The following is a 57,671-nucleotide window of genomic DNA, read 5'->3' as shown; positions in this document are numbered from 1 at the left end:
GTTGCGGAGTACGAAGGACGCCAGCGCAATTTGCTTGACGACGGCACCCGGGCCGCCAAGCGCGGTGCCGCCTCCGAGGAGTGGCGAGGCGCCAGGCGCGCGCCGCTGCGCGCAAAGGAAGGCAAGCGCGTCACGCAGATGGCCTACGCCCGCCGCGGGGAGATCACCCCGGAGATGGAGTTCGTGGCGCTGCGCGAGCACTGCGACGTGGAGAAGGTCCGCGAGCAAGTCGCCGCAGGCAAGGCGATCATTCCGAACAACATTAATCACCCGGAGAGCGAGCCGATGATCATCGGCAACGCGTTTTTGACCAAGATCAACGCCAACATTGGCAACTCCGCGGTCACCTCGTCCATCCGCGAGGAGGTGGACAAGCTGCGCTGGGCCACCCGCTGGGGTGCCGACACAGTGATGGACCTGTCCACGGGCAATGATATTCACACCACCCGCGAGTGGATCCTGCGCAACTCCCCCGTCCCGATCGGCACCGTCCCGATCTACCAGGCGCTGGAGAAGGTCAATGGTGTGGCCGAGGACCTGACCTGGGAGATCTTCCGCGACACGGTCATCGAGCAGTGCGAGCAGGGCGTGGATTACATGACCATCCACGCCGGCGTGCGTCTCCCCTTCGTGCCGCTGACCTCGAAGCGCGTGACCGGCATCGTTTCCCGCGGCGGGTCGATCATGGCCGGCTGGTGCCTGGCGCACCACAAGGAGAGCTTCCTCTACGAGAACTTCGACGAGCTCTGCGAGATCTTCGCTCAGTACGACGTCGCCTTCTCGCTTGGCGACGGCCTCCGCCCCGGTTCCATCGCCGACGCCAACGACGCCGCCCAATTCGCCGAGCTCAAGACCATCGGCGAGCTATGCAAGCGCGCCTGGGACTACGACGTCCAGGTCATGATCGAGGGCCCGGGCCACGTGCCCCTGAACAAGATCCAGCTCAACAACGAGAAGGAAGAAGAGTGGTGCGGCGGCGCCCCCTTCTACACGCTTGGCCCCCTGGTCACCGACATCGCGCCCGGTTACGACCACATCACCTCCGCAATCGGCGCGGCAAACATCGCCGCCGGCGGCACCGCGATGCTCTGCTACGTCACCCCGAAGGAGCACCTCGGCCTACCCAACAAGGACGACGTGAAGACCGGCGTGATCACCTACAAGGTCGCCGCGCACGCCGCCGACGTGGCAAAGGGCCACCCGGGCGCGAGCGACTGGGACGACGCGATGAGCAAGGCCCGCTTCGAGTTCCGCTGGGAGGACCAGTTCGCGCTCTCCCTGGACCCGGACACCGCGCAGGCCTACCACGACGAGACCCTGCCTGCCGAGCCCGCGAAGACCGCGCACTTCTGCTCCATGTGCGGCCCGAAGTTCTGCTCCATGCGCATCTCTCAGGACATCCGCGACGAATTCGGCGACAAGATCGACGCCGTCCTGGACGCTGACACGCAGCAGACCATCCAAAACCTCGGCATCCCGACGCTCGCGGTCGGCGAGGAGCAGATGGCGGAGAAGTTCCGGGAGGAAGGCTCCCAGGTCTACCTGCGCGCGGACTAGCGCTCCTGCGCGCGCACTCGCCCGCGGCGCACCACCCACGCCGCGACCAGCGAGAACACCAGCGCCACAAGCACGCCCAGGTTCGCATCAGCCCACTGCTCCCCCACCAGGGGGAGCAGGTATCCCTGCCAGTTATTCCACGCCGCCTCCTCCGCGAACGCGTTGGCCACCAGCCCCCACCCCAGGATCGAAGCAATCGTCAGAATGCTTATCGACGCCACATCCACCCCGCCGTAACGCCCCGCTGGATCGTAGAGCGCGGCCTCGTCGTAGTCCTGCTTCCGGCTATAAATGTCCGCGATGAGGATGCCCGCCCAGCTCGCCAGCGGCACGCCCAGGGTAATGAGGAACGACTGGAACGGGCCGAGGAAGTCCTGGGCGAAGAAGACGACCCAAATCGTGCCGACGGTCAGGATCACGCCGTCGACCGCCGCGGCCGCCGGGCGCGGAATGTTGATGCCAAGCGTGAGCAGCGTCAGGCCCGACGAGTAGATACCGAGCACCGCGCCGGATACGAGGGCCAGCACCGCCGTGATCAGGAACGGGACCAGCACCCAGGTGGGCAAGATGACGGCGAGTGCGCCGATGGGGTCCTGCGCGATGGCGTCGGCAAGCGATGCATCCGAGCCCGCGAGCAGGAGGCCGAAGACGATGAGCACCACCGTGGCGACGGAACCGCCGAACGTGTTCCAGAAGATGATCGCGCCGTCGGAGGTGTCGCGGCGCTGGTAGCGCGACCAGTCTGCGGCGATGTTGATCCAGCCCAGGCCGAAGCCGGTCATCGCCATCACGAGCGCACCAACCACGGCGCTTGCGGGCCCGGCCGGAATAGCGCGGATGGCGTCCAGGTCGATGTGCGGGATGGCGAGCACCGCGTAGATGATGGTGACCGCGCCGGTGAGCCAAGTGAGCACGGACTGCATCCGAATGATGGTGTGGTAGCCGAGGACAGAAGCCGCCACGATAAGGGCCGCGACGATGACGGTGGCGATGACGGTGACAGCCGTGCCCGGGTCCGCACCGAGCTGCCGCAGCACGGTGTTCGTAGCAAGCACCGCCATGATGGAAAGGAACGTCTCCCACCCGATGGAGGTGAGCCAGGAGATGATGCCGGGCACCTTCTGTCCGTGCACGCCGAACGCGGCACGCGAGAGGACCATCGTTGGCGCGGAGCCTCGCTTGCCCGCAACCGCGATAAGACCGCAGAGGAAAAACGAGAATGTCACCCCGACTGCGGTGACGAGAGCCGCCTGCCAGAACGAGATGCCGAACCAAAGGATGAACGAGCCGTACGAGATACCGAAGACGGAAATATTTGCCGCGAACCACGGCCAAAAGAGGTCGGAGGGTTTCGCGGTGCGTTCAGATTCAGGGACGATGTCGATCCCGCGGGATTCTATAAGTGGTGTGTCTTCCATAGCAGCAGGTTAGCCCCACGACTCCCAACCGTGGGCCGTTTCAACGACTTATATTCCACGCAGCGGCGGGCTAGGCCGCCTTTGGCTGCGGAGCGGGTTCCGGGGCGGGTTCGCGGACCAGCTTGCCGTTCGCGTCGTAGCTGTACTCATTACCGCCGTACTTGAGGTACACGACCGTGGCGATAATGAAGATGACAATCATGGCGATGTCTGCGTAGGTCTCGATGCTCATGGTCGTGCTCTTTTCGACTCGAAGTAGCTCGTGCGGCGGAAAAGTACTGGTCTTTCCCTACTCACCAGCGTAGACCGGTTGTGAGGCGTTCCCCAGCGCACGGGGTGTTGGATATGTCTCACCGCGCAGCACAGCGGTTCCATATCTATAGGCTATGCGAAGTTTCCATAGCCAGAAATGGTGCTCACCCATAAAAACGCTGGTACGACGAAAGCCGTGACGAATGTGAAGGCAAAAGCACGCCATGATCGGTCGCTAAGGCGATCCTTTTTCAACATGTAGACAGATATGGCTAAAACTCCCAACACCACCAATGAAGGTAGAAGTAGCCCATAGAAGACGAAAGGTATTGGAAGCCATGTGGACAGGAGCACTCCGCCATAAAGGGTTGCGACGCCTGAGACAATTCCAAAAAGTATTCCCGGAATGATCGTTCTTTCTTTCACAACAAATTCCTTACCAATCAGTTTATCTTGATCAGACCACCGTTTTTAGCCTACGCATGACATTCATTGATGGCACCCGCTTCATCTCCTTCGTGTCGTAATCCAATGTCTCGACCAATGGCATTGTTTGTTTGATCCATGTGTGTCCCAGCTTCAGGAGAACCAGGATGGTCTATTTCGTGGGCATCGCCAATTTTTCGTGCAAAATGAAGCGTCCTGGGTTTAGTTCCTACCTCTGCTAAGGAAGGATTAGGCACTATGCCTAGAAAGTATTCCGTTGAGTTCAAGGAGAAGGCGGTCCATCAGATCATCGAAATGGTCCGACTGGAGTCTTGCTCGCTGCAACGCGCCTACACGGAGGTCGGTGAGCTGCTTGGAGTATCCCACCACACGTTGCGGGCTTGGTACCGTAACAGCGCTTCAGTACGCGATAATTCTGACGCTTCAGGCGGCGAAACAATGGAAGAAGTGCTTGGGGCGTCTGCGCCGCGAAAACCGTGAGCTGAAACGAGCAAACGGAATCCTCAAGACTGCTTCGGCTTTTTTCGCAGCGGAACTCGACCGACCCACGACCAAATGATCTCCTACATCGACGCGTACAAAGATTAGTTTGGGGCCTGGGCCATCTGCCGAGTCCTAAAACATGCAGATCGTGGATTCATTACTTCACGCGGCTACCGCAAGGTGACCACTGGTGTTCCCAGTGCAAGGGCCTTAAGCGATAGCCTGCTCATCCGAAGAGATACAGCGTGTGCATGCGGAGAATTTCTCGGTCTACGGCATCCGCAAAATGTGACATGCGATGAACCGTGAAGGCTTTCATATTGGCCGCGATAAGACTGCCCGGTTGATGAAACTCGCAGGTGTTTCCGGCCGCAGACGTGGACGAACCCCTGTGACAACGATTAACCCGAAGACACCGGATCATCGCCCGGACCTAGTGCAGCGAGACTTTCGTGCACAAGCGCCAGGCAGGCTTTGGGTTGCCGACATTACCTAAGTTCGCACCCTGTCAGGATTCGCCTTTACCGCGTTGGTTGTGGATGTATTCAGCCGAAAAATTGTTGGTGTTGCTACACGCTCGACGATGCGTACCGATGCGCTGCCGATGGAGGCTTTGGAGCATGCGTTAACGACTGCAGGGCGAATTCATGGAAACCAGCTCATTCACCATAGCGATCGGGGCAGCCAGTATGTGTCACTGAAGTATTCCACTGCGCTAGCTGAGTCGGGAATCCGCCCGAGTGTGGGAACAGCCGGCGACTCCTATGACAATGCATTGGCGGAGACCGTCAACGGTCTCTACAAGGCGGAACTCATTCATGCCCAGGGCCCGTGGACGTCGGTCGGAGAAGTCGAACTGGCCACCTTGCGGTGGGTGCATTGGTGGAACACCAAGCGGCTTCACGAAGCATTGGACTACGCCACCCCACAGGAAATAGAAACCGAGTACTATCTCACCGAGTCCATCAACACAGGGCCGTAAAAGAAGCGGAACTTAACCCAGGACGCTTCATACAGATTTATTGGTAAGGTGATAGCTCATGGCCCTGGTCGGGAAAAGGGTCCTGAAGGTGGCGGGACTTATCGTGACGGCAATCGTTGCACTTGCGGCAGCCGGTGCTGGCGGTTGGGCATGGTACACAACCACGTATCACTCGCGTCTTGTGAGATCCCTGGAAAAGGCTGGCTATCAAGAGCACCGGGTGAGCGTGGATCATGTGAAGCTCAATGTAGGGGTAAGCGAGCCAAGGGACGGTTCCCCTATTGTCCTTATCCATGGTCAAGCGAGCGGATGGCGCCAGTACGGTTACGCTTTACGTGACCTCAGCAAGGACCGCCAAGTGTATGCCATCGACGTTCCAGGGCATGGCAAGTCTGATCGCCTTGAATCTTATCGAGCGGTGGAGGTCGCAGACGTCCTATCTCGTTATATAGAGACAATTGGCCAACCCGTCGTATTAAGTGGGCATTCGTCTGGGGGTCAATTGGCCGCGTTGATTGCTGCGCGTCATCCAGAACTGGTTAGCTTCCTGGTGTTAGAAGATCCGCCGCTATTTGCCACAGAGCTGCCTGAGGCGCGCAATACGTGGAATTATCAGGACCTAGCTGTCAGCACTCATGAGTTCTTGTCTTCAGGAGAGACCGACTGGCAGGCTTATCAGTGGCGCAACCAAAAAATGTGGCAATACTTTGGGGACTCTGCTCAGGGGTTCATCGGTGATGGACTCGCATATCACTCTCGGCATCCGGGCGCCCCGATAGCTCTGTGGACCATGCCTCCCGAGATGAATGAGGCACAGGTGTACATCATGGATTATGACCCAGCGTTTGGTGATGCCTTCTTTACGGGTCTCTGGAACGAAGGGTTTGATCAAGAAGCAACACTTGCGGCGATTCAAGCGCCAGTTACCTATATTCATTGTCAAGCGCGATACGACGGGGAAGTCCTTCAAGCTGCGGCCAGTGATGAGGACGCCGCCAGGGCCATGGATTCTCTTCCCGCCGGTGCCGTTAAAGTCGAGGCTGACTCGGGCCACAACTTCCATGTAGAAAAGCGCAAGGAGTTCGTAGAAATTCTGCTGGCCGGCGTAGGTTAATCCGCGTGCGCTTCTCCTGAGTTGGATCATTTTGGTGCGGAAGTCAGGGTTCGGTGATGGCGTGGACGAGGTTTTGCACTTCGGCTGGTAGTGGCGTGGCCGCGTGGATTGTTGTGTCTTCGACTCTGAGTTCAAAACTGCGATACTTTTTGAAAGTTCGCACGAGTCGTTTAATGCTTCGTCCGGTTGCTGATTCCATCATTCGACTTACTGCGAGTGTTGCCATGACGATATTGAGGTGCGCATTAATCGGGCCCTCGGTTCGGGCATAAATTGGTCGCGCCTTGAGATCGGATTTCGACATCCGATTGCCCGCGTGTTCGCTCGTGACTACCTGGACAGCTGTAGCCCCAGAAGCAGTCGGCACAGTACGGATAGACGGGCTCACAAAAGATCACACTACCGTCCGCCCCACACCCCACCCCTTAGTGCGGAAAAATACCCAACCCCAACACCAAACCAGCAGGTCTACGCGTCAAGAGTTAAGTCGGTCACACCACAGTGAGCCAAGTCAGGTCGGAACTATACGGAAAGGCATATGGTGTGACATATGTTCTAACATGTGGCAGTTTCAACGTCTGCGCATATTTACCCCCACCTTGCGCCGCTTTAGGCGTTTTCCAGTGCCCGATACACGGGGTAGGCCGGGTGACTCCGAATTCCCGCGCTAGTGCGGCTTTCGACCCCCGCCAGCACGCACTGCTTAAACTCCACTATCTGGCCCGGGCTTAGTGCGGGCTTACGGCCCTTGTACTTGCCAGCCCTTTTTCGCCGGCGCGATACCCTCCGCCTGGCGCTCACGAATAATGGCCCGCTCAAACTCCGCAAAGCTACCGAGTATGCCGAGCATTAATTCCGCATGCGCGTCGGACGTGTCTTTCGCAAACGTGAGATCCTCGTGCAGGAAAGTAACAGTCACAGCGCATCTATGCTCGCACTACCGTAGGATAAAGGTGTATGAAATCGACTTATATCATGCAAACCGCAACATAACTCACAGGTTAGCGATACCGGAAAACGTGCACTTTCATCTCTCGACATGCGAGAGGACGCGAGTCGTGTAATACCCATCTCGAACGCCACGGTTGAGCGGTGTCCCCCCGACACACAGACAGATCTCCCCCGAACTGTCGGCTCCCGTGGCGTTCCTCGTTGCAGTCGCCCTCGCATACAACCGCGAAACCCGCACCGCTTTGCTGGAGCGCTGATGCCTCATCGGGTGCAGGATTCTGGCTCTAGTACACCATCTAGTGCACCAAATGCCGATTTCAACACAAAACAAAGAACACCCCTACCAGCGTTTCCGCTGGTAGGGGCTTGGAAGTTGGTAGCGGGGGCAGGATTCGAACCTACGACCTCTGGGTTATGAGCCCAGCGAGCTACCGAGCTGCTCCACCCCGCGTCGGGTGATATTTTCTTTTCACCTGCTGCCGTATTGGCAACGTGAAGTAACTATACTGATCGCTTTACCAAAGGCCAAATCCCCTGGGCAGAACCCATAATCGTGAGATTCATACGGCTTGCCCAACGTACGCCCACCACGCTCATGTTCGTTCACCAGTTCGAACCGACCCGGTGCCGTGCCCGGGCCGGGCGATACAATTGCGCTCCATCCAGTCACACGACGTCAGGAGGCGCCCTTGGGAGAATTACTTCGAGCCGCAATCTACTGTGTTGAGATCCCCTCGCTCCTACCAAAGGAGCGGAACATCCTCGGCACCCTCGCTTTCCTCGCCGACGATTCCGAAGAGTCGACGCTCGAACTCGACGGAACGATCCGCCCCGGCCGCACCGGACTCATTACCCGACTCGGGCCTCCGGGGGCGAAGGGCGGGTTCGCCAGGGCGAACATCGTCGCCACGCACATCCCACTGTTCAAAGAGACCGGCTGGGTCCGCGACGTGGACGTGCCAGCGCTGGACGGCGCGTACCAACTCAACCTGGCACGCCTGGGCAGGCTGCTCGACCTTACGGAGGCGGCCATGGTGGATTCGGGCGGGCCGGGCCCCGAGTACGACGAAGCGGACCAGGAGAAGCCCGGCGATTTTCTTCGCCCGGCACCGGAGGATCTGCGTGAGCAGATCGACCGGCTCCTGGTCCGCAACCCGCTAGGGTAAGCGCCTACTGCGCGCTCTGGTACGCCTCCACGGCGCGGTCCAGCTCGTCGAGGGCTCGGCCGTACTCCTCGAAGGAGCCATCGCGGGCGCCCTCGAGGTTGCGCAGGGCGTCGTTGATGCCCTGCATCGCCTCGTCCTTGTTGCCCGGGGCAGGCGCCTCGCTGTCGCCATCCTTCGGCTGCTCGGCGGGGGCCTCGGCGTCCTGGTTGTCGGACGCGCCTTCGTCGACAAGCTCGATGTCCTGCGCAGCCTTTGAATCAATGCCCACCTGCTTCAGGGCCTGCGAGATCGTCGGCGCGTAGCCCACCTGGCCGCGGTAGAACACGAGCACGCGCAGCAGCTTCGGGAACGCGGACTCCTGGTCCTTGCGCTGGGAGTAGATCGGTTCGACGTAGAGGATCTCGCCGCCGCCCACCGGCAGGGTGAGCAGGTTACCGTTCTTCAGGTCGTTCGAGCCCTCCCACAGCGTACGATCACGCGCGACCTGGTCGGAGGACATCAGCGCGTCCTGCGCCTGCTTCGGGCCCTGGGTCTGCGTGTTCGTGGGCAGGACGCGGACCGTGATCTTGCCGTACGTTTCCGGGTCCGAGGACACCGACATGTGCGCCGACAAGAACTCGCGGTTCAGGCCGCGGTACGGGGTGATCAGCTGGAAGGAGGACTCGTTGGTCTCCGGGTCAGCGGCCACGACGTAGTACGGCGGCTGGTTCAGCTCCTGGCGGCCCTCCGGCGCGGTCGGATCGTTGGGCACGGACCAGAAGGCGTCGTTGTTGAAGAACACGCCCGGGTCGTCCACGTGGTAGCGCGCCAGCAGCTCACGCTGGACCTTGAATAGGTCCTCCGGGTAGCGGAGGTGCTCGCGTAGATCATCGCTGATCTCGCTGTGCGGGCGCACCGTATCCGGGAACACGCCCATCCAGGCCTTGAGCACCGGGTCTTCCTCGTCAAACTGGTAGAGGTCAACAGAGCCGTCGTACGCGTCCACCGTCGCCTTCACCGAGTTACGGATGTAGCCCAGGTTGTTGTTCACCAGGCGTTGTGTGGTCCCGTCCGGGTTCAGCGCGTCCTGTGTGGTGTCCTGCAATGACGTGTTCGTGGAGTACGGCAACTGCGACAGCGTGGTGTAGCCGTCCACGATCCACTTCACCCGCCCGTCAATCACTGCGGGGTAGGTCTTCGAGTCCGTGGTCAGCCACGGCGCGACCTTCTCCACACGCTCGCGCGGGTCGCGGTCGTAGAGCAGCTTGGAGTTGCCGCCGACGCGGTCCGACAGAATCATGTTCAGCTCCTGGTACTTCACCGCGTACGCGGCGCGGTTGAACCAGTTGCCAATGTTCACGCCGCCCTCGCCCTCGTAGGTGTAGGTGGAGTTGTCCGTGTCATACTCCACCGGGCCCTGCCCGTTGTCTCCCACGATGGCGTAGTCCAGCCCATCCTCCGCGCTGGAGATCACGGGGCCGTAGTAAATGCGGGGCTCGTCCACGCGGATGCCCAGCTCCTCGGCGTCCTTCTTCTCCGCCGCCTTCGCGTTGGACTGCAAGTCCGAGACCGTAAAAATGGGCAGACCACCGCGGGTCGAGCCGGCGTCCTGTGCTGCCTCGTCCACGGTGTTCGCCTGCGCGGCCACGAACCCGTTGCCGTGCGTGTACACCGTGTGGCGGTTGATCCAGTCGCGCTGGTTCTCGCGCAGGGCGTTCGGATCCATCTCGCGCGCGGCGACGACAAAGTCGCGCATCTCCCCGTCGACCTGGTAGCGGTCCATGGCCAGCTGGTCCGGGAAGCCGTAGAAGTTGCGCAGCTGCTGGTTCTGGGTGAACGTGGGCGAGAGCACGTCCGGGTCCAGCAGGCGGATGTTGCTGATGGTGGACCAATCGTCCGCGACCTCATTGTTGGAGACGTTGTCCGAGCCCCAGTTGTCCTCGTACGTCACCGTGTCATCCGTCAGCCCGTAGGCGAAACGGGTGGACTCGATGTTGCGGCCGATGTACTCGCGCTCCTTGGCCTGGCGGTTCGGCTTGACCGAGAACTGCTCAAGCAGGGCCGGCCAGACGTTGCCGATCACCAGCGAGGACACCAGCATGAGCACCGTGGCCAGCACCGGGATGCGGAAATCCTTGTACACCACCGACGCGAAGAACGCCGCGGCGACGATGACCGCGATAACGGTGAGGATCATCTTGGCGGGCAGCATCGCGTTAATAGAGGTATAGGACGCGCCCGTGAAAATGTCGTTCTGCCCGTAGAGCAGGAAGTAGCGCTCCAGCCAGTAGCTCACGGCCTTGAGCAGCATCCACAGACCGGCAGTAAACGCCAGCTGCACGCGCGCCGCCTTGGAGACGAAGCCGCGCTGCCCCGACGTACGGTTGCCAATGCGGATCCCGCCCAGCAGGTAGTGCGCGACGAGGGCGATGAGGAACGCGACGATAAGCAGCATGCTCAGCGTGCCCACGATGGCGGAAAGACCCGGCAGCGCGAACGCGTAAAAGCCGAGGTCCTTGCCGTACTGCGGGTCGGACACTCCGAAATCGGAGCCGTTAAACCACAGCAGGAACGTGCGCCACATGCGCTGCCCCGCCAGACCCGACAGGACGGCGACGACCAGCGGCACGACGAAGAGCAGCGAACGAATGCCCTGCTGAATCGTCTCGCGGTACTGCACGGACGGCGAGAACGGATCCGCCGTGGGCGCATTCGCCGGTCTCCCCCGCCAGGCCAGCAGGGCCGCCGCGTACGCGACACCGCCGCCAATCAGCGCAAAAATGACGAACAAAACAATGCGGGCAATAATCACCCGGTTAAACACACCGCGGAAGTCGAGTTCCCCGAACCACAGGAAGTCGGTGTACAGACCGACCAGCATGGGCACGAGGGTAAAAATTGCGCCGACGACGATGACCGCCGTCAGCAGCGTACGGTTCGACTTTTTCGCGTTGGGTTGAGGCTGGTTGACGCGGGTAGCCAATCCTGCTCCTTCGAAATAGTCTTTACGTGCGTATTAAGCTTCTAGCTTAAAGTTTCAACGATTCGACAGCCAGAAAGGTTCCCGTGCAGCGTCACTTCAGCTCACAGCAGGCCCTGAACAAAGCCATGACGGAAGCTGTGGAGTTCGTCCACGCGGAGGGCTGGGACGCACCGCCCTCACTCTTTGCGCTGGTCCCCTCGCAGTTGCTTATCGACGAGCTGTCTCAACTCACCGACGACGCCGACCACTCCCCCCTCACCCTGGTTGTGCAAGAGCTGCCGGAACACATCCGCCCCGGTAGCGATGAGCTAGCCGACTACGTCGCGCGCGTCGCGTGGCCCGAGCTGGTCGAGGGCGTCGTCCTCGCCCAGGAAATCATCTTCCGCGACACTTCCGCCGGGCCGGACTCCCAACCGCGCCCCGCGCGCCTCTTCTCCGGCGTGCTGCGAGACGACGACATCGAGCAGACCCTCCTACAGATGCGGCTTACAGAGGAAGAACTGGAGGAACGCGGCATGTTTGCCCAGGACGAGATCGAGCTGCGCGGCGGGCCCAACGTCGCCCCGAACGTCATCGCCGCGCTGCGCTACAGCCTCGCGCAGGACCCCGATGAGCTGACCTAGGTCGAGCGCTCACGTACTATCGTTACCCATACGCACAGGAAATAAGGAGCCTACCCGTGACGCACCGCCGCACACTCGTCCCCGCTCTCCTCGCCGCCTCGCTCGCACTGACCGCGTGCGGGAACGGGGACGACGAGACGAGCACTACAGCAGCACCGGCACCGGAAGAGACCGAGACGTCCCAGAGCGAGGCGCCGTCCAGCAGCGCGACGAGTTCCACGGCGGAGAGCACTGAGAGCGCTGAGAGCACCGTGAGTTCAGCGTCGAGCACGTCGAAGGAATCGGGCACGCGGGCGTCGACAAGCACTTCTGCGAAAGACAAGACAGTGCAGGAAGTGACCGAATCCTTCGCGGGGCTGGCGCCGGAGTCGCTGTTCGCGCAGCTGGATACGTGCTCGGCAACTGGGGTGAGCGGCTCCTACGACTGCTCCGGCGCAGAGATCGGACAGTTCCAATTCTTCGATTCCGAGGCGAAGGCGGCGTCGACGACGCAGCTGCTCACGGAGCTGCGGTCCTCGCGGATCGTGGAAGATGACGGCGAGCGCATCGTCGGTTGGTCCACGCTGGGCACCTCCGCGATCATCACGGTGGTGGACAATCAGCGCGGCCAAGTGATGCAGCAGCTGGTGTCCTCTGAGCAGGAGGATCCGCGCGAGCGCATCGAGAAGCTGGGCCTGGCTGACGTGGAGGCCGAGGGCGAGACCGCCACGGGCTCCCCCGCGTCCACGACGCGCACGTCGGCAGCTGCGACTACGACACAGCGATAGCGTCAAGCGGCGGGGTTTTCGCCGCGTGCTGCGAGGGCCACAGCGCCGCGATCACGCCCACACACGCCGAACCAACGAGCATCACGCCCACAAGTGCCCAGGGCACCTGGGGACTGTCAAACCCCTCGTCTGCCAACGTGGCAATAAACGCCACACCCAAACCAAGGCCCAGCACCACCCCGGCGAACGCGCCGAAGACAGCGATCTGCACCGATTCCAGCGTGATCATCGTGCGCACCTGTCGACGTTGCGTACCCACCGCACGCAGCATGCCGATCTCTTTGCGCCGCTCAATCACACCAAGCGTCAGCGTGTTGATGATGCCCAGCACCGCGATGATCACGGCCAGCGCGAGCAGCCCGTAAAGCACGGCGAGCATCTGGTCGATCGTGCCAGCCAGCTGCGCGGCATACTCGTCGCCCGTCATCACCTGGAGCACCACCGCGTCACGCACCGCGGCCTCGAGGTCCGCACGCATCGCGTCACGGTCCGCGCCGTCCTCAGCCACGATGCCGACCATGCGCACGAGCTGCGCCTCGGGTGGTGCGACCTGGTTGGCAACCTCGGCGTCGAGCAGGATCCGCGTCGCAACCTCAGTCGGCTCGTAAATCCCCCGCAGCGTCGCCTGCGCTGTCACCCCGGGGACGGGACCTGCGACCTCGTATGCACGGCCAACCTTCCAGCCTTGCTCGGTGGCCAACTCCTCGTCTGCAAGGAACCCTCCGGCAATGTCTTGGTCTCCGTCTTTCAACTCGAGGGCGAACACCTGGGTGGGATCGGCATCGACCGTCATGGTCAGCTGGGCTTGCTCCTCCAATGAAGACTGCCCGCCGACGGTGGCCGGGACCGCGCCGACAGTCACACGCGCATCGATGCCGTCCACGTCTTCGACCATGGCGACAGTGTCGTTCGGTGCCGGGAAGTTCCCCTTGACAGGGCCTGTGAGCACGTAGTCAGCGCTGATGTGGTCGGCGATATCGTCCTGCAGTGAGGCCTTCATCGTCGCCCCCAGCATGCCGATGACCGTTACCAACGCAACGCCCAGGATCAGCGCGAACGCGGTCGCGGCAGTGCGTCGCGGGTTACGGTGCGTATTTGTCCCCGCGAGGGAACCAATCGCGCCGAAGGGCGCACCAACGACCTTACCAAGACCAGGGACGACAACCGAAGACAGTGCCGGGCCCGCCAAGTACACGCCAACAATCAGACACGCTGCGCCAATACCGACGGCGGTGACGCGGGGGGTCGTCGAGGCGTCGATAATCGCCCCGGCGCTTGCCGCCACAATGCCAACGACGGCGAGCACCACCCCTGCGATCGTCCTGCGACGCAACGAAGCGGGCGCATCTGCGTCGGTACCACGCATCGCTTCGACTGGCTGCACCGAGCCCGCACGCCGGGCGGGGGCGTAGGCGGAGAGCGTCGTGACCAGCACGCCAAGCACCAGCGGAACAATGATGGCCGCGGGGCTAAGCCCAAGGCCAGGCTCAAACGGCATGCCCTGGGTGCCCATGACTGCTTTGATCAGCGCGACCAGCCCAATACCGGTAGCAACACCAACCAGCGAGCCGAAGATACCCACTATGGCGGATTCCACCACCACCGAGCCGACGACCTGCGGCTGCGAGGCCCCCAGCGCACGCAGCAGCGCAAACTCCTTGGTGCGCTCGGCGACGATCATAGAGAACGTGTTGGCAATGATGAACGTACCGACCAGCAACGCAATCAGGCCGAAGGCAATGAGCAGGTAGCGGATCGCTGTCAGCGCGAACGCCATCTCCTCGCGAGCCGCGTCCGCAAGCGCCTCGCCGGTCTCTGCTTCCACGTCGTAAGTGCTGCTGAGGTGCTGCGCAAGGTCCTCTGCCGTGGTGCCTTCGGCTGCGGAGAGCTTCAGCTGCACAGGGTCGCCGTACACGTCAAGGAAGGCCGGCGCAGCCATGCTGATCGTGATGTCGTCGCCAAGCTGCGACGCGGGTGCGGACACCCCCACGACGGTGACCGTGTCGCGATGCTCCGGGTGCACCAGCATAAGCCGATCACCGAGCCCAATACCGTAGTCCTCAACGGCAGATTCGCTTACTAGGACTTCGCCCGTGCCGCGTGGCGCGCGACCTTGCACAAGCGCGTTCTCCTCGCCCACGGTCTGCTCCGGCGGGTAGTACGCGATCACCTCTGAGGTGTCGCCCTGTGTTTGGTAGGCCACAGCGTCCTCGTTTGCAATCACCACGGGTTGCGGGCTCAGCACGTTGACCTCGCGCACCAGCGAATCCTGCGCAAGTCGGTCGCGCATGCTCGCGTCAAGTGGAGGGCCGTCCCCGTCCTTGCCCCCTACGCCGTCCCCTACGCCAACATCCACGCCGCGGTAGACGTTGTTGACCGCCGCGTCGAACGTGTTCGACAGCGAGGTGCTGAACATGAACGAACCGGAAACAAACGCCGTTCCCAAAATGACCGCGAGCACGGTGAGCCCGAGCCGAAGCCTGTGTTGCGCGATGGTGCGCAGCGAAACGGTGCGCATTGCGTTGCGTGCCATGCCAGCCCTCTATTTCCGCCATGACGGTGTGAATATCCTCCATCGTCGGGTCGCGAAGCTCCCGCACGATCCGGCCATCGGCGAGGAAAAGCACTCAGTCAGCGTAGGACGCAGCCTTCGCATCGTGCGTGACAATGACCACGGTCTGCTCGTCTTGGTCCACCGCCGTCCGCAAAATGTCGAGCACCTCAGCCGTGGCGTTCGAGTCCAGGTTGCCGGTCGGCTCGTCACCGAAAATGATCTCTGGGCGCGATACCAGCGCTCGCGCGCACGCGACACGCTGCTGCTGCCCACCGGAGAGTTCCGCCGGGCGGTGGTTGAGGCGCTGCGCCAGACCTAACCGGGTGGTGATCTCCTCGAGCCATCGTTCATCCACGTCGCGCCCCGCAATATCAAGGGGAAGCGTGATGTTTTCCCGCGCGGTGAGCGTGGGCACCAGGTTGAAGGACTGGAAGATAAAGCCCAGGCGATCGCGACGCAGCTGCGTCATCTCTCGGTCACGCAGGTTGGTCAGGCAGGTCTGGCCGATGTAGGCCTCACCAGAGGTGACCGTGTCCAGCCCCGCCATTGCGTGCATGAGCGTGGACTTGCCGGACCCGGATGGCCCCATGATGGCGGTGAACTCATTGCGATGGAACTCGACCGTGACGTGGTCAAGCGCAACAACAGCGGTATCTGCGTCGCCGTATTGCTTAAAAAGGTTCTCGGCCCGGGCGGCGGCGGTCATGGCGTGTTCTCCTTGCGAGCAGCGTGGCTTCACCATCTATTTTATTGCGCTTTGCAGGAGAAAAGCAGGCAAAAGGGCGAGGTGAGCGCTGTGCAGTCGCTCACCCCGCCCTGGTACGAGCGCGGCCGAAAGTCTACAGCTCGGTGCCATCCTCGCTGCCGTCGTCTTTCCCGTCGCCGTCCTCGCGCTTGAGCTTCGGGTTGTTGCGCAGCTCCTCCTCGAGCTTGCTGAACTCGGCGTCGAAGTCCGCGTCCGTGGTGTCGTCCAGAAGCCCATCGATAAACGCGGCGGGGTTGTCCAAGTGCTCCGCGTCCGGCAGGAAGTCCGGGTGGTTCCACACCTCGTCGCGGCGCTGCATGCCCACGGCATTATCCACGCGACGCCACAGCTCCGCGGCTTCGCGCACCTTCGGGGCACCCAGCTCAATGCCGACGATGTTGGCGAACGCCTGCTCTGCCGAACCACCGGTGGCGCGGCGGCGCGCCCAGGCCTCAGCGAGCTGCGCCGAGGACGGGATTCGCTCCGCCAGCGACGCGTCGACGACCACGTCGACCCAGCCCTCCACCAGCGCGAGCAGCGTCTCCAACCGCGAGGTTGCCCCGGCGTTGCGGGAGCCGACCCGCGGGGAGAGGTCCATGTTCTGCAGGTTCTGCAGCGCCTCCTGGATCTGCTGCGGGTCGCCCGATTCCAGATTGAGGCTCCGGGTGGCCTCGTCGATGTTGGAGGTGTCGATCTCCAGGCCTGCGGCGTACTCCTCCACCGAGGCCACGATCCGCTCGACCAGCCACGGCACGTGCTGGAACAGGCGCTGGCGCGCGGCCTCGCGTGCAGCGATGTAGACCAGCACCTCCTGCCCGGGCACCGAGAGGTCCTTGGAAATCCGGGTCACGTTCTTGGGCAGCACCGACGCCACGCAGCGGGGCGCGACCGGCAGGCCGAAGTCCGTGCCGGTGAGCGCCTGCTGTGCCAGATCCCCCAGCGCGTGGCCCAGCTTCATGCCAAAGTTCATGGAATTCATGGAGTTCATCACCCCCGCCAGCGGGCCCATCATCTCGCGGGCCTCTGCCGGCATGTTGTCCAGCTGCGCGCGGTTCATGTGCTCCGCAACCGGGTTGACCAGGCGCTTCCACATCGGCATGGTCTCTACCAGCCAGTCGTCCGCGTTCCACGCGCGCGCCTGGGAGTCCGCGGCGGGCAGCGTGGTGGACTCGCTCAGCCAGTGGTTGACCAGCCCGAGTGACTCCTCCACCGCCTTCTTATCGCCGGCGGAGACCGCCGCCTTGTCACCAACGCGCTGGCGGGCCATGCGCAGCGCCATGTCAAAGTTCACGGCCGAGTCACCCGACTGGCTCGCCTGGTTAAACGAATTGCCCATGCCGGACAGCATCTGGCCGAACTGGTTCAGCATGTCGCCGAGCCCGCCGCCCTGCTGTCCGCCACCAAACCCGAAGGCGGCGAAGGGATTCGACGCGTCGCCACCGTTGTTGTCGCCGCGCTTGTTCTTATCTTCGTCGTCATCATTGTTGGGAAAGGAAAATCCAAATCCGTTATTCATACCTGCCACGATACATAGCGCCGACTCTTGCGCGCGAGCACTTTCTGCGCAGATCGGGACGCTGAGAGCGAACACGGTGAGCGATAACGGCTACGCTAAGATGCGCTGCGTGGAAGAACAGGAAGTCGGGGCGCAGCCCCAGCCGGACGCATCCGAGCAGGAGACCAAGCTCAACAGACGTTGGTCAACCGTGGTGTGGGGAGCGATCCCCGTGGCAGCACTCGCCGTCATGATGTCCATCAACCACGTCCCCGGCACCAACATTTCCCTGGCTGTGCCGTACGCGGCGGAGGGCCCCGGCCCGATGTTCAACACCCTCGGTGAGGTCGAGGGAGAGCCGGTGATTGACATCGAGGGCACTGAGACGGACCCCGTCTCGGGCAACCTCAACATGACCACCGTGTCCGTGCGCACCAACATGTCGCTCGCGCAGGCGATCGGCCGGTGGATCGGCACAGACGACACGATCGTGCCGGTGGAGCAGATCATCCCGCCTGACGTGGACGAGGAGCAGATGCGCCAATACAACCAGGCCGAGTTCGCCGCTTCGGAGGGCAACGCGACTGTGGCCGCCATGCGCTACCTGGGCAAACCGACCCGCGTGCTGATCCACGACCTGGTGGATGACTCCCCCGCGTCCGGTGTGCTGGAAGCAGAGGACGTGATCACCCACATCGACGGTGCCCCCGTCACCGAGCCCAGCGAGGTGCAGGAAAAGGTTCACGCCCACTCCCCCGGCGACGAGATCACCGTGAGCATCGAGCGTGACCGCGCCCCGATGAACGTCCGCGTCCGCCTCGGCGAGAGCCCCGAGGACAAGGGCACCCCGATGGTAGGCATCCTCATGACCTCGGAGCCCGGCGGCGACGTGACGGTCAACTACAACCTCAACGACGTCGGCGGCCCCAGCGCCGGCATGATCTTCTCGCTGGCCGTGATAGACAAACTGAGCCCCGGTGAGCTCAACCACGGCAAGTTCGTCGCCGGCACCGGCACTATCGCGGAGGACGGAGAGGTCGGCCCGATCGGCGGGATCCAGCACAAGCTCGCCGCAGCGCGCGACCAGCACGTCGAGCTGTTCCTCGCCCCGGAGGGCAACTGCGACGCGGTCCGCACCGTCGACCCCGGCGACATGACCGTGGCGAGCGTGGGCTCACTGCAAGACGCCGTCACCGCCATGGACAACTTCGCCGCGGGCAAGGAAGTCCACGGCTGCGGCGAGTAGCGCTCACCCGAAGCGCTGGTAGGCCTCCAAGTAGCCTTTCGCCCGCTCCGCCCGCGGCGCCCGATCCGCCCACTCCCAGAACTCGGCGGAGTGCCCGGCGATAAACGTGTGCACCAGCTCATGGACGATCACGGCGTCGAGCACGTAGTCCGGGACCCCCTTGAGCCGGGAGCTGATCCGGATGTCGCCGGTGGTCGTGGTGCACGACCCCCAGCGCGTCTGCTGGTTGTCCACCCAGCGGATGGAGCCGACGCGGGCGCGGCCGTCGAGCACGGTGTCGTTCAGCTGCGTGGCGCGGGCGGTGAGGGTGGCGTCGTTGAGCGCGCTCGCCTGCGTCTTCTTCGCGACGCGCGCGAGCATCTCCTCCACGGTCTGGTCCTCTTGCGCCTGCGAGAACCGCGCGGGGATTCGGATCTCCACGACGCCGCCGACCAGGCGCGCCTGCACCGACCGGGTGCGGCGGGCCGAGCGGATGACGCGGTAGGGCTGCTCGCTCACGCGCGTCACCGGAACTCCGCGAGCGTGTCCAGCACGCCCTGGCCGTACTGCTCAATCTTGGCGGGGCCGACGCCGGAGATGCCGAGGAGCTCGTGCTCGTCGGCGGGCATGGCCTCCGCGATGGAAAGCAGCGTGGCGTCCGTGAACACGATGTAGGCGGGCTTGCCGGCCTCGCGCGCCTGGTCCCTCCGCCAGCGCTTGAGGGCGCCGAAGACGGCTTCGTCGTAGCTGGGTTCGCAGTCCTCGTGGCGTCCCAGCGTCTTCTCCGCGGGGGTGAACAGCAGGTTGTTGCACACGCGGCAGCGGCGGTTGCGCTTCAGCCGCTCGGGGGCCTTCTCCACCTCCAGCTCGGGGGCGATGCCGTCGAGGAAGCGCGAGCGGCTGCGTGACTTGCGCCCGCCCTCCTGTCTGGCGAAGGACCAGGACAGGCGCAGGTGCTCGCGGGCGCGCGTCACGCCGACGTAGAACAGGCGGCGCTCCTCTTCAACCTGGTCATCGCCCGCCTTGATTGCGTGCGAGATCGGCAGCGTATTCTCCACCAGACCGACCAGGAACACCGCGTCCCACTCCAGGCCCTTCGCGGCGTGCAGGCTGGCCAGCGTGACGCCGTCCACCGACGGCGGCTGCTTCGCGTCCGCGCGGCGGCGCAGCGACATCAGCACCTCCGGCAGGGTCTCCGCCTCGCGGCTGCGCACGATCTCCTCGATGAGGTCCACCAGCGCGCCGAGGGTCTGCCAGCGTTCGCGCGCCTTCGCGCCCTCCGGCTCGGTCGGCGTCAGCCCCAGCGGGCCGAGGGCGGCGCGGGCCACCGCCACTGGGTCATCCGGCAGGTCGCCGCGGCGCGATGCAGCAACGAGCGCGCGGATCGCCTCGCGGATCTCGCCGCGCTGGAAGAAGCCCTCCCCGCCGCGGACCTGGTACATGATGCCCGCGTCCGCGAGCGCCGCTTCGAACGCCGCCGACTGTGCGTTGATGCGGTAGAGGACGGCGATTTCTCGGGCGGGCACGCCGGCGTCGAGAAGCTCCCTGATCTGGATGGCTACCTCGCGCGCCTCGGTCGGCTCGTCATCGTACGCGGTGAACGTGGGCTGCGGGCCGTGCTCGCGCATGCCCTGCAGCTCGAGCCGGGTGCCCGCCTCGCGCCCCTTCGCCTTCCCAATCACGGTGTTGGCCAAGTCCGTGATCTCTGGGGTCGAGCGGTAGTCGCGCTGCAGCTTCACGACGGTCGCGTGCTCGTACGTCCGCGAAAAGTTCAACAAGTATTCCGGGGTCGCGCCAGTAAACGAGTAAATGGTCTGGTTGGCGTCGCCGACGACGGTGAGGTCGTCGCGCTGGCCCAGCCACCCCTCCAGGACGCGCTGCTGCAGCGGCGTGACGTCCTGATACTCGTCCACCACGAAGGACTGGTACTGGGCGCGGAACTCCTCCGCCACCGCGGGCGCGTTCTCCAGCGCGCCCGCGACGTGCAGCAAGAGGTCATCGAAGTCGAGGAGCATGCCGTCCGACGACGTCTTCGACTCCTCGTAGGCGCGGTAGACCTGGGCCACCTTCGCCGCGTCCGCGGGCGGGGTGCGCTTCGTCCCCGCGACGCGCTCGGCGTAGTCGTCCGGGCCGATGACGCTGGACTTCGCCCATTCGATCTCGCCGAGGAGGTCGCGCACCATTTCCTTGCCGGAATCCAGCCCGGCGGAGCGCGCCGCGCGGCCCACGAGCGGGAACTTGTTGTCCAGCAGCTTCCACGGCAGGTCGCCGGCGATCTGAGGCCAGAAGTACTGCAGCTGACGGCGCGCCGCAGCGTGGAAAGTACGAGCCTGCACCCCGCCCACACCCATGGTGCGCAGGCGGTCGCGCATCTCGCCCGCGGCGCGTTGCGTGAACGTCACCGCCAACACCTTCGTGGGCGCCACGATCCCCTGGTCCACTAGGTTGGCAATGCGGTACGTGATGGTGCGCGTCTTTCCCGTGCCGGCACCCGCGAGGATGCACACCGGGCCACGCGGAGCGGTGGCTGCCACGCGCTGGTCCTCATCCAACAAACTCAAGTCCACTGCCATCGGTGCGTCCTTTGTCCTTCCCTCTTAGATCTCGCCTGCGGCCCAGCGCTCGATCAGCTGCCGGGCGATGCTGCCTTCGGGCGCGAGCGTAAGCTCGCCCAGGTCCTCGCGCGTCGCCCAGATGACCTGGCTGAGCTCTCCATCTGTGTCCCCCACCTGGGCGTCGTTGACGGTGCGGGCGCGGAAGCCCAGCATCAGCGAGCCCGACAGCGCCCACGGCTGGGACCCAACATACGCGATGTCGGTGACCCGCCGCCCCGTCTCCTCCATGACCTCGCGCGCGAACGCGTCCTCCGCGCTCTCGCCCACGTCCATGTAGCCGGCGATGCAGGTGAAGAACCCCGGGCGGCGGCGGTTTTCCCCCAGCAGGATGCGGTCGCCGGCGGCGTGCTCGACGACCCGGATCACGCACGGGTCGATCCGCGGGAAGATCGGCGTACCGGACGCGCCGCGGGCGACGATCCCGGACTCGCCCCAGGTCAGCGGCGAGCCGTCTGCGGGGTCGAAGGCGTAACGCTCCCGCGCAGCCAGCAGGCCGACGGCCCGGGAGACGAGGTAGTTGTCCGCATGGCTGCGCGCGTGGCCCGTGCGCGGGGCGAGGTCGGCGGCGCTGGCGGAGCGCAGCCGCACGGCGGTGACCTCGGGCGTGATCTGCACCCGGGTGGTCACCTCGATCCCCGCCGGAAGCTCCGGAAACAGGAGTGGTGCGCCCTCGGCGGTGAGGGGGAGGTGCGAGGTGGCGTCGATAAGCAACAGCACGGGCGCGCTACTCCGACGGCTTCTGCGCCTCGGGCGACTCCTGCGGCTGGGTCATGCGCACGTAGAGCAGGCGGTCGCCCGGCTCGACGGTTTCCGCCTCGGGCACGTCCATGCGGTAGAGCTCTCCGGAGCGGACAACGCCGAGCACGATGTCGGCGAGGTGGCGCGGGTTGGAGCCGACCTCGTCGTCTGCGATGGGACGCTCCGCCACGGCAAAGCCCTCGTCGGGGCTGAGCAGGTCCTCCATCATCTCCACCACCGGCGGGGTGACGGTGGCGAGTCCCAGCAGGCGGCCCGTCGTTTCCGCGGACACCACCACGGAGTCCGCGCCGGACTGCATGAGCAGGTGCTGGTTTTCGCTCTCGCGGGCACTGGCCACAATCATGGCGCTGGGGGCGAGCTCGCGCACGGACAGGGTGACCAGGACCGCGGTGTCGTCCGAGCTCGGCGCAACCACGACGGAGCGGGCGCGGGTGATGCCGGCGACGCGCAGCACGTCGGACTTCGTAGCGTCGCCGTGGACGGTGACCAGGCCACGCTTTTCTGCCTGGCCCAGGGTGACCGGGTCCGAGTCGATGACGACGATGCTGGTGGGCGCGGTGTCCCCGGCGAGCAGGGCGTCCACTGCGGAGCGCCCCTTCGTGCCGTAGCCGACGACGATGGTGTGATTACGCACAGTTCTCCTCCACTGCTGAATTTGGAGTGTCTTACGGGAGTCCTCCGTAAGCACGGACAGGGTTGTGCCGACCAGGAGCATCAGGAAGGCGACGCGGGCCGGGGTGACCACGAAGATGTTGACCAGCCGCGCCCCTTGCGTCACCGGCGTGATGTCGCCGTAGCCGGTGGTGGACAGCGACACGGCCGAGTAATACAGGGCGTCCACAAACGTCAGCGGCTCGGAGTAGCCGTTCGAGTCCAGGTACACGATGAGCGCCATGGCCAGGACCAGCACCGCCGCGTAGCCGAAGCGGCGGGCAATGAGCACCCACGGCGTCGTGCGCTCCGCGGTCGGAATATTGATGACGTCCAGGAGCGTATGGACTGGGATGTCGTCGCGCTCCTCGTCGTCGCGGACCCGGTCGCGCCAGGCAAAGGGGTAGCGCAGCTGCATCGAATCGGGCTCCCTTCTGCTCTATCGCTCCGCCGCAGGTACGGCAGGGTCGGTGGACGGAATTGTCTCCGAATCCGAAACATTATCACCGTCAACGTCGAGGAGCTGTTCCAGCTCGTCCGCGCCCGGCAGGTGCTCGGGTGCGAAGGTCTCGCCGGTGCGCACGTAGAAGAACACCGCGCGCACCGGGGCGCCATCGCCCGCGATCCTGCGCCACGCTTCTTGGTAGACGGCCAACTGCAGTTTCGCTGCCTCCATCTGCGCCGGCTTCGGCTTCTCGCCGGTCTTCCAGTCCACGACGACCCACCCTGCGCCGCCCGAATCCCGGAACACGGCGTCCATCCGGCCGCGCACCACGGAGGTACCCAGGGCCAGCTCAAACGGGTATTCCACGTGGGCCGGGGTCCGGGCGGCCCACTCGCTGCGCTCGAAGGAGTCCTTGAGTCGGCGCAGCGTCGCGGCGTCCACCTCCGCCTCGTCGCCGCCGGGCAGCTCGTCCTCCGTGAGCAGCGGGCGCTGCCCGTAGAACTCTTCCAGCCATTCGTGGAACGCGGTGCCGCGCTTGGCGTAGGTGTTCGGCTTGAACGGGACCGGCCTGCGCGCCCGGCGCGCGAACTGCTCCTCGTCTGCCCTGAGCGCGACGACGTCCGAGGCCGTCAGCTCCGCGGGCATGACCACCAGCGTGTCCGGGGACTTCGCCCGTTCGTGTTCCTCGATGAGCGCGGTCACGTCGCGTTCCCAGAGCGAGAAGAGTTCGCCCTCTGCGAGCTCGGGCAGCTTCTCGACGCCACGCACCCGCCCCGCGGCCTCCACCTCCCCCGGGGCGAGCTGGTAGGCGGGCCAGGTGCCGGTGGCGGGGGCGTCGACAAGCGCCGGGGCGTCCTCGGTGGGCGTTTCCTCGGCCTCGGCTGCCTCGGCCCACTCGACCGTCTCGGGGACCAGCTGGCGCAGCGGGGCGAAGTGCTCGTAGGGCTTCGCGTCGCGGCGCACGTCGGGTTTGCGGCGCGAGCCGGTGATGAGGAGCTTGCGCTCCGCGCGGGTCACGGCAACGTAGAACAGGCGCGCCGATTCTTCCGCCAGGCCCGCGCGGACGAGCTTGAGCCAGGCGTCGGCGGCCTTTTCAAACTGGGTGCGGTTTTCCACCTCACCGAAGTCCGGCAAGTATTCGGGGTTGCCAAAGGACGCGTCGGGCACGCGCTGGACCCAGGTGAGGAATGTCTCCGCCTTGGCCGCGTACGTGTTGGCGTCTGCGTGCAGGACGGCGACGGTGTCCCACTCCAGTCCTTTCGCCTTGTGCGCTGTGAGGATCTGCACCCGGTCCGTGCGCGTCGGCACGTTGCCGGGTGCCAGGCCGTCCTCGTGCTCGCGGGCGAGCGCGAAATAGTCCAGCAGCCCCTCCACACTGGTGCCGGGGTAGGCGGCGACCGCGGAGAGCAGACTGTCCAGGTGGACGGTGCCTGCGGTGTTGCCCATCCCCTGGCGGGCCAGGACCTCGGTGCGGATGCCAAAGACGTCGATGATGTCCGCGAACAGGTCAGGCAGGCGTTTGCCCAGGCTGTTGGTGCGCAGGGAGCGGAGCTTAGCCGCCAGGTCCTGCAAGCGGCGCAGTCCTTCCTCGCTGTATCGCTCGGGCTCGCCCAGGTCCGCCACCGCGTCGGCGAGGCCTGCGGGGCGATCGGTAGACGCATTGAGTTCCGCGGCGCGGGCCACGAGCTCGTCCAGCTGGGCCGCCAGCCGCTCCTGCGCGGTCTGCGGGTCCGCGTGCTCGGGCCCGCTGGGGTCGACGCCGGCGCTGGCCCCGGTCGCACGCAGGTTCACCGCACGCGAGGCCAGCGCGGCGAGGTCCGCGAGCCCCAGGCCGACGGCGGGGCCGCCGAGGATGCGCAGCGCGGCTGCCGAGTCCGCGGGCCGCACCAGCATCGTGGCCACCGCGAGGGTGTCGGCGACTTCAGGGATGTCCAGCAGCCCGCCCACGCCGACGATTTCGAAGGGCACGCCGCGCGCCCCGAGCGCCTCCGCTACCTCGGCGGAATGCCGGTTCTTGCGCACCAACACGGCGGCGGAAAACGACGCGTCGTCCCGCGCGCACTGTGCGTATTGGGCGGCCAGGTTGTCCGCCACGAACGCGAGTTCCTCCTTGTTGGTGGCGAAGAAGCCGAGCGCGACCTCGCCTGCTTGCGCCCCGGGGCGGGCCGCCAGCGGCGCGACGGCGCGGTTGTCCCCGCGCCCGAGGACCGCGTCGGAGATGCTGTTTGCCAGCGCGAGGACCTCCGGCGGGTTGCGCCAGGACGTGGTCAGCTGCTTCTTCGGCGCGGGTGCGCCGCCCGCAGCCGGGAAATCGTGGACGAAGGCCTGGAGGTTGGCGGCGGTGGCCCCGCGCCAGCCGTAGATGGCCTGCATCGGGTCGCCGACGGCGGTCACGGTGAGGTCTGGGTCCGCGCCCTGCCCGAACAGGTTGCGCAGTAGCACGCGCTGGGCGTGCGAGGTGTCTTGGTACTCGTCCAGCATGACCACGCGGAAGCGCTGGCGCTGCGCCTTACCCACGCCCTGGTGGTCGCGCGCCAGCTTGGCGGCGACCGACATCTGCTCATTAAACGTGACCACCCCGCGCGCCCGCAGCTCCTCGTTGAGGGCCCGGGCCAGCGGCAGGTATGCGCGGCGTTCCTCCTGGGTCGCGCGCCATCCGCGCAGCTTCTTGGTGAATTCGGTGCGCGCCCGCGGCGCCAAGGGCAGCGACTCCGTTTCCGCGAGGAACGCCGCCGCGTCCTGGTCTACCTCGTCGGGCGTGGTCAGCTCGTTGCCCATGGAGGTCATCAGCGCCAGCAGCCCGTCCACCACGGTGGACACGGACGGGTTGCGCCCGTCGGCGGAAATGATGCGTCCGGGGTAGTCGGTGACCACCTCCGTGGCGATGGCGTACAGTTCCGCCGCGGTGATGAGCCGCGAGTCCGGTTCCACAGGAACGAGCAGCCCAAACTCGCGGACGAGGTCCCCCGCGTACGCATCGTACGTAGCTACGGTCGGGGCGATGACCTGCAGCGCGTCCGCGAGCTGCCCGCCCGGGTCCAGGCGGCGCACCAGGTCCCGGTTGGCGGCCAGCGTGCCGAGCCGGTCGCGGATGCGTTTGCCCAGCTCCTGCGCCGCCTTGCGCGTAAACGTCAGGCCCAGGATCTCGTCGGGGCGGGCGTAGCCGTTGGCCACGAGCCACACCACGCGCGCGGCCATGGTTTCCGTCTTTCCGGCCCCAGCGCCGGCGACCACCAGCAGCGGGCCCGGAGCCGCGCCGATCACGTCGGCCTGTTGCTCGGTGGGCGGGAACTTTTGCTGCAGGTACCGCGAGAGCACGGTTGGTGACATATCAGGCGTTGTCTGCGACACGGGTGACCACCTCTCCTTCCGGTTGTACTGGGCACAGGGCGCGCACCGCGCAGCGCTCACAATGCGGCCCGGCCACGGCGCGCAGCTCGGGCCCCGCCAGCGCCGCCGGCAGCGGCTCCAACAGCTGTGTGAGCGCGTCCAGCTCCTCGGGCGTTTTTGGCGCCTGCTCGCGGGTGGCGCGCTTCGATTTTTCCGCATTCGGGTAGACCAGCACGGCCCCACCAACCTCCAGCGGTTCGTCGCCGTCGCGCGCGGTGGTGACGGCGTTCCCGTCGATCCGCCCCCGCGACAGCGCCAGCTGGTAGGCGGCGAGCTGCATGTTCTCGGCCGTGTCGGCGTTCGTTGGCACTGCGCTTCCCGTCTTCAGGTCCACGATGTGGACCTTCCCGGACTCCTCGCGCTCGAGCCTGTCCAGCCGCCCGGCGATGCGCACCGTATCGTCCACGTCCACGCTCACCGGGATCTCCACTCCGACCTGGGTAAACGCGCTTCTGGATTCCTCCAGCCACTGCGCGGTCCGCTCCAGCATCGCCTCGAAGTCCGCCACGTCGCGCTCCGCCTTCCACGCCGGCCCGTCCTCGGCGTCGCGCCGCGCCGCCACCGCCGCCGCGCGCGCCTCCGCCTCATCCACGCCGCGCCCCAGCGCCTCCAGGTACGCGTGCGCCATCGACCCGTAAATCATCGCCAGGTTGTCATCCAGCCCAACCATCCGCTCAAGCACCTCGCGCATCGGGCACTGCAGTAGCCGCTCGATGCGCGACGGTGACAGCGTCGTCGCCTCCGCCAGGGCAGTGCTTACCGACGCCCCTCCGATCCCCCACCACTGCGCAGGATCAGCCCCGGGCACACCGGCTCGGGCCAGCCGCACCAGCTGGCGCACCGCCTGCTCCCGCACCGCCTCGCTGCTCTCGGGCGAGGCGAGCGCCCGGCGCAGCTCCGCGACGATCTCGTCCCGGGCGAGCAGGCGCACCCGCGCCTCCGGCTCCGCGTCGCCCCCGACCCCGCTGGTCTCTCGGGCGAGCTCCACGTCCTGGGCCTCGATGTCGAAGTCGCGACAGTACTCCTCGATGAACCGCGAGGGGACGATCAGCTCGTCACCGTCCTGATCGTCCACCGCGGTGACGAGCACGCGATCCGTCGCGCGTGTGACAGCCACCCAGAACAGTCGGCGCTCCTCGGCCAGGCGCTCGGCCGTCCGCGAGATTGGCACGTTCGGCTCGACCCCGTTGTCCAGCAGGTCCATGAGGTCCTCCTGACGGAAGAGCGAGCCAGTCTCTCCCAGGCTCGGCCACGAGTTCTCCTGCACGCCGGCCACGATGACGCGCGCGAACTCGCGGCCCGCCACGCCGTGCGCGGTGAGCAGCGCCACCGCGTCGGGCGCCGCGCTGCGTCGATCGCGCACGCCGGTCGGCAGCTCCTGTGCGTCAATGTCGGCCACGAACGAGTCCACTCCCGCGGCGGCGCGGCGCTCGGTGAAATCGCCGGCGGCGTCGAAAAGCGCCATGACCGCGTCCAAGTCCCTGTCCGCCTGCGAGCCGCTCGCCCCGCCGCGCAGGGCGACCGCGAGCAGGTGGTCCGACAGCCCGGTCGCGTGCCAGAGCGCCCAGAGCACCTCCTCCACGCTGCCGCCGTCCGCCTGCGCCCGCCTGGCGGCGTCGAGCACCCGCCGCACGCGCGTGAGGATCGAGAGCTCGCGGTCCGTGAGCACGGGGCCAAAGTCCGGCAGCTCCGCAGGGCTGAGCAGCAGGCGGCGCAGGCTCTCCTCCGCGCGCACCTCGGGTGCCCAGCGGCGCAGGCCGCGCAACAGGCGGCGCAGGGTGACGGGGTCGGCGCCGCCGACGGGGCCGAGCAGGAAGTCGCGCCACTGCGCGGGGGTGAGCTCCTGGTCCAGCGCGCGCAGGCCGGTGAGCAGGGCCGCAACGATGCGCTGCTCACCGAGCACTACGTCGGTGGGGTTGAGCATCACCGGCACCCCGGCGTGCAGCAGCGCGCGGCGCACCGGCTCCAGCATCGGCGTGGAACGCACCACGACGGCCATGTCCCGGTAGGCCACCCCGTCCTCCAGGTGCGCGCGGCGCAGGGCGTCCGCCACCGCGGCATGCTGGGCGGCGTCGCTCCGCGTGACGGCCACGCGCCGCGCGGGGTCGCGGCGCGACTCCCCCAGGTCAATCACCTGGTGGTCGAGACCGCCCAAGTCGTGGAAGAAGCGCGGGGAGGCACCGCGGAAGTGGAAGATGGACTGCGCGACATCCCCTCCGACGACGCCGAGTGCTGCGCCGGAAAGGAGCCGCCGCACGAATTCGGCGGGGGCGGGGGCGAGGTGCTGGGCATCGTCGACAAGCACTGCGTCCCATCTGGGCACCTCCCCGCGCAGGACCTCGCTGATCAGCTCGGACGCGGAGAATCTGGTGGCCGGGGTGAGCGCCATGACCTGCTGGTACTCGCGCAGGAAGTCGGCGGAGGCGCACCAGATGGGCACGTCGTAGCGCTCGCCGAGTCCGCGCAGCTCGTCGGCGGTGAGCCCGCGCTCGACCGCGCGCAGGAGCACATCGCGCAGCTGTCGGGCAAAGCCGAGCATGCCCATCGCGGGGCGCAGCTCCTCGGGCCAGGTGCCGCGTACGTCCTCCACCTGGCCGGCAAGAAGCTCGCGGATCACGGCGTCCTGCTCGGCGCCGGAGATCAGGCGGATCTCCTCGTCGAAGCGCTGCCGCAGCACCGCGAACGCGAGCGAATGGACGGAGCGCACCATCGGCTCGCTGGCGACAAACCCGCTGCGCGCGAGCCGGTCGGACATCTCTGCGCGCAGCCGGGCCGCCGCCTCCTTGGAGTCCGTCACGACGACGATGCCGCTAGCGTCCCTGCCCTGCTCGGCCAGCCGAAGCGCCGCGGCCACCGCCGTATCCACTAGGAAGCTGGACACGCCGGAGCCGGCCTCGCCGGTGACCTTCCACAGCCCGCTCGCCGGAAGCGCAACGGGCCAGGAGCGCTGCGCGGTCGTGCGGCGGCGCGGGACAAGGCGCGCGCGGGGGATCCGCGCGGCGGGAGTCATCGGTTCGGTGCGTGGGGTTGGCATGCGCCCTAGTCTGCCAGGCTAGGCGGACACGAGGACCTCGCGCACCCAGGAAACCCTCGAACCTATGTTCGCACCGGTGGTGCGGGCTGCGATTTCGCGGAACTCGAGCGCCCGCTCCGCCAAGAACCCCACGTCGGGGATGTGCGCCCAGCGCGACACCACACCGTCATCCACCGCCCCGGCCAGCAAGCCGTCCACCATCGTCAGCGCGGCCGTGTAGCCGCGGGGGCGCGGGTTCACCGAGGGCACCAGCTCCGTCACCACCGGCGCCTCCGTGCCGGAAAACAGGCAGCACGCGAGGAAATCGATATGGGCGGTGACCAGCTGGTTCTCCGCGGGGTCCAGGTCGAAGCCTCGCCAGGCCGCGCGGTCCGCCTCCGCCCATGCATCGTCGCGGGGTGCGGGTGGGGCGTTGAACTGGGTGAGTGGGGCGTCGATAAGCAACGCCGCAGCGATCGCCTCATCGACGCGCGCGGCCGGCTCCCCCGGCGCGAACTCGTTGGCGCAAAACCCGTTGACCACGAGGCGGCCGTCGGTGGAGCGCACCGGTCGCGCGAAGCGGACGCCGCCGAGCGAATCGCCCAGCTTGTCGCGCACCTTGCCCGACCAGGCGGCGGTCTGCGTCGCGCGAGCCACCACAACGTGGCCGAAGCGCAGGCCGTTGTCCCACGCGGGCGAGGTCGGCGTGCCGCGCCCCTCCAACTGGAAGGCGGAAAGTACGTGCTCCGGAATCAAGGCGCCCCCCTAGCTCGCCGCAGGGCGCGGGTAGGGCCACGGGTTGGCCAGGCACGTGTCCGGGTTATCCGGGTAGACCTCTTCCGGGTCAAAGGAGTGCAGCTGGCCGTTGTTCAGGCTCAGGGTCTGCTGCATCATCACCGGCGCGAGGGCGCCATCCGCCGGGCACGGCTCGTGCGATGCGAAACCAAGGGCGTGCCCCACCTCGTGGTTGATCAGGTACTGGCGGTAGCGGCCCAGGTCGCCCTCGAACGGCGCTGCGCCGCGCACCCAGCGGGCCTCATTGAGCACGACGGTGTCATCCCCCGTGATCATGGTCCGGCAACTCGTTTCCATGTCCAGCTCCATGCCGCACATCTCCTGCGCGGTCTTCAGCGAGGTAAGGCGGATCTTCACGTCCGGGTTGTCAGCGCCGGAGACGTGCTCGAAGCGGAAGCGCGGGTCGTTGGTCCAGCTGCGCGGATCCAGCAGCGTCGCGTCCACCATTTCAGCGACGGCTTGGTCGCCGCCGTACGGGTTGGTATCCACCCCGTTTTCCACCTCGACGACGTAGCGCAGCGTCAGCTCGTCGCCCTTGCCCCCGTTGGCGCCCGGCGCGCCCACCTCGCGGTACGTGCCCTCTCCGGCCTCCGCGATCGGTCCACCCGGCGGCAGCTCCAACGCGTTCTGCACCCCCTCCGGCAGTTCGGCGGGCTTGCGCTCGACGTCGCCCTCGTCGTTGCTCGAATCCTGGCCTGCGGCGCCAATTCCGCGCTCGGAGTGCCCCTCCGATCCGGCAGCGTCCACCACGGGAGAGCCCGGGTTTTGGAACATGTTCACTACGACGAGCAGCGTCAGGACCGCGAGGACCGGGATTGCGTAGGCACGCCACCCGTACTCGCGGGCAAAGCGGACGAGGCGGCCTTCGCCGCCGTCATCGTCGCCGTCCCACTCACCGAAGAAGTCCTCCGCGTTGGCGTTTGCGTCATCCGCACCCGGTGCGTCCACATCGCGCCGGTCGTTCGCGTCGGGCCACTCGGCGTTGCTCTGCCTCGTCGTCATAACCTCTCAATCTATCGCATGAAGCCGACAGAGCGCGCGGTGGCCGAGCCCTGCTCCACGTACGCGATCCGGTCCGTGCGGATGAGGTAGGTACGCTCCTTCTCATCCACCACCTTCAGGGTCGACTGCCCGGACTCAATCGCCTGTTCAACCACACTGAGGATGTCCTCCTGCCCTTCCGGCAGCTTGATCACGAGTTCGCGCGCGGTGTCGGCCAGACCAAACTTGATGTCCATAAAAGCGGGTCACGTTCCTTCACTAGTAGTTTTGCTTGTACCGGCTCGTTGTTAAGCGGTGGCCCTATTGTAACGGCCTCAAGCTAAGATGAGCGTGTGCCTAGATCAGCTGAGAGTGAACACCGCCCCGCCCCGACATTCGAGGAACTCGGTGTCGCCGCCGAGCTGCTCGACGCGTTGGCGGAGCAGGGCATCGAGCGGACCTTCTCCATCCAGGAGCTGGCCATCCCACTCGCGCTCGACGGGCGCGACCTCATCGGGCAGGCCCGCACCGGCATGGGCAAGACCTACGCCTTCGGCATCCCCCTGCTGGACCGCGTGTTTGATGACGCCGCGATTGCGGAACTCGACGGCACGCCGCGCGCCCTCGTCGTCGTGCCCACGCGCGAGCTCGCCGCCCAGGTCGGCGAGGACCTCGAGCGCGCCTCCATACACACCCCGGTCCGTGTCGCCACAATCTACGGCGGCAGGCCGTATGAGGAGCAGCTCGCGGCTATCGACGCCGGCGTGGACGTCATCGTCGGCACCCCGGGCCGCCTGCTCGACCTCCTGCAGCGCGGCGACCTCTCGCTGAGTCAGGTGGCCATCCTCGTGCTCGACGAGGCCGACGAGATGCTGGACATGGGCTTCCTTCCCGACATCCAGAAGCTGTGGGCGGCGCTGCCGGAGCAGATCCAAACTCTGCTCTTTTCCGCGACGATGCCGGCACCGATCCTCACGCTCGCACGCTCGATGATGCGCACCCCCGTGCACATCCGCGCCGAGGCACCGAACGCGTCGGCCACCCATGCGAGCACGAAACAGGTGGTGTTCCGCTCCCACCGGATGGACAAGCCGGAAGTCCTCGCACGTCTCCTGCAGGCCCCGCACCGCGGGCGCACCATTATCTTCGCGCGTACGAAGCGCACCGCCGCCGAGGTCGCCGAGGACCTGGCGCAGCGCGGCTTCCCCGTCGGCACCGTCCACGGTGACCTTCGCCAGGAGGCGCGGCAGAAGTCACTCGACGCGTTCCGCACCGGCGAGGTGGAGATCCTCGTGGCCACAGACGTCGCGGCCCGGGGCATCGACGTCGACGACGTCACGCACGTGGTGAACTACCAGACCCCGGATGACCCGATGACGTACGTCCACCGCATCGGACGCACCGGGCGCGCCGGCCACTCCGGCACGGCGGTCACCCTGGTCGGGTTCGACGAGCAACACAAGTGGGAACTCATCGATTCCGAGCTCTCGCTAGGCAAGAAGGAGCTGCCCACCTGGTTTTCCACCTCCCCGGAACTGTTCGAGGCGCTGGACATTCCGGACTCGGCTGCACCAACCGTGGGCCGCCCGCGTAAAGTTCTCGGGGCGCGGCCAAAACGGCCAGCGGAAAAGAGCCAGAAAAAGCAGGGAAGGAACCGGCGTTGAATTCACCGTTGCGACGTACCCGGGGCGATCTGATCGCCACCGGTGTCATAACCGCCGTATCGGCAGGCCTCCTGGCCACAGCGTTCTTCACCGCGCCGATTCGCTCTTCCGAGCTCACCCCGGCTGCGGAGCAGCAGGAGGACTACGGTCAGTTGGCGGTCGTGCCAGAGTCGCTCACCGAGTCGTTCCGCCTGCCCGACTCCTCCCCCAACTCGGCTCCGCTGGTGGTCAACGGCCTCATCATCACGTACAACGACCACACCATCACCGCCACCACCCCGGAGGGCGACACCGCCTGGACGTACACTCGCGACAAGGAGCTGTGCACGCTCGCCGGGGCGTGGGACAAGGTGGTTGCGGACTACCGCGGCAATGGCGGCTGCGGCGACGTCGTGGGTATTGATGCAAAGACCGGCGAGTACGCGTCGACACGCTCCGCCCCAGGCCCCGAACAGGTGGCGAACGTCTCCTCCAACGACCGCGTCGGGTACGTCAGTTCGCAGCACGTCGAGCTGTGGCGCTCTGACCTGGTGCGCACCGTGGAGTACGGCACCATCGAGGCCCCGCAGGAGCCCGACATGCAGCCCAACGAGTGCCCGATCACGTCGGCGCTCACCCGCACCGAGCTCCTCGCCGTCACCGAGGTGTGCGACGGCGGCACATTCCTCCGCTTCCAAAACGCCACCCCGGAGGACTCCCGCTCGCCGGAGATGAACGGCTCCGTCGAGCTCCCCGAGGGCGCCTACCTCGTCGGTATCTCCCAGGACGCCGCCGCGATCTACGACCCGCAGTCTTCAGAGGTACGCTCCTACAACAAGGACGGCAAGGAGCTCAAGGTCTCGGAGGTCCCGGAGCTGCCAGAGCCTGAGCAGCTTGACGACGCCACCCGCATCCTCCCCGTCCACGACCTCCCCCACCACATGACGTACCACGTGGGCGACTACCTTCTGCTCCTGGACCCCGCCGAGCTCAACGTCACCGGCGTGTTCCAGGGCGCGAAGGGCACCGGCTTCTCCGCCGACGACCGCCTCCTCTACGCCTCGGATTCCGGCATTGCGGTGATCAACTGGGACAAGAACTCCGTAGAGAAGATCATCCCCGTGGACCGCGGCGACTACAACGGGCCGATCTCCATCGACTCCGCGGGCACCACCGTGGTGGAAAAGCGCGGCGACGAGATCGTCGCGCTCAGCGCCGAGTAGTCGCGGGCACCGGGGCGTCGATTAGCGCTCTGCTTTGCGCAGCTCGTAACGGGCTTCGTTGTACTGCGCCGTCTGCGGGTGGAACACGGTGAACAACACGAGTGCGGCGGAGATGCCGGTAACGATGCCCAGGGCGACCGCGCCGCCGGTCACCATATAGAAGGCGACACCGATGAGGATCGCCTGGATCAGGACGATTGCGCCCGTGCTGCGCGGCCGGCCCTGCAGCGTGCGTATGGCCACGAACGCGACAAAGCCGAAGATGATGAGCAGGAAGACCGCAGTGCCGAGGGGGACGAAGTGCGTCGCTGCGGAATCGGACTCCAGCGAGCTGTCCTGCACCCCGCGGACCTGGGCGACGAGGAGGCTGCCCGCGTACACAAATATGGCAAGGCATTGGACGAGGACGACGACGGCGCCGAACCGCATGATGGGCGGAACCACCGCGGAGGCACGCCGTGCCGTTTCCAGGTCCATTGGCGGGCGTGGTTGACGAGGAGAGCGGGATTTCTTTTCAGTCACGTCTTGTTAGTCTAACCGTCACTTTGCGGTCGACTTCACCGCGACATCACCGGCTGCAGTAGCAGCACCGTCACAGCCATCGCGGAAGAACCGGGGCGGAATCACAGTTTCTTGATTTGACCTTCCCACCCGCGTGTGCGTGCGCAAAAATTCCCATTTGCGCAGTTCAAACCGTTGATGACGCGTTCCCAAATTCGTTGGAAATCCCAATATGAACTGCGCGGAGGGGAAAAATTCATATGATTAGTGTCACATTTCGGCCTCTACCCCTAGCGCGCACTGGCAATTCGTGCCATTATTCTCAGGTAGCAAAAACAACGGGCTGGTAACACAGCCCTTAACCCCAAGACACCACAGGGTTAACGCCAGGGAAACCGGCAGCCGGATCCCACCGCTGGGAACACCGCCCGGAACCTGGAATCAAACTTAGTTTGCAACTCGCCTCCCGCGAAGAGGCGAAGAAGTGGTGTGCGCGAAACCTGTTCAACGCTTATGTAAGGAGTATTTCATCATGGATTGGCGCCACGAAGCAATTTGCCGCGACGAGGACCCGGAACTGTTCTTCCCTGTCGGTAACTCCGGCCCTGCCCTGTCCCAGATCGCCCAGGCTAAGATGGTCTGCAACCGCTGCCCCGTCACCTCCCAGTGCCTGAAGTGGGCCCTGGAAACCGGCCAGGACGCCGGCGTGTGGGGCGGCCTGTCCGAGGAGGAGCGTCGCGCCATCAAGCGTCGCAACAAGGCACTGGCTCGCAACCGCGCCCGCCTGTCTGCGTAACGCGAACTCCCCCACTCCGCATCACGCATCGCGTCGCCCGGGCGTACATCCCCGTGAAGCAGGGACAATTTCCCTGTAGGCACGTCCGAGCGATAAAGTGGAGTACCTGAACTTTGATCGCCCAGAACCGAACAGAACTAAGGAGGCTCCCATGAGCAAGCGTGGTCGTAAGCGCAAGGACCGTCGCAAGAAGAGTGCAAACCGCGGCAAGCGTCCTAACTCTTAAGAACAGCGCAGCGCCCCCTCCCCGACTTTCCCACAATGTCGGCGAGGGGGCGTTGTCATGCGCGGGGTCGGCGGCACTTGTTGCTGGCTTGGTTTGTTGCTGGCCTGATTGCTCTGTCCGGGCGCGCTGCCTACCCCGGTGAGGATCGCGCCAACCGCAAGAACGCATCAAACGGAGCTAGCTCCATCTGGCCCGCCGACACCAACAAAACCCCAGGTCGGCACCCAACCCACCACCCAAACGGAGCTAGCTCCATCTGGCCGCGCACCACCGCACCCACAGACGCCACCTCACCGCACCCAAACTCACCCCCCCCCAGAGCCCGGAAAACTCCGCCTCCGCACACAAGAAACCCTCGCGTAGATACGCCAAAGGCCTGGCCAACATGGCCAGGCCTTCCGCACAATCCGTCTCACTTAGCCGAACACGCTTAGCCGAGCACTCCGGAGCCGAGGGCAGCGGCAGCGCCGCCGATGATGGCCAGGATCGCGATGATCGGCACGATGATGGCGGCGATGTTCGGGCCGCCTTCCGCACGGCTGTCGTCGGAAGCCGTGTGCAGCTCCTTCTTCTCCGGCTGGTCCTGCGTCTTCGGCGACGCCACCGTGGTCATTGCACCGTCGTCGTTCTTGGTCGACTCCTTCGACTTCGCCGGCGCCGCCTTGGACGGTGCCGCCTCGACGGTCGGATTTGCCGTTGCGGTCTCGGTAGCAGCCTCCTGAGACTTCGCGGTCTTGGTCGTCTTTGCGGGCGCGTTGGTAGCGCCTGCCATCGCTGCAGAGTTCGCGGATGCCTTGCCGGCCTTGACGTCAACGGCGAAGCGGTCCTCGAAGGCGGTCTCGCCCTTCTCGTTGGTGACCTTCACGTCAAGCGGCATGATGGCTGCGTCGCCAGCGGTCACCGGCACGGTGACGGTGGCCTCGTCACGGTCGGTCAGCGCGCCGTCGAGGACGATGTCCCTGGAGGCGTCGCCGTGCGGGGTGACCACCTGGACGGTGTAGCGGTTCAGGTCCGCGCCCCTGTTGTTCACCTTCAGGGTGACTTTGCCGACCTTGCCCGCCTCGAGGTTGGAGCTTGCCACCTCGACGTCGACGGTGCCCTCGTTCTTCTCCGCCTTGGTCAGGTCCTGCTGGTACTTGGCTGCAGTCTTCGCGGCAGCGGCATCAACCTTCGTGCTCTTGACGCCGGCGGTGCCCACGGGCTTGCCAATGTGGCCGGTGTTGATGATCAGGTTGTCCCAGTCGGCGGGGACCCGATAGTCACCGGTGTAGCAGTTTGCGCCCGGGTTGTAGCATTCCTGCGGCAGCTCGCCGCCGGAGACGGACTCGTCGTCGGAGTAGTCAAAGTGGCTGAACTGGTAGAGGTAGTTCATCACCGAGTGGTAGTTGGGCAGGTAGTCGGAGTCCGGGACCTGGTTGGCAAACTTGGTGGAGCCGTTGTGGTCCAGGCCGAGGGTGTGGCCCAGCTCGTGGAGGATGGTGTTGCGGAACTGCTCGTCAGTGGTCATCCGGTCGTGGTTGGCCACGTAGAACGCGTTGTCACCAACCGTGGAGACACCCACCGAGTAGGTGCTCGGGTCCATCTGGTCGCCGACCATGCCGCTGCGGAAGACTGCGGAGCGGTCGCCCAGCATCTCATCGATGTTGTCCATGAGCTTGACGCCCTGCGACTCGTTCTGGAAGTAGTACTTCGTGTAGTCGCCGTAGACGCCACCGTGGCGCTCCGAGTAGTTCGGGATGTTGGTGTAGGACTCGCCGGCGTCGATGTGCAGGTTCACGTCGTGGTCCGCAAAGAGGTCGACAAGCTGCTGCAGTATGTCGTTGCTCGGGCGGTAGCTCTTCGTGTTTGCGTCCGCGCAGGCTGCCTGCTGCGGATTGTCAAAGCAGCCGAGAGACTCGTATTCGGACGGCATCCAGTTCATCTGCAGGAAGATGTCGGGGCGGTTCGGATCTGCGCCCCATGCGTTGAGGGGGAGCTCGGTGCCGTCGTTAAGCGTGAGCCCCTGCTCCTCCCAAGCGTTGGCGAGGCCGTCGCCGTCGGTGTCCTCGGCGCCGTCCTGGGTGTGCATCGTCATCGTGGTCTCTGCGACGACGGTCTGGCCGGCGGCGATGTCGTCGAACCAGCGGCCGCGCTGGAACTGGGCACCGGACTCGTCGACGAAGCCGACCTCGTCCGGGTTGGTCGTGCCGTTGAAGGAGCTCGCAGCGCCGGAGTAGGTCGCGCCATCGAAGGAGATCTCCGTATCGTAGCCCAGGGACTCGGGGCCGACCGTGAAGCGGCCGTCCTCGTAGGACCCTTGCAGCTCGCGCGCGGTGTTGATCTGGTTGGTCATGTCCAGCTGGTAGTAGGAGTCGCTGCCGCTGGTGTTTGTGATTTCGGTACGGACGGTGGCCGTGTTGCCATCGATGCGGAACTCGCGGGTGAACTGTACACCGAGGTTGCGGTCCTCGTTGCGCATCGTGATCACGTCGGCCTTGCCGTCCTTGCGGGTCTGCACCTTGGTGTTCGCGCCGCTCATCTCAAGCTTCTGGCCGCCGAAGCGGAAGTCGATGTAGAAGGAAGAGTCCTGGGTGCCGCCGACGGAAGCCGGGTCGGTGAATTTAAAGGAGGAGATGCGGCCCTTGTCCAGCTCGACGTTGTGGAAGAAGGGGCCGACCTCGTCGGCGGTCACGGTGACCACGCTTGGGTCGTCAACAACCTTTGCCTCCGCGGGAACCTGGAAGGCGGGCACCATTACTGCGAGCGCGCAAGTGGCGGCAAGTGCTTTGCGGGCGATGGCGTTCATGACTGGTTCCTCTTCTCGGTTCAGCGGGCCGCGTGGATGGTGTCCGTGCGCTGTCCGCAGCGTGTCTGTTCTGTTGTTTACGGGCTTTAGTTTATGCACGAGGAGTATGCAGAGGGAAGCTGTGTAAATCCAACTACGAATTTTTACCGTTTTATCCGTTCTATTTACTGATTGTTCAACACGTTATCAGGGTCTGGCTGGGATTTGTGGTCACGTGCATACGTAAATTGTTCTACAACCGCTCCCGAAATGCGGCCGACATTTAAGAACCATAAGAATTGTTCAACAGTCCACAAGAGTGTATATTATACCCCTTAAGAATAGTTATACATGCAATCACAGCTATCATTCCCAGCAACCTGGACTTTTTGGACATTCCTCCGAATATTGAATGTTTTCCTAAGACGGACCAATCAGGAAACACCTAGGCAAAAAATACTTAGGTTTCCTCAGCCGACTTAGGCGGCGATTGTTCACCAATCGCCACCCCCGAAAATCACCCCCGTTTGCACCTGTGGAACGCTCTAAGCAAAGAACTGCTATACCCCCATATTTCAGCAAAATCTAGGCACAAAAAATCCCGTGACCTGCGCGATCACGGGATTAATAAAAACTGGCTGATGGTCAGTTATACCGAATTTCTGTGTAACTCACAGACGTGATGGAAGCGATGATCCGGTCACGCAGCGGCTCCGGCGCCCGCGCTTCCCCGCAACAATCGCGGACCAGATCGCGCACGGCCTGCTCCGATTCAAGCCTGCCAAAACAGTGCGGGCACGCCGCAATCTGCTCGCGAATTTCCAGTACACGCGCGGGCGGAGTATCCGGATCGAACAGTTCGCACAGCAGCGGGTGCACGTCGTTGCAGTCCCCCGAGCATCCGCCTGCACCGTCCTGGCTCCGACCAGCGGCGTCGTTGTGCTTTCCGGGCGTGCTCATCACTTCTCCTCCGCTTTCTTGGCGCTTTTCTTGGCGCTGTCCTGCATGTCAGCGTGATCCAGTCCGATGCCCTGATCGCGCGCTACGTCTTTCAACATCTCGCGCAACTGTTTTCTTCCACGGTGCAGCCGGCTCATCACCGTGCCGAGCGGAATGTCCATGACCTCGGCGATCTCCTTGTACGCCAGCCCCTCAACGTCCGCGTAGTACACGACCATGCGGTAGTCCTCGTTCAGCTCGTTAAGCGCCTGCGAGATCCGCGAATTGGGCATCAGCTTCAGCGCCTCCACCTCGGCGGATTCCAGCCCCGTCGACTCGTGCGAGCTGGACGTATAAAGCTGGTTGTCCGTCACGTCATCCGCCGAGGTCACCAGCGGTCGGCGCTGCTTTTTCCGGTACGTATTGATATACGTGTTGGTCATAATCCGGTACAGCCAGGCCTTCAGGTTCGTGCCCGGCTTGAACCGATCGAACGCGTTGTAGGCCTTCAGGTACGTCTCCTGCACGAGGTCCTCGGCGTCCTGCGGGTTCCGCGTCATCCGCAGCGCGCCCCCATAGAGCTGGTCAAGCAGGGGCATGGCTTCATCAGTGAAGCGCGATTTCAGGTCTGTCTCGGGCATGCCCGCCATTGTAGGGCAACGCGCCGGGCGTACGATCGGGCGGGAGCAACCAAAAGGAGTACCAATTATGTCTGCACGCACGCGCGCGATCGCCGCGCTCGAAGGCACCGAGCACACCATCTTGGAATATGCGGCCAGCCAGGACCACTTCGGCGAGCACTCCGTCGACGAGCTCGGGGTGGACCCCGCCGCCGCGCTCAAGACGCTCGTTGTCCGCAACGAGACCAACGAGCGCGAGATGGCGCTGTGCTGCGTCCCCGTCGCCGGCCACCTCTCCCTCAAGGCCGCCGCCAAAGCACTCGGCTGGAAGAAGGCGGCGATGGCGGACCCCAAGAAAGCCCAGCACGCGACCGGCTACGTCGTCGGGGGCATCTCGCCGCTCGGTACCCTGCAGCGTTTGCCAGTGCTTATCGACGCCTCCGTCTCCCCCTTCCCCACCATCATCGTCTCCGCCGGCCAACGCGGGCTCTCCGCGGAGCTCGCCCCGCAGGACCTCGCCGCCCTCACCGGCGCGGACTTCGCCGACATCGCCGCGCAGTAAGCCCCTACTCCGCGGGCACGTCCGTCAGCTCGCCCGCCCCGGTCAGCTCCGCGTACTCGTTGCGCACGCTGCCCACGGCCGGGTCCGCCTCCCGCCAGCGCAGCGTGTCCGCCACCCGCGAGGGCGCGAGCAGCTCCGCAGCCTCCTCCGGGGTGCCGGACACCCACTGCTCCACCTCATCTTCGGCCAGGAACAGCGGGAGTCGGTGGTGCAGCCACGCCATATTTTCAGCCGCCGCGGTAGTCACCATCGTGGTAGACAACCGGTCCAGACCGGTCTCCCACAGGGCCGCGGCGAACAGCAGGCCGGACTCGGGCCGGACGAAGTAGGGCTGCTTGCTGCCCTTCTCCCCCTTCCACTCGTAGTACCCGTCCAGCACCATCAGGCCGCGGCGCGACTTGAAGGCGGAGCGGAACGAGGGTTTTTCGGCCACGGTCTCGGCGCGGGCGTTGAACAACGGCGGCCCCGTTTCGTCCTTTTTCCAGGACGGGAGGAGGCCCCAGCGGGCGGCGTCGATAAGCGCCTCCTGCTCCTGGAAGCGCACGAGCGGCACCTGCTGGGTCGGGGCGATGTTGTAGCGGGCGGGCGGCGTGCCGTCGGGGGCGTCGACGGTGCCGGCCCCGGGCAGGGTGCCGACGGCGTCAAGCAGCTCGTCGCCGGTGGTGAAAAGCACGAAACGTCCACACATGCCTCTATTATGATGGACCGCATGACTGAACTGTGGACCGCACCGTTTTCGCCCGACCCCATCTCGCACACGCAGCAGGTGCCGGGGTCGAAGTCGATGACCAACCGCGCGCTCATCCTCGCCGCGCTCGCCGACGGCGAGTCCACCGTCGTCGGCGCGCTGCGCTCGCGCGACACGGAACTCATGGAGTCCGCGCTCGCCGCGATGGGCACCACGTTCACCCACAGCGGCGAGGAAATCCGCGTCACGCCCGGCGAACTTCACGGCGCAGAGGTGGACTGCGGCCTCGCGGGCACCGTCATGCGGTTCGTGCCCCCCGTCGCCGCGTTTGCGCAGGGCCCGGTGCTTTTCGACGGCGACGTGCAGGCCAAGGCCCGCCCCATGGGCACCATCCTGGACGCGCTCCGCCACCTCGGCGTCGCCGTGGCGGGCGACGCACTCCCCTTCACCGTCCACGGCACCGGCCGCGCCGACGGCGGCGCGGTGACCATCGACGCGTCCGGTTCCTCCCAGTTCGTCTCCGGCCTCCTGCTGGCCGCGCCGCGCTTCGACCGCGGCGTGACCATCACCCACTCCGGCGGCACCTTGCCGTCCATGCCCCACATCGAGATGACGGTGGCCATGCTTGCCGACGCCGGCGTGCACACCACCGCCACCGCCCACACCTGGAAGGTCGAGCCGCAACCGATCCGGCCAAACCGGTGGGTCATCGAGCCGGACCTGTCCAACGCCACCCCATTCCTCGCCGCCGCAGCCGTCACCGGCGGCGTCGCCGCCGTACCGCACTGGCCGATCCAGACTACGCAGCCGGGCGACGTGATCCGCGACATCCTCGAGCGCATGGGCTGCGAGGTCGAGCTCCACGCCACCGGCGCCGACCACACCCTCCAGGTGCGCGGCCCGCAGCGCGGCAACCTGCGCGGCATCCGCCTGGACATGAGCGACATCGGCGAGCTCACCCCGACCGTCGCAGCGCTGGCTGCCCTGGCGGCCACCCCGTCCGAACTCACCGGCATCGCGCACCTGCGCGGCCACGAGACAAACCGCCTCGAGGCGCTGACCACGGAGATCAACCGGCTCGGCGGCTCCTGCGAGGAGCTGCCGGACGGGCTGCGCATCTCCCCTGCCACGCTGCACGGCGGTACCTGGCGCTCCTACGAGGACCACCGGATGGCCACCGCCGGCGCGATTCTCGGCCTGGCCGTAGAAGGCGTGCAGGTGGAAAACATCGCCACGACCGCGAAGACCCTGCCGGGCTTCGCCGATATGTGGACCGCGATGGTGGAGGGCTAATGGGCCGTCGCTTTTCCGACTACGACGAGTCCGACGTCCGCGTCCGCCCCGGCAAGGGCAAACGCCCCCGCTCGAAGGACCGGCCCAGCCACAACGACGCCGTCTACGGCATGGTGGTCACCAAGGACCGCGGTCGCTGGGGCGTCGTCCTCGACGACGGCCCGGTGGTCAACTGCATCCGCGCCCGCCAGCTCAAGCGCACGAGCCTGGAGGTCGGCGACCGCGTCGGCGTCGTCGGCGATACGTCGGGCAAGAAAGACACGATCGCGCGCATCGTCAAACGCGCCGACCGCACCTCCGTCCTGCGGCGCACCGCCGACGACACGGACCCCTACGAGCGGATCATCGTGGCCAACGCGGAGCTCTTGCTCATCGTCGTCGCCGCGGCCGACCCGCCGCCGCGCACCGGCTTTGTCGAGCGCGCCCTCATCGCCGCGTTCGTCGGCGGGGTGCGCCCCGTGGTCTGCGTGACCAAGTCCGACCTCGACGACCCCACCGACTTTGAGCGCGAGATCGCAGACCTGGACGTCCAGGTGCTCCGCACGGGCACGGACGACGACCTGGCGACGCTCAAGCAGCTTCTCGACGCCCACGTCTCCGCCCTCATCGGCCACTCCGGCGTGGGCAAGTCGACCCTGGTCAACCGCATCGTGCCGGACGCCCAGCGCGAGACCGGCGACGTCTCCGGCGTGGGCAAGGGGCGCCACACCTCGACCCAATCCGTCGCCCTGGAGCTCACCGGCCCGGGCGGCGGCTGGATCATCGACACCCCCGGCATCCGGTCGTTTGGGCTGGCGCACGTCCAGCCGGAGCAGATCATCGACGTCTTCCCGGACCTGTCCGAGGCCGCGGACACCTGTCCGCGCGGCTGCACCCACCTGGGCCCGCCCGCGGACCCGGAGTGCGCGTGGGACGACTTCGCCGCCGACTCGCCTGTGGGCAGGCGGGCGGCGGCGGTGCGCAACCTGTTGGCTGCGCTGCACTCGAATAATGAGTGGGAGCTAAAGCAGCTCGATGAGGAACGGTAGCTCGCTAGGGTCGAAGAACGCCATGTAGTTGTCCTGGGCGTCGCCCACGGCCAGCTCGGCGTCCTCGTCGCCGAGATCGGCGGCGTCGATAAGCTCGGTGGCCCGCTTCGTGGCGTCCTCGGCCTCGCGCACGTCCACGTGGACGGCAGCGACGTCCTTGAGCTCGACGGGGCCGGCAACCTTGACCACGGACTCGCCCATGTCCGGCTCGCCGGTGGCGTCAACGTCGACGGACACGACGACGCGGCGGTGCGGGAAGCGCTCCTCGTCGCCGATGGCGAGCAAGCGGATCGAGGCGAGCGCCGCGTCATCGAACGCGATGGCTTCAATCTCCTCCTGGTCGCCGGAGGTGAAAAACTCGGTGAGCTCCGGGGTGGCGGCGAAGCCCCACCCGTTGCGGGCGTGCAGGACGCCCTGCTCGTTGAGCTGTTCCAGCATGGCGAAGGTGGCGGGGATGTAGACGCGCATTAGAACTCGCCCTCAACTCCGAACAGGGTTTGGATCTCCACCGCGGTGCGCTCGAAGGCGGTGTGCAGGATGCCGATCATGCCGAATTCAACGGCCGCGCGGACGTTGACAATGTCGTCGTCGATCATCACGCAGTCGTTGATGATCACGTCGATGGCGTCGGCCGCAGTCTGGAACGCGGCACGGTCAGGCTTGCCCACCCCGACCTCGCCGGAGAGGACAACGGCGTCCACGTCGCCGCGGAACTCCCACTCGCGGATGGCCTCCGCCATCGGGCTGTCTGCCTCCTCGTTGGACAGGATGCCGACGGAGATCTCCTGCTTCTTCACCTCGGCGATGAGCTCGCGCCAGCGGGCGACATCCTCCGGGTCCTGGTCCAGGACGCCGGCGTAATCAATAATCAGTCCCTGCATTGCCTCTCTCCTTTCTTCACGCCCGGTAGTGTACGGGAACTTAGGCCTGCTGACCCTGCGGTGCGTCGCCGGAGCCCTCCGCGCCCGCAGCACCGTCAGCGCCTTCAGCGCCTTCAGCGCCGTTCTGCCCCTCGAATTGCTTGCGGATAAGGAACAGCTGGCGCACCGTTTCCTCCTGGACGGCCTCGTTCATGGCGGCAAACATGTCGCCACCTTCCTTCTGGTACTCCACCAGCGGGTCACGCTGCGCCATCGCGCGCAGGCCGATGCCTTCCTTCAGGTAGTCCATCTCGTAGAGGTGCTCGCGCCACTTGGTGTCGATGATCGGCAGGATCACGGAACGCTCGATGTTGCGCATCTGGTCTTCCCCGCCGATCGCGGCGACGTTCTCCTCGAGCTTGTCGTACTGGGCCTGCGCATCGTCGATAAGCGCCTGGCGCAGCTCGGAGGCGCTGATCTCGCCCGGGCTGCCGTAGGTGGAGCCCTCGACGAGCTCCTCGGAGGACACCGTCGGTCCGTAGAGGGAGTCGAGCGCGTTCCACAGCTCGCGCAGGTCCCAGTCCTCCACGTAACCGTTCATGGTGGCTCCCTCGACGTAAGCGCCGACGGTGTCGTCGATCATGCGGCGGACCTGGTCCTTGATGTCCTTGGAGCCCAGGATTTCCTGGCGCTCGCGGTAGACCACCTTGCGCTGCTCGTTGAGCACCTCGTCGTACTTGAGCACGTTCTTACGCATCTCAAAGTTCTGGTTCTCCACGCGGGCCTGCGCACCCTTCACGGCGTTGGAGACCATCTTCGCCTCGATCGGCACGTCATCCGGCACGTTGAGACGGTTCATCATGTTCTCCATGGACTGGCCCATGAAGCGCACCATGAGCTCGTCGCGCATCGAGAGGTAGAAGCGGGTCTCGCCCGGGTCACCCTGGCGGCCGGAGCGGCCGCGCAGCTGGTTGTCAATGCGGCGCGACTCGTGGCGCTCGGTGCCGATCACGTAGAGGCCGCCGGCGGCGCGGACTTCATCGCCAAGCTGCTTGGAGCGCTCCTTTGCGGCCGGGAGCTGTGCGTCCCACGCCTCCTGATAGCCCTCCTCGTTTTCAAACGGGTCCAGGCCCTGTGCCTGCAGCTTCGCGTCCAACAGAATTTCCGGGTTGCCACCCAGCACGATGTCCGTACCGCGGCCGGCCATGTTGGTGGACACGGTCACGCGGCCCGGCAGGCCGGCCTCGGCGATGATGCGGCCCTCTTCCTCGTGGTGCTTCGCGTTGAGCACGTTGTGCTTCACGCCCTTGCGGGTAAGCAGCTGCGAGAGGTACTCGGAGCGCTCCACCGAGGTGGTGCCCACCAGCACCGGCTGGCCCTTCTCCGAGTGCTCTGCAATGTCCTCGGCCACGGCCGCGAACTTGGCCTCCTGCGTCTTGTAGATCAGGTCGTCGCGGTCCTGGCGCTGGTTCGGACGGTTCGGCGGGATCTGCACGACGTCCATCTTGTAAATCTGGTGCAGCTCGGCCGCCTCGGTCTCGGCGGTACCGGTCATGCCCGCCAGCTTGTCGTACAGGCGGAAGTAGTTCTGGAGCGTGACGGTAGCCAGCGTCTGGTTCTCGTTCTTGATCTCCACCTGCTCCTTGGCCTCAATGGCCTGGTGCATGCCCTCGTTGTAGCGGCGGCCGGCCAGCACGCGGCCGGTGAAGCCGTCCACGATCATGACCTCGCCCTGGCGGACGATGTAGTCCTTGTCGCGCTCGAAGAGCTCCTTCGCCTTGATGGCGTTGTTGAGGTAGCTCACCAGCTGCGAGTGCTCCGGCGCGTAGAGGTTGGTAATGCCCAGCTGGTCCTCCACGAACTCCACGCCGTCCTCAGTAATACCGATGGTGCGCTTGCGGTGGTCCACCTCGTAGTGCTTCCCCTCGCGCATGCGCGGCGCCAGCTGCGCGAAGACGGTGTAGTACTGGCTCGAGCCGTCGACGGGGCCGGAAATAATCAGCGGCGTACGCGCCTCATCGATGAGGATCGAGTCAACCTCGTCCACGATGGCGTAGTTGTGGCCGCGCTGCACCATGTCGTTCACGGAGCGCGTCATGTTGTCGCGCAGGTAGTCAAAGCCCAGCTCGTTGTTGGTGCCGTACGTAATCGCGGCCGCGTAGGCCTTCTTGCGCTCGTCCGGGCGCATCTCGGAGAGGATCACGCCCACGTCCAGGCCGAGGAAGTGGTGCACACGGCCCATCATTTCCGCGTCACGCTTGGCCAGGTAATCGTTGACCGTGACGATGTGCACGCCCTTGCCGGACAGGCCGTTGAGGTATGCGGGCAGCACCGAGGTCAGGGTCTTGCCCTCACCGGTCTTCATCTCGGCGACGGAGCCGAAGTGCAGCGCCGCACCACCCATAATCTGCACCTTGTAGTGCTTCTGCCCCAGCACGCGCCACGACGCCTCGCGGGCGGTGGCAAACGCGTCGACGAGGATGTCGTCCAACGACGCGCCCTCCTCAACCTGCTGCTTGAACACGTCAGTCTTCGCCTTGAGCTCCTCGTCGGTCAGGGCTTCGTATTCACCTTCCAGCGCCATGACCTGGTCAGCAATCTTGGCTAAGCGCTTGACGGTGCGCCCTTCACCGGCGCGGAGCAACTTGGAAAGTCCAAACACGTTGTGCGAATCCTTCTTGAGTCAGTTCTTGGCGTAGCGAATGCGAAAAACGCGTTCTACGTGGAGTTCATTATGGTGTACCAACGGGCAATTGTACGCATATTCCTCCAGCTGTTGGCAACCACCGGCCTAACTGTCCGGTAAAAGGTTGATGTGAGCGCAAGGGCGCATGCTTATCGACGCCCCCGAGCCCCCTCCCCTCCGCCGCCGCACACAACAGCCGCACACAACAATCGCCCGCGCACCCCGTGCGAACCCGGGATGCGCGGGCGGTACAGCCGGCGTCAGCGCTTACGCCTCGGCGTCCGCGAGGACGATCAGGCCGTAATCGTAGGCGTGGCGACGGTACACCACGGACGGGCGCTTGGATTCTTCATCCACAAAGAGGAAGAAATCGTGGCCCACCAGCTCCATCTCGGAGAGGGCCTCGTCCACGCTCATCGGGGTGGCGGAGTGCTCCTTGCGGCGCACGACCTGGCCCGGCTCCACATCCTCAATGGTGGCCGCGTACGGGTCAACGTCGTAGTTGTTCTCCGCCTGGGCGCGTGCCTCCTCGGCCTCCTGCGCCAGCTCAGCGGCAATCTGGCCGGTGGATTTCGGCGCGCGGTGGCCGGATCGGGCAACCTGGCGACGGACCTTCACCTTGCGCAGGGAGCGCTCCATCTTGCCCAGCGCGGACTCGAGCGCGGCGTAGAAGCTGTCCTCCTTCGCTTCGGCGCGAGCGAGGTGGCCCTTGCCGGTTGCGGTGATCTGCACGCGCTGCGCCTGCGCCTCGCGGCGCGGGTTGGGCTCGTGCTGCAGCTCGACGTGGAAGAAGGTGAGCGACGGGTCAAGCTTTTCCACCTTGGCAAGCTTGGCGTTTACGCGCTCTTGGAAGTGCTCAGGGACATCGACATTTCGGCCGGTGATGGTCACCTGCGCGTTAGGGCTCAGGCTGTCGTGTTGGTCTGCAGAAGTCATCTGCGTCCTCCCTTGAGTAGTAGGAACTCGGTCTACGTCCACTATACAACTGGTCATAACCAATATGTCTGTTTTTACAAAGAACTCCCGCCCAGTTTCCTGAACGCTCCTGCGCCTCGCAGCCGGTGGCACATGTACCACGCAGAACCCACCCTTGCCTGCACGTTTATTCACGCCTCGGCCAGCGTGAGGCAGCCGACGACCCGCACCCCGTGGGCCAGCAGCCCGGCCACGCTTGCCCCCAGCGTTGCCCCCGTAGTCACTACGTCGTCTACGACCACCACGTTCCCTGCGGGGGTAGCCGTCACCCGCACTGCCCCCGCCAGATTGGCCCTGCGGCCCGCCTCGTCCAGCTCGGATTGGTCCGCGGTGCGCGGGTCCAACTCCAGCGCGGGCACCGTCGCGCGCCCGCTCGCTTGGCACACGGCCTGCACCGGGTCGCCGCCACGCTCTCGCGCGCTCGCGGCACGGGTCGGGGCGGGGACGAGCACGTCCACGTCCGCGAGGTCACCGCGCACCTCGAGAAATTCCACCGCGGCCCCGATGACGGCGCCGACGTGGCGGCGCACCGCGAGGTTCTTGCGCTCCTTCATCGCCAGGATGACGCCGCGGTGTGCCCCCGCGTACGGGCCGAGCGCGAAGACGGGCGCGTGGACGGCGACGTTGGGGAACACGCGGGTCGGTGGCGCCGCCAGCAGGGTGCGGCAACGCCCGCACAGGACCGCGCCCGGCTCGCCGCAGCCGGCGCAGTAGCGCGGCAGGATCAGGTCGGCGACGCCCCCAAGCATTGTCTTCCCCCCTCCCCCGGAACCGCTGCCTAGTGGCGGGCCACAATCGGCAGCGCGCGGGTGCCCAGCAGGCCCGGGACCTCGCGCCACAGCGGGTTGTCCGCACCGGAGATGGGCATCTGCAGCAACGCGTTGGCGTCGGTGACGTAGAGCATGTTCGGCGAGGTTCCCACGGCCACCACCGGCGCGGAAATGTTGCCCGCGGACAGCGTGGCCGTGGAGAAACCGTCCTGCTCCACCCGCAGCACCGGCGCGGCCGCGCTGGAGGTCCCGGCCAGCAGCGACCCGTCCGGCTGCCACTCGGCGGTGATGAATGACCCGCCGAGCTCGGAGGCGTACTCCATCACGTTCACGATGGAGCGATCGCCGGTCTGCCCGCGCTGCACGATGCCGGTGTACAGGTGGCCGTCGATGATCATGAGCACGCGCGCTGAGCTTCGCGATAGGCGTAGCACCGAAATGTTGCCCTCCACGCCTTCCGGCAGGTCGACGGTGATCTCGCTCGTGGTGTACTCGCCGGTGGCGGTGGACTGCCACGTGCGCAGCACGTTCTTGCCTTCCGCAACGATCCACACGGCGGCCGCGTTCGGCTCGAAGGTGGGCCTGGAGAACGTCTTGCCCTTCACTACCTCTTCGTCTCCTCCGCCGAAGCGGCCGACGCGGAACGTGTCGTCCTCGCCCTCTGGTCCGTCGCCGAAGACGCCGGCCCAGGCGTCCTCGCCGTAGATGTCGGCGGTCATGACGTTGCCGCCCTGCCCAAGCGGGCCGTCGACTTGGCTGGCGGTGCCGCCGCTGACGCGGGACACGTGGCCGTCGGTAAGCGAATAGAGCGTGCTGTCGCCCACGAGGTCCACGAGCGGGCTGAACTCGGCGAAGTCGTCGACGGTGAGCTTGTCGGCACCGTCGAAGAGCGCTTCCCCGTCGGCCTGCAGGTTATAGGGTCCGGTCACGCCGGCGGAGGCGAGCGTCCAGACCACCTGCGCGGCGAACTGCTTGCGCGTCTGTTCGTCCATGCCGCCGAAGCCGGTGAAGTCGTACGCGCCGTCGTTGAAGCCGGTGTACGCGATCGTCGCGCCCTCTTCCTCCGCAGAGGCGAGCGTGTTCGGGCCGGACACCGCGGGCTGGAGGCGGTCCGACGGCCCCTGCGTGAGCAGGGAGATCAGGGCGCTCGGCAGCGACTCGCGGTGGGCGAAGACCCAGCGGCGATCCGTGATGAGCTCGTTGCCGGCGGGGTCGAAAAAGTAGAGGTCGTAGGGCTGGTACTCGTCGCGCATCTCGCTGCGCTCTAGCACCACGCCGGACGGAAGCGAGGAAATGCGCCACTCGCCGTCGACAAGCTCGAGCTCGATCGTGGCTTCGTACGAGCCATGCTCCGGAGTGAACGCACCGCCGTCGTGCAGCTCGCCGACCACGTCGCCGTGGACGCTGAAGCTGCGCTTGTTCCCTGCGCCGCCGACCAGCGTGGTCACGCCGAGGCTGTCCACCACCAGCGTCTGTACGCGCGGGTCCCACGCCGAGCGCGCGTCGCCCGTGAGGAACGCGCGCGCCGCCTCGTAGTCGCCGGCGGGAACCGCGGCCGCGCTGTAAAAGTCGCGCAGCAGCAGGTCCGGCTCTCGCCCCTGCACCGGGGTCACGTCCGGCCCGCCCGCGGTCTGCTCGTCAAAGGGATGCAGCACGTGCGGGTCAGTATTCGCGGGCAAGGAGGTACATCCAGTGGTCAGGGCGATTATCGACGCCACCGCCACCGCCGCCTTGGCCTTACCGTTCCTCCGCATCCGTCGCCTCCTTCAGCGCTGCAGTGTCTTCCTGTGCCGCCGGCCCTGCAGGTTCCGCGGGTTCCGCAGGTTCCGCGGGCTCCGCGGGATCCGCCCCCGCTTCCAGCTCCGCCCCCGGTGCGACCAGCGGCAGGGGCTCCTCGGTGAACCCGTCCTCGGTGTGGCGCGGCAGAATGAGCCGGAACTGCGCGCCCACGCCCGGGGTGCCCGCCGCGTCGAGCGTGCCCTTGTGCAGCAGCGCGTCCTCGCGGGCAATGGCCAGGCCCAGCCCGGTGCCGCCGGAATGGCGCTTGCGCGACTTGTCCGCGCGCCAGAAGCGGTTGAACACCAGCTCCTCCTGGCCGGGCTGGAGGCCGACGCCGCCGTCGGTGACGGTGATGGCGACGGCCTCGTCGTTGGCGCGCAGCACCACGCGCACCGGGTTGCCTTCGGAGTGGTCGATGGCGTTGGCCATGAGGTTGCGCACGATGCGCTCGATGCGTCGCGGGTCTCCCTCGATGTTGACGGGGTCCTCGGGGACGTCGAAAAGCACCTCGACCTCGAGCTCCTCTGCCAGGTGCTTCGTCTGTGCCCAGGCCGACTCGATGGGCGCGCGGGCGTCGATGTTTGCCAGCGAGAGGTCCGCGACACCGGCGTCGTGGCGGGAGATCTCGAGCAGATCAGTGAGCAGTGCCTCGAAGCGGTCGAGCTCGCTGATCATCAACTGCGAGGCGCGCTTGGTCGCCGGATCCAGCTCGTCCTCATTGGCGGCGATCATGTCGGCGGCGATGCGGACCGTGGTCAGCGGGGTGCGCAGCTCGTGGGAGACGTCCGAGGTGAACTGCCGTTGCAGGTCGCCGTACTGCTCAAGGTGGTTGATCTGCTGCGAGATCTTGTCCGCCATGTTGTTGAAGGACAGTGCGAGCACCGCCATCTCGTCCTCGCCGTCCACGGGCATGCGCTCGCGGAGGTGGCCGGACGCGAAGCGCTCCGCCGTGCGCGACGCCGAGCGCACCGGCGCGACGATCTGCTGCGAGGCGAGCCACGCGATGCCCACCAGCAGCACGATGACGATCACCGCCGCCGAGGCGATCAGTCCGCGCATAAGCGCAAGCGTGGAGGCCTCGTTGTCCATGTTCATGACCAGGTACAGCTGGAGGTCCTGCACGTCCGCGTTCGTCGGCGTCCCGATGATGAGGGCGTTGTAGGTCGTGCCGTCAGCGCGCTCCACGCTGGAGTACTGGTAGGCGACGTTGCCCTCGGACACGTAGTTTCGCAGCCGCTCCGGGATGGAGAAGGACTCCGGCGAGGAGGTACCGGCGCCGGGGCCGCCGCTGACCACCAGGACCGGCTCGTACACGCTCGGGGCCTCAGCGCTTTGCTGGGAGCGCTGCGTCAGCGCGGCGCGCGCTGAGTTCAGCCGCACCTGCAGGGAGGACGCGCTGCCAGTGGTGTTGACTTGGTCCTCCACCATCACGCGCGCGCGGTCAATCTCCACGCTCGCCGCGTCGAGCTTGGTGGCGGCGATGCGCTGGGTGACCACGGAAGCCATGGCGAAGCCGAGCACGAGCATGACCACGGTGGAGACGATGAGCACCGTGCCCACGAACCGCACCTGCAGCGAGGTGCGCCAAGATTCTGCGACGCGCTCTCTCGCCCGCCAGACTGCGTTGCGCTTTATGTGCTACACCCCCGGCTTGCCGGTCTTGTAGCCCAGGCCACGCACGGTCAGGATGATCTCCGGGTTCTCCGGGTCGCGCTCGATCTTGGAGCGCAGGCGCTGTACGTGCACGTTGACCAGGCGGGTGTCCGAGGCGTTGCGGTAGCCCCACACCGTTTCCAGCAGCTCCTCACGGGTGTGCACCTGGTTGGGCTTGCGAGCCATCTCGAGCAGCAAGTCGAACTCCAGCGGGGTCAGCGAAATCTCCTCGCTGCCACGGCTGACAATGTGCTGCGGGACGTCAATGGTCAGGTCACCCACGTGGAGGACGTCGCTGGCCTGGTCATCAGTGCGGCGCAGACGGGCGCGAATGCGGGCCACCAGCTCCTTCGGTTTGAACGGCTTGGTGATGTAGTCGTCCGCCCCGGATTCCAGGCCGAGCACCACGTCGACCGTGTCGGTCTTCGCGGTCAGCATGACGATGGGCACCGGCGAGGTGCGGCGGATCTCGCGGCAGATGTCAATGCCGTTGACACCCGGGAGCATGAGGTCCAGCAGGATCAGGTCCGGGTCAAAGCTATGGAACGTGTCCACCGCCTCCGCGCCGTCCTGGACGGACGCGGTGCGGAAGCCCTCGGCCTCCAGCACGATGGTGAGCATCTCATTGATGGCTGGGTCATCATCAACAACGAGGATCTTCGGCTGCATCACGGCTCCTTGGCGTAGAAGTCTTTCACTGCTTGCATAATAGTGCCCGCATCATTGGTGCGAATCCACGGACTCACCCAGCCGGATTCCGCCAGGGACACGTAGGCGCTGTGGGTGTCGCGCTGCAGCTGCGCGTCCCGCTCATAACGGTCGCGCTCGCGCGAGGCGTCCTGCGCCGCGCGCTGGACGGCCCGCTCCTGCGCGACCTCCGGGGGCGTGTCCACGAGCACCTGCAGGTCCGGCAGAGGAAGGCCGAGCCGGTCAAACTCGAGCTCGCGGACCCACTCCACGACCGCCTCGTCGCCGGTGCGCGCCCAGGAGTACGCCGCGTTTGACGCCACGTAGCGGTCCAGGATCACAATCTCGTCGCTGCCCTTGTAGCGTGCGATGTCCGCCCTCGCCCCGAAGCGGTCCAGCGCAAACATGGTGGCCATGCCGTACGCGGAGTCGGTCAGGTCGCCCATCTTCCCGTGCAGCGCTCGCTGCGCCAGCTGCGCGTGGATCGAGTCTGCGTAGCGGGGGAACGCCAGCGCGTCCGCACCCCGCTCGCGGCGCAGCGCCTGGACCAGGGTGTTCTTCCCGGCGCCGTCGATGCCTTCGACTGCGATGATCATGCTCGCGCGCCTACGCCAGCGCTTCGAGGAACTGGTCCAGGTCCGAGTCGGTGTGCTCGGCCGCAGCCTCGAGCACGGACGTGGCCGCCTCCGCAGTTTCCTCGTCCAGCGCGCCGTTGTGCGTACGGATAAAGGTGTACGTATCGGCCGTCTCGCCCGCGGAGAAGGGGGCGCCGGACCAGATGGCCACGATCGTCGCCGCAGCCTGGGCGTTCAGCAGCTCGTCCTCGTTGACGGTGCTGGGGTCTTGGTTGGCGGCCAGCAGCACGGCGTCGATAAGCGCCTGCTCGAGCTCGTCCCCCTCGAGGGTATCCAGCTCGTCGAGAAAATCGGTGTTGGCGTCGATGGAAAAGATTTCCTCGTCCCACGTACTCATCGGCGTCTCCTTCTAATTTGGGCAGTTTGCCCCTTAGGTCTACCACGATCGCGCCGCTGCGGGTGTGTTTGCGATCACTCGGACACAAACTTTCCCCTGCGGCGTGCTATAACGGCTTCAGCGCAACTCTTGTTATAGGGTTGTAATACTTTTGACTCAATAGTGTGACATGCGAGAGGAGGAGCGATGAAGGACAACCAGCCCCGCGTGGGCCTCTTCATGACGGCCGGCATCCTGGTAGCCATCGTGGTGGGCATCGTGGTGTTCAACACCTCCGCCTCCGACCGCTCCGCGCAGGCCGGGTACGTCACGGACAGCAACACGAAGCACCCGGACACCTCCGCCTCCAGCACCGAGTCTGCAATCTCGAAGTCCACGAAGGCAACGGCGCTTAGCGACGCCCCCGCGGACCACAATTCCTCCACCACCAGCGAGGACAACCAGGACCCCCGCCACCAGAACGCGCACCACGACACCGACGCGTACCAGGCCGCGCCCGCCCAGCAGGGCGGCGGTTCCAACTACAACCTGAACTCCGACCCGTACGCGCCGCAGCACGCGGTGGTGGGTACCGCACAACCGTCGAACCAGTCCACGCGCGTCTTCCGCCCCACCAACGTGGTGCCCACGACCGTGATGCCCACGACTGCGGTGGCAGGCCCCGAGGCGCAGGCGACCACGGGCACCACCGGCGGCGCGAACGATTCGGCACAGCCGGGCGCTGCGGGCACCCCGGGCACCGCCGGCGCCCAGGACAGCGAGCCCACGACCGCCGCACCGGCGACGGAGCCGACCGCATCCGCAGCCCCGGGCGGCCAGGGTGGACCGGGCGAACAAGGTGCGGAGAACCCGGCGAGCGCGGCCGAATCCGCAGCACAGTCCGCCGCCAGCGAGGCAGCACAGCAGGCCTCCGAGGCACTGCGTCCGATGGGCCTCAACGATGGCGCCAACGACAGCCAGGACCAGCAGGGCGCTTCGCAGCCGCAGGCACCGGCCGAGCCGGCGAACCAGGCTGAGCAGGCCGGGCAGCCCGGCCAGCCGCAGCCCGAGCCGGCAGCGCCGGAAGCCCCCGCAGCCCCCTCCGAGCAACCGCAGGAAGCGGCCGCGCCGCAGCCCGGAGGCTTCTCCTCCGACGCCCAGCACGCCTGGCAGCGTTGGGTGGGCAACTTCCGCCACTAAGAACTCGCGACGAGCGCCGACGATTCCAGGGAAATCCAAGGTGCTCCGCTGGCTGCCGGGCCCCGTTTTCAGCCACCCCACCCGCACTGCGCTGGGATCTCCCGCCTACCCCCATTTTGGCGACACGCATCAGCGCCTCCCCGTGCCTTTGTATGACCAATGCCGTAACATTCCATACAAAGGTCCCTCCAACCCTGCATCAAGCGTTTTTCAAAACAGTTTGGTGCCGTAGATAAGGTTCCCCGGGACTGATTCTTCCTATTAGCCGTCTCCTCAGAAAGGGACCTACATGCGGTCTTTCTTCACCCCCCGCAAGATTGATCTTCGCCCGGCCCTCGCCGCATCCATGGCAGCTACGCTGGCTATCTCCGGCACCGCTGCAGTCAGTGTGACCGCTCCGGTCGCCGCGTACGCACAGGCCGCGGTTCCGGACAGAGAGGACACGGAGGTTCCGAGCGTCGGACTCCAGGGGACCAACGAAAACAAGCTGCCCTGGTTCCTGACGTACCGGCCGACTTACGCCGATTACTACGTTGCTGACCCGGGCGAAACAATAGAGATCCTCGCCCCCGAATACTGGGAGTTCTATCCGGAAACAGTGCAGCGCAGCACGCCTGAAGGACTCACATGGTCCACGCAACCTGCTGGCAGCGAGGCCTGGCAGAATCCAGATTGGGCAGAGTTCCATGACGACGGCAGCGTGACCGTCAAAGTGCCCGAGGATGTGCCGGACAGCGGCTACGGCATGAACCAAAATGTTTGGACGCTCTTCACCGAGGCGAAGGATCCGTCTGGCTCCACGTTCAAAACAAGCATCACCCTGTACGTCAATCGCGACGGCATTCCGCGAGACAGCAACGGCGACATCGACAAAGAAAAGTTGCCTGATTTTGTCCGCTACGAGCCTAAGTTCCCCCGGCACCCAATTGTTATTGCACCGGGCGAAACCAAGATCTTCGAAGGAGTAGCCTTCGATGACCCGATCCGTGACCCCGGAACGAACGTCGACTGGCCGTTGAAAGACAACAAAGACAAGATCGAATACAAGGTTGAAAAGGACCAAAGCATCCTTGATGCGAGCCATAACGCCAACGATTTCTACGCCGTAGATGGCAACGACGCCGAGATCACGTACGACACCCCCGGCAAAACCATCGGTACGAAAATTACAGTCGCCGAAGATTCTCCCGAACTTGGGTGGGTAGAACTCCCATTCACGTTTATGTACGGGGAGAATGAGGGCCCCGAGTACGACATCCCGAATTTTCAGATCTTCGTCGGGAATCTGAAGGACGCAGCCCGATTCACGGCCGACTTCCGCGGGTCGATCACAGTCGGCGTTCAAGATTCAGGTGCAGTAGACGGCCCCAAATTCATTGACGCAACGTCTGTAAACAAAAACGACGTCCCTGCAACCCCGCAGGGGGCTAAGCTTTTCGTCTCCGATGTGAACAACAACCGCGACTGGGTACGCATCGAAAACGGAAAAATTGTTGCGCGCCCCAATGACTTGTCGCTCAAGGGCAAGCACAACGTGCCCGTCCAGATTGCATTTGCTGACGGCTCCGTCTCCCCTGCGTTCAACGTCCCTATCACCGTGACGACGCAAAACGATCAATATGATCCGATCATCGGCAACGGTATCGCTACCAAGGTCGGCGCGAAGGTGACCAACGACGCCGCAAAGAAGGCCATCACCAACCTGGACAAGCTCCCGGTCAAAGACGTCACCTTCAAGAACCCGGTCGACACGTCCGAGCCCGGCGATACCACCGCCACCATCGTCGTTTCCTACACCGACGGAAGCACGGACGAGGTAAAGGTCGACGTCCACGTCAACGACCTCACCGACGCCGAGAAGTACACCCCGGCTCCAACCGGTATCACCATCAAGGAAGGCGAAACCGCCGACCCGCTCGCGGCAATCTCCAACAAGGATGAACTACCGAAGGGCATCACTGCGAACTTCAAGGACAATGTCGACACCGGCTCCGTCGGCACCAAGAAGGTGACCGTCGAAGTCACCTACCCCGACGGCACCAGCGAAGAGATCCAGACCGACCTCACCGTCGAGCGCCTCACCGACGCCGAGAAGTACAAGCCGGCTCCAACCGGTATCACCATCAAGGAAGGCGAAACCGCCGACCCGCTCGCGGCAATCTCCAACAAGGATGAACTACCGAAGGGCATCACTGCGAACTTCAAGGGCAAGGTCGACACCTCTTCCGTGGGCACCAAGAAGGTGACCGTCGAAGTCACCTACCCCGACGGCACCAGCGAAGAGATCCAGACCGACCTCACCGTCGAGCGCCTCACCGACGCCGAGAAGTACACCCCGGCTCCAACCGGTATCACCATCAAGGAAGGCGAAACCGCCGACCCGCTCGCGGCAATCTCCAACAAGGATGAACTACCGAAGGGCATCACTGCGAACTTC

Annotated in this window: 46 protein-coding genes, 1 tRNA gene and 4 pseudogenes (1 of these 51 running past the window's edge); 16 read left to right on the top strand and 35 right to left on the bottom strand. The window is 65.5% G+C overall.

The features are described from left to right. On the top strand, nt 1-1,557 hold the 3' portion of the coding sequence (gene thiC, locus FPH17_RS10230) for a phosphomethylpyrimidine synthase ThiC (protein ID WP_154880341.1). 216 nt of this gene lie to the left of the window's left edge; 1,557 of the gene's 1,773 nt are visible here — the last part of the coding sequence; the start codon falls outside the window, past its left edge; its stop codon occupies nt 1,555-1,557. On the opposite strand, the gene FPH17_RS10225 is transcribed toward thiC, so the two are convergent. The 4 genes from FPH17_RS10225 to FPH17_RS12260 form a co-directional block, all read right to left on the bottom strand. After that, nucleotides 1,554-2,975, bottom strand: coding sequence for a purine-cytosine permease family protein (locus FPH17_RS10225; RefSeq protein WP_154880339.1), 1,422 nt, complete (start codon nt 2,973-2,975; stop codon nt 1,554-1,556). The two genes, thiC and FPH17_RS10225, sit on opposite strands and share 4 nt — an antisense overlap. Before the next feature lie 70 nt (nt 2,976-3,045). After that, on the bottom strand, nt 3,046-3,207 hold the full coding sequence (locus FPH17_RS11955) for a hypothetical protein (protein ID WP_158221641.1): 162 nt from the start codon (nt 3,205-3,207) through the stop codon (nt 3,046-3,048). 152 nt (nt 3,208-3,359) lie between these two features. After that, nucleotides 3,360-3,653, bottom strand: coding sequence for a hypothetical protein (locus FPH17_RS10220; protein ID WP_154880337.1), 294 nt, complete (start codon nt 3,651-3,653; stop codon nt 3,360-3,362). Nucleotides 3,654-3,703: 50 nt separating this feature from the next. Next, nucleotides 3,704-3,910, bottom strand: a complete 207-nt coding sequence (locus tag FPH17_RS12260) for a DUF6973 domain-containing protein (protein ID WP_414437221.1) — start codon at nt 3,908-3,910, stop codon at nt 3,704-3,706. A 1-nt stretch (nt 3,911) separates the two neighbouring features. Here FPH17_RS12260 and FPH17_RS10215 point away from each other — a divergent pair. Further along, nucleotides 3,912-5,139, top strand: a pseudogene (locus FPH17_RS10215) (IS3 family transposase). A 58-nt stretch (nt 5,140-5,197) separates the two neighbouring features. Next, nucleotides 5,198-6,253: an alpha/beta fold hydrolase gene (locus tag FPH17_RS10210; RefSeq protein ID WP_154880335.1), complete on the top strand. Its 1,056-nt coding sequence runs from the start codon at nt 5,198-5,200 to the stop codon at nt 6,251-6,253. 43 nt (nt 6,254-6,296) lie between these two features. Here FPH17_RS10210 and FPH17_RS12255 read toward each other — a convergent pair. From FPH17_RS12255 to FPH17_RS10200, 3 genes and pseudogenes are all read right to left on the bottom strand, one after another. Beyond that, nucleotides 6,297-6,560 (bottom strand): annotated as a pseudogene (locus tag FPH17_RS12255) (IS1634 family transposase); the annotation flags it as partial. A gap of 302 nt (nt 6,561-6,862) precedes the next feature. Next, nucleotides 6,863-7,172 (bottom strand): annotated as a pseudogene (locus FPH17_RS12160) (recombinase family protein); the annotation flags it as partial. Between the two features lie 406 nt (nt 7,173-7,578). Then, a tRNA-Met gene (locus FPH17_RS10200) sits at nt 7,579-7,655 on the bottom strand. Between the two features lie 238 nt (nt 7,656-7,893). Between FPH17_RS10200 and FPH17_RS10195 the strand changes: the two genes are divergently transcribed. Then, nucleotides 7,894-8,370, top strand: a complete 477-nt coding sequence (locus tag FPH17_RS10195) for a hypothetical protein (protein ID WP_154880333.1) — start codon at nt 7,894-7,896, stop codon at nt 8,368-8,370. A gap of 4 nt (nt 8,371-8,374) precedes the next feature. Here the strand turns inward: FPH17_RS10195 and FPH17_RS10190 are convergent, their stop codons facing one another. Next, complete coding sequence (locus tag FPH17_RS10190) at nt 8,375-11,278, bottom strand: UPF0182 family protein (RefSeq protein WP_238397201.1); 2,904 nt, start codon at nt 11,276-11,278, stop codon at nt 8,375-8,377. 179 nt (nt 11,279-11,457) lie between these two features. On the opposite strand from FPH17_RS10190, the gene FPH17_RS10185 reads away from it, so the two are divergent. Together FPH17_RS10185 and FPH17_RS10180 are read left to right on the top strand one after the other, a co-directional pair. Next, nucleotides 11,458-11,955: a PPA1309 family protein gene (locus FPH17_RS10185; RefSeq protein WP_154880365.1), complete on the top strand. Its 498-nt coding sequence runs from the start codon at nt 11,458-11,460 to the stop codon at nt 11,953-11,955. A gap of 56 nt (nt 11,956-12,011) precedes the next feature. After that, nucleotides 12,012-12,722, top strand: a complete 711-nt coding sequence (locus FPH17_RS10180) for a hypothetical protein (RefSeq protein ID WP_244288103.1) — start codon at nt 12,012-12,014, stop codon at nt 12,720-12,722. On the opposite strand, the gene FPH17_RS10175 is transcribed toward FPH17_RS10180, so the two are convergent. From FPH17_RS10175 to FPH17_RS10165, 3 genes and pseudogenes are all read right to left on the bottom strand, one after another. Then, nucleotides 12,706-15,255 carry an ABC transporter permease gene (locus FPH17_RS10175; RefSeq protein ID WP_154880327.1) on the bottom strand — a complete coding sequence of 850 codons (2,550 nt, stop codon included), beginning with the start codon at nt 15,253-15,255 and terminating at the stop codon, nt 12,706-12,708. The genes FPH17_RS10180 and FPH17_RS10175 overlap by 17 nt on opposite strands. Before the next feature lie 7 nt (nt 15,256-15,262). Then, nucleotides 15,263-16,018: pseudogene (locus FPH17_RS10170) on the bottom strand (ABC transporter ATP-binding protein); the annotation flags it as partial. A gap of 97 nt (nt 16,019-16,115) precedes the next feature. Beyond that, nucleotides 16,116-17,537: a zinc-dependent metalloprotease gene (locus FPH17_RS10165; RefSeq protein ID WP_154880326.1), complete on the bottom strand. Its 1,422-nt coding sequence runs from the start codon at nt 17,535-17,537 to the stop codon at nt 16,116-16,118. A gap of 109 nt (nt 17,538-17,646) precedes the next feature. Here FPH17_RS10165 and FPH17_RS10160 point away from each other — a divergent pair, with 109 nt between their 5' ends. Next, entirely contained in the window at nt 17,647-18,762 is a 1,116-nt protein-coding gene (locus FPH17_RS10160) for a YlbL family protein (protein ID WP_331252955.1), read from the top strand. 3 nt (nt 18,763-18,765) lie between these two features. On the opposite strand, the gene FPH17_RS10155 is transcribed toward FPH17_RS10160, so the two are convergent. From FPH17_RS10155 to FPH17_RS10115, 9 genes are read right to left on the bottom strand one after another with little or no spacing between them, the layout of a single operon-like run. Beyond that, entirely contained in the window at nt 18,766-19,260 is a 495-nt protein-coding gene (locus FPH17_RS10155; RefSeq protein WP_154880322.1) for a M48 family metallopeptidase, read from the bottom strand. A 5-nt stretch (nt 19,261-19,265) separates the two neighbouring features. After that, nucleotides 19,266-21,314, bottom strand: a complete 2,049-nt coding sequence (locus tag FPH17_RS10150) for an ATP-dependent DNA helicase UvrD2 (RefSeq protein ID WP_154880320.1) — start codon at nt 21,312-21,314, stop codon at nt 19,266-19,268. A 24-nt stretch (nt 21,315-21,338) separates the two neighbouring features. Beyond that, nucleotides 21,339-22,073 carry an NAD(+) diphosphatase gene (locus FPH17_RS10145; protein ID WP_244288102.1) on the bottom strand — a complete coding sequence of 245 codons (735 nt, stop codon included), beginning with the start codon at nt 22,071-22,073 and terminating at the stop codon, nt 21,339-21,341. 7 nt (nt 22,074-22,080) lie between these two features. Then, on the bottom strand, nt 22,081-23,184 hold the full coding sequence (locus FPH17_RS10140) for a potassium channel family protein (protein ID WP_154880319.1): 1,104 nt from the start codon (nt 23,182-23,184) through the stop codon (nt 22,081-22,083). Nucleotides 23,185-23,205: 21 nt separating this feature from the next. Further along, entirely contained in the window at nt 23,206-26,541 is a 3,336-nt protein-coding gene (locus tag FPH17_RS10135) for an ATP-dependent helicase (RefSeq protein ID WP_154880361.1), read from the bottom strand. 1 nt (nt 26,542) lies between these two features. Further along, the gene (locus FPH17_RS10130) at nt 26,543-29,635 is read right to left on the bottom strand and encodes an ATP-dependent DNA helicase (protein ID WP_238397057.1); all 3,093 of its coding nucleotides are present in this window, start codon (nt 29,633-29,635) and stop codon (nt 26,543-26,545) included. A gap of 18 nt (nt 29,636-29,653) precedes the next feature. Continuing rightward, the gene (locus FPH17_RS10125) at nt 29,654-30,370 is read right to left on the bottom strand and encodes a hypothetical protein (RefSeq protein ID WP_154880317.1); all 717 of its coding nucleotides are present in this window, start codon (nt 30,368-30,370) and stop codon (nt 29,654-29,656) included. A 9-nt stretch (nt 30,371-30,379) separates the two neighbouring features. After that, a complete protein-coding gene (locus FPH17_RS10120; RefSeq protein WP_154880315.1) occupies nt 30,380-31,411 on the bottom strand; it encodes a DUF3152 domain-containing protein in 1,032 nt (343 codons plus the stop codon). 11 nt (nt 31,412-31,422) lie between these two features. Continuing rightward, complete coding sequence (locus FPH17_RS10115; RefSeq protein ID WP_154880313.1) at nt 31,423-31,647, bottom strand: DUF3107 domain-containing protein; 225 nt, start codon at nt 31,645-31,647, stop codon at nt 31,423-31,425. A 96-nt stretch (nt 31,648-31,743) separates the two neighbouring features. Between FPH17_RS10115 and FPH17_RS10110 the strand changes: the two genes are divergently transcribed. Together FPH17_RS10110 and FPH17_RS10105 are read left to right on the top strand one after the other, a co-directional pair. After that, a complete protein-coding gene (locus tag FPH17_RS10110; RefSeq protein WP_095536385.1) occupies nt 31,744-33,054 on the top strand; it encodes a DEAD/DEAH box helicase in 1,311 nt (436 codons plus the stop codon). Continuing rightward, nucleotides 33,051-34,256, top strand: a complete 1,206-nt coding sequence (locus FPH17_RS10105; RefSeq protein ID WP_154880311.1) for an Rv3212 family protein — start codon at nt 33,051-33,053, stop codon at nt 34,254-34,256. Before FPH17_RS10110 ends, FPH17_RS10105 begins: the two co-directional genes overlap by 4 nt. A 21-nt stretch (nt 34,257-34,277) precedes the next feature. Here the strand turns inward: FPH17_RS10105 and FPH17_RS10100 are convergent, their stop codons facing one another. Beyond that, nucleotides 34,278-34,778 (bottom strand): hypothetical protein, encoded by a 501-nt coding sequence (locus FPH17_RS10100; protein ID WP_244288101.1) that lies wholly within the window; start codon nt 34,776-34,778, stop codon nt 34,278-34,280. A 511-nt stretch (nt 34,779-35,289) separates the two neighbouring features. Between FPH17_RS10100 and FPH17_RS10095 the strand changes: the two genes are divergently transcribed. Beyond that, nucleotides 35,290-35,553, top strand: a complete 264-nt coding sequence (locus FPH17_RS10095) for a WhiB family transcriptional regulator (RefSeq protein ID WP_095278793.1) — start codon at nt 35,290-35,292, stop codon at nt 35,551-35,553. 151 nt (nt 35,554-35,704) lie between these two features. Continuing rightward, entirely contained in the window at nt 35,705-35,779 is a 75-nt protein-coding gene (locus FPH17_RS12250) for a 50S ribosomal protein bL37 (protein ID WP_095066802.1), read from the top strand. 430 nt (nt 35,780-36,209) lie between these two features. Here FPH17_RS12250 and FPH17_RS11950 read toward each other — a convergent pair whose 3' ends face one another. The 3 genes from FPH17_RS11950 to FPH17_RS10080 form a co-directional block, all read right to left on the bottom strand. After that, a complete protein-coding gene (locus FPH17_RS11950) occupies nt 36,210-38,564 on the bottom strand; it encodes a zinc-dependent metalloprotease (RefSeq protein WP_167496815.1) in 2,355 nt (784 codons plus the stop codon). A gap of 624 nt (nt 38,565-39,188) precedes the next feature. Continuing rightward, a complete protein-coding gene (locus FPH17_RS10085; protein ID WP_154880309.1) occupies nt 39,189-39,503 on the bottom strand; it encodes a mycothiol system anti-sigma-R factor in 315 nt (104 codons plus the stop codon). Continuing rightward, nucleotides 39,503-40,123, bottom strand: coding sequence for a sigma-70 family RNA polymerase sigma factor (locus FPH17_RS10080; protein WP_095537253.1), 621 nt, complete (start codon nt 40,121-40,123; stop codon nt 39,503-39,505). Before FPH17_RS10080 ends, FPH17_RS10085 begins: the two co-directional genes overlap by 1 nt. Nucleotides 40,124-40,190: 67 nt before the next feature. Here FPH17_RS10080 and FPH17_RS10075 point away from each other — a divergent pair, with 67 nt between their 5' ends. Then, the gene (locus tag FPH17_RS10075) at nt 40,191-40,664 is read left to right on the top strand and encodes an aminoacyl-tRNA deacylase (RefSeq protein ID WP_095537115.1); all 474 of its coding nucleotides are present in this window, start codon (nt 40,191-40,193) and stop codon (nt 40,662-40,664) included. 4 nt (nt 40,665-40,668) lie between these two features. On the opposite strand, the gene FPH17_RS10070 is transcribed toward FPH17_RS10075, so the two are convergent. Then, nucleotides 40,669-41,352, bottom strand: a complete 684-nt coding sequence (locus tag FPH17_RS10070) for an SOS response-associated peptidase (RefSeq protein ID WP_154880307.1) — start codon at nt 41,350-41,352, stop codon at nt 40,669-40,671. A 12-nt stretch (nt 41,353-41,364) separates the two neighbouring features. Here FPH17_RS10070 and aroA point away from each other — a divergent pair, with 12 nt between their 5' ends. Beyond that, entirely contained in the window at nt 41,365-42,645 is a 1,281-nt protein-coding gene (gene aroA / locus FPH17_RS10065; protein ID WP_238397056.1) for a 3-phosphoshikimate 1-carboxyvinyltransferase, read from the top strand. Next, a complete protein-coding gene (rsgA, locus tag FPH17_RS10060; protein ID WP_095278799.1) occupies nt 42,645-43,673 on the top strand; it encodes a ribosome small subunit-dependent GTPase A in 1,029 nt (342 codons plus the stop codon). Before aroA ends, rsgA begins: the two co-directional genes overlap by 1 nt. On the opposite strand, the gene FPH17_RS10055 is transcribed toward rsgA, so the two are convergent. The 10 genes from FPH17_RS10055 to FPH17_RS10010 all read right to left on the bottom strand — a co-directional run bounded on the left by FPH17_RS10055 (nt 43,647) and on the right by FPH17_RS10010 (nt 54,055). Beyond that, nucleotides 43,647-44,141 carry a DUF6912 family protein gene (locus FPH17_RS10055; RefSeq protein WP_154880303.1) on the bottom strand — a complete coding sequence of 165 codons (495 nt, stop codon included), beginning with the start codon at nt 44,139-44,141 and terminating at the stop codon, nt 43,647-43,649. The two genes, rsgA and FPH17_RS10055, sit on opposite strands and share 27 nt — an antisense overlap. Further along, nucleotides 44,141-44,554: an HAD family hydrolase gene (locus tag FPH17_RS10050; RefSeq protein WP_154880301.1), complete on the bottom strand. Its 414-nt coding sequence runs from the start codon at nt 44,552-44,554 to the stop codon at nt 44,141-44,143. The genes FPH17_RS10055 and FPH17_RS10050 overlap by 1 nt, the downstream gene beginning before the upstream one ends. Nucleotides 44,555-44,594: 40 nt before the next feature. Then, entirely contained in the window at nt 44,595-47,195 is a 2,601-nt protein-coding gene (gene secA / locus FPH17_RS10045; RefSeq protein WP_154880299.1) for a preprotein translocase subunit SecA, read from the bottom strand. Between the two features lie 291 nt (nt 47,196-47,486). Continuing rightward, complete coding sequence (gene hpf / locus FPH17_RS10040) at nt 47,487-48,155, bottom strand: ribosome hibernation-promoting factor, HPF/YfiA family (RefSeq protein ID WP_095278803.1); 669 nt, start codon at nt 48,153-48,155, stop codon at nt 47,487-47,489. A gap of 170 nt (nt 48,156-48,325) precedes the next feature. Then, nucleotides 48,326-48,943, bottom strand: a complete 618-nt coding sequence (locus tag FPH17_RS10035) for a ComF family protein (protein ID WP_154880297.1) — start codon at nt 48,941-48,943, stop codon at nt 48,326-48,328. Between the two features lie 29 nt (nt 48,944-48,972). Next, nucleotides 48,973-50,718 carry an LpqB family beta-propeller domain-containing protein gene (locus FPH17_RS10030; RefSeq protein ID WP_154880295.1) on the bottom strand — a complete coding sequence of 582 codons (1,746 nt, stop codon included), beginning with the start codon at nt 50,716-50,718 and terminating at the stop codon, nt 48,973-48,975. Then, nucleotides 50,702-52,318: an MtrAB system histidine kinase MtrB gene (mtrB, locus tag FPH17_RS10025; RefSeq protein ID WP_238397194.1), complete on the bottom strand. Its 1,617-nt coding sequence runs from the start codon at nt 52,316-52,318 to the stop codon at nt 50,702-50,704. Before mtrB ends, FPH17_RS10030 begins: the two co-directional genes overlap by 17 nt. 63 nt (nt 52,319-52,381) lie before the next feature. Then, complete coding sequence (gene mtrA, locus FPH17_RS10020; protein ID WP_154880293.1) at nt 52,382-53,065, bottom strand: MtrAB system response regulator MtrA; 684 nt, start codon at nt 53,063-53,065, stop codon at nt 52,382-52,384. Continuing rightward, on the bottom strand, nt 53,065-53,679 hold the full coding sequence (locus tag FPH17_RS10015; protein WP_154880291.1) for a dTMP kinase: 615 nt from the start codon (nt 53,677-53,679) through the stop codon (nt 53,065-53,067). The genes mtrA and FPH17_RS10015 overlap by 1 nt, the downstream gene beginning before the upstream one ends. 10 nt (nt 53,680-53,689) lie before the next feature. Further along, nucleotides 53,690-54,055 carry a DUF4259 domain-containing protein gene (locus FPH17_RS10010; RefSeq protein ID WP_095554256.1) on the bottom strand — a complete coding sequence of 122 codons (366 nt, stop codon included), beginning with the start codon at nt 54,053-54,055 and terminating at the stop codon, nt 53,690-53,692. A 186-nt stretch (nt 54,056-54,241) separates the two neighbouring features. On the opposite strand from FPH17_RS10010, the gene FPH17_RS10005 reads away from it, so the two are divergent. Together FPH17_RS10005 and FPH17_RS10000 are read left to right on the top strand one after the other, a co-directional pair. Continuing rightward, nucleotides 54,242-55,234 (top strand): hypothetical protein, encoded by a 993-nt coding sequence (locus tag FPH17_RS10005; RefSeq protein WP_095554257.1) that lies wholly within the window; start codon nt 54,242-54,244, stop codon nt 55,232-55,234. A gap of 289 nt (nt 55,235-55,523) precedes the next feature. Next, a partial coding sequence (locus FPH17_RS10000) for a Rib/alpha-like domain-containing protein (RefSeq protein ID WP_244288099.1) occupies nt 55,524-57,671 on the top strand: 2,148 nt, incomplete at its 3' end.

The sequence above is a fragment of the Corynebacterium gottingense genome (assembly GCF_007559235.1).
Taxonomy (GTDB): domain Bacteria; phylum Actinomycetota; class Actinomycetes; order Mycobacteriales; family Mycobacteriaceae; genus Corynebacterium; species Corynebacterium gottingense.
The sequence above is the reverse complement of the archived record's forward strand: the minus strand, read 5'-3'. Positions and strand labels throughout refer to the sequence as shown.

Bases quoted from the DNA above. Each gene is read 5' to 3' on its own strand.
- FPH17_RS10055 (WP_154880303.1), bottom strand. From the start codon at position 44,141: ATGCGCGTCTACATCCCCGCCACCTTCGCCATGCTGGAACAGCTCAAC.
- FPH17_RS10085 (WP_154880309.1), bottom strand. From the start codon at position 39,503: ATGAGCACGCCCGGAAAGCACAACGACGCCGCTGGTCGGAGCCAGGAC.
- FPH17_RS10035 (WP_154880297.1), bottom strand. From the start codon at position 48,943: ATGCTTGGGGGCGTCGCCGACCTGATCCTGCCGCGCTACTGCGCCGGC.
- FPH17_RS10175 (WP_154880327.1), bottom strand. From the start codon at position 15,255: ATGGCACGCAACGCAATGCGCACCGTTTCGCTGCGCACCATCGCGCAA.
- FPH17_RS10015 (WP_154880291.1), bottom strand. From the start codon at position 53,679: ATGATCATCGCAGTCGAAGGCATCGACGGCGCCGGGAAGAACACCCTG.
- aroA (WP_238397056.1), top strand. From the start codon at position 41,365: ATGGACCGCATGACTGAACTGTGGACCGCACCGTTTTCGCCCGACCCC.
- rsgA (WP_095278799.1), top strand. From the start codon at position 42,645: ATGGGCCGTCGCTTTTCCGACTACGACGAGTCCGACGTCCGCGTCCGC.
- FPH17_RS10140 (WP_154880319.1), bottom strand. From the start codon at position 23,184: ATGCAGCTGCGCTACCCCTTTGCCTGGCGCGACCGGGTCCGCGACGAC.
- FPH17_RS10150 (WP_154880320.1), bottom strand. From the start codon at position 21,314: ATGGCAGTGGACTTGAGTTTGTTGGATGAGGACCAGCGCGTGGCAGCC.
- FPH17_RS11950 (WP_167496815.1), bottom strand. From the start codon at position 38,564: ATGAACGCCATCGCCCGCAAAGCACTTGCCGCCACTTGCGCGCTCGCA.
- FPH17_RS10010 (WP_095554256.1), bottom strand. From the start codon at position 54,055: ATGAGTACGTGGGACGAGGAAATCTTTTCCATCGACGCCAACACCGAT.
- FPH17_RS10115 (WP_154880313.1), bottom strand. From the start codon at position 31,647: ATGGACATCAAGTTTGGTCTGGCCGACACCGCGCGCGAACTCGTGATC.
- FPH17_RS10135 (WP_154880361.1), bottom strand. From the start codon at position 26,541: ATGTCACCAACCGTGCTCTCGCGGTACCTGCAGCAAAAGTTCCCGCCC.
- FPH17_RS10185 (WP_154880365.1), top strand. From the start codon at position 11,458: ATGACGGAAGCTGTGGAGTTCGTCCACGCGGAGGGCTGGGACGCACCG.
- FPH17_RS10050 (WP_154880301.1), bottom strand. From the start codon at position 44,554: ATGCAGGGACTGATTATTGATTACGCCGGCGTCCTGGACCAGGACCCG.
- FPH17_RS10210 (WP_154880335.1), top strand. From the start codon at position 5,198: ATGGCCCTGGTCGGGAAAAGGGTCCTGAAGGTGGCGGGACTTATCGTG.
- hpf (WP_095278803.1), bottom strand. From the start codon at position 48,155: ATGACTTCTGCAGACCAACACGACAGCCTGAGCCCTAACGCGCAGGTG.
- FPH17_RS10225 (WP_154880339.1), bottom strand. From the start codon at position 2,975: ATGGAAGACACACCACTTATAGAATCCCGCGGGATCGACATCGTCCCT.
- FPH17_RS10080 (WP_095537253.1), bottom strand. From the start codon at position 40,123: ATGCCCGAGACAGACCTGAAATCGCGCTTCACTGATGAAGCCATGCCC.
- FPH17_RS10165 (WP_154880326.1), bottom strand. From the start codon at position 17,537: ATGAATAACGGATTTGGATTTTCCTTTCCCAACAATGATGACGACGAA.
- FPH17_RS10070 (WP_154880307.1), bottom strand. From the start codon at position 41,352: ATGTGTGGACGTTTCGTGCTTTTCACCACCGGCGACGAGCTGCTTGAC.
- FPH17_RS10030 (WP_154880295.1), bottom strand. From the start codon at position 50,718: ATGCGGAGGAACGGTAAGGCCAAGGCGGCGGTGGCGGTGGCGTCGATA.
- FPH17_RS10005 (WP_095554257.1), top strand. From the start codon at position 54,242: ATGAAGGACAACCAGCCCCGCGTGGGCCTCTTCATGACGGCCGGCATC.
- FPH17_RS10075 (WP_095537115.1), top strand. From the start codon at position 40,191: ATGTCTGCACGCACGCGCGCGATCGCCGCGCTCGAAGGCACCGAGCAC.
- FPH17_RS10095 (WP_095278793.1), top strand. From the start codon at position 35,290: ATGGATTGGCGCCACGAAGCAATTTGCCGCGACGAGGACCCGGAACTG.
- FPH17_RS11955 (WP_158221641.1), bottom strand. From the start codon at position 3,207: ATGAGCATCGAGACCTACGCAGACATCGCCATGATTGTCATCTTCATT.
- mtrA (WP_154880293.1), bottom strand. From the start codon at position 53,065: ATGCAGCCGAAGATCCTCGTTGTTGATGATGACCCAGCCATCAATGAG.
- FPH17_RS10130 (WP_238397057.1), bottom strand. From the start codon at position 29,635: ATGCCAACCCCACGCACCGAACCGATGACTCCCGCCGCGCGGATCCCC.
- FPH17_RS10120 (WP_154880315.1), bottom strand. From the start codon at position 31,411: ATGACGACGAGGCAGAGCAACGCCGAGTGGCCCGACGCGAACGACCGG.